The sequence below is a fragment of the Fictibacillus sp. 26RED30 genome, from assembly GCF_015903845.1.
In the GTDB taxonomy this organism is placed as follows: Bacteria; Bacillota; Bacilli; order Bacillales; family Fictibacillaceae; genus Fictibacillus; species Fictibacillus phosphorivorans.
This window is the reverse complement of sequence record NZ_JACZDV010000001.1, coordinates 346,030-403,700: the sequence shown is the minus strand read 5'-3', so window position 1 is coordinate 403,700 and position 57,671 is coordinate 346,030. Positions and strand designations below refer to the sequence as shown.

Here is a 57,671-nt window from a genome sequence, read left to right as displayed (position 1 = left end):
AGTGATCGAGGATTTCAGTACACTTCTCATGGGTTCAAACGCAAGGTGGATCAAGCCCAAATGACTCAAAGCATGTCACGTGTGGGTAGATGTATAGATAATGGACCAATGGAATCATTCTGGGGAACCCTCAAGTGTGAAAAGTATTACTTACATAAATTTGAGACATTTGAAAACCTGTCTATAGCGATAGATGAGTATATCCATTTTTATAATTATGAAAGATATCAAAAACGATTAAACGGCCTCAGCCCTATAGAATATAGAGCTGAAGCCTCTTAGTTGGTTTTTATTATTTTTACTGTCTACTTGACGGGGTGCAGTTCAAAATGAGAGTGCTTTTAAATCTTTAATTTTAATGGTACTTGCGATGTACCGTCTTCCCGTCATACGTGAACAACACAGGCTTTTGCTCAATCTTTGTCTCCATGTGAACAGGTCTTCCCCAGAGATGATGAAGATGCGGCAGTACTTTTTCAAGATACTTCACATCAAGTTCCATATCCTCATAGCTATGATTGAGGTATAGCTCCCCATTCTTCATGTAATCTGCGTCATTTACTGTAATGTATGGAAACCCTCCGTTCACACGCATACTCACGAGCTGGTCACGTACTTCCTCCCACTGCTTGTCGACAATCTTGTATTCCTTCCCTTGCTTTTGGAACAGATACATGTCTTCTCTTTGTGCTAAATCTTTAGTTAAATAGTTTCGGATAAACGACATGTCGGATTCCAGTTCACGGACCTCGAACATTTTCTCTCGTCCTGATCCTGGTTTAACCCCTTGTCTGATCAGCTCTTCATCTGGGTTGTTGTAGCGTTCTTCGATGTTCTTGAAGATCTGTAACCCTAAGTAATATGGATTGATCGATGTTTTCGATGGTTGGACAACACCCGCGTTTAATTTAGCGAATTCAATCGTTTCATGAGAGGTCAAGTCCATTTCTTGTAGAATTTTGGCGTGCCAGTAGCTAGCCCAGCCTTCGTTCATGATTTTACACTATTCGATTCAAATGCCACCAATTATGAGAAATTATTGTTTTTTTACATTAGACATGAGGTTAATTTTCCTCTGCCTTTCTATTGATATGTCTAAATGGTTACAGATTCTTTGTTTATCTTTATAACTTGTCTCAAACATATATAGGTGGTTAATTACTAAACCCCTAAGTAAACTATAACCAATTAAATTATTTTTATCTGTTAAATCTTTTTTTAAAGTTGCAATATCATTAAATGGTATTGTCTGAATATGGTCTAACTTTATAGATAAGTCTATTAATCTAATAGCATTGGTATAATTCTCATCTAAAATATGCTTAAATATTTCCGATAGTTTATCTGTACCCACGGAGGTTGATATTTTTTTAATAAAATGAAAGGACATAGCAGTACAGATATTGAATACAAAACTCCTTGCTTCATTTTCAATTTCTACCTTACCAGAAATCCCCTTCTCACTTATTACCTTTTCTATTTCCTTAACGATGGAGTCCATATGAGTATTTATCATATTTAGAAAGGAACTTAAGGATCTCAATCCAAGGAAATATGCCTCACTGCCTAAAATGATTTTTTGGGTTCGTTTAATTGACCCATAATAATTTTTTAAGACCAAACCAACAATTTCCAAAGTTTTAAATGACCAATTCAATTTCCCTAAAATGTCTAATTCTTTTGCCTCATCATCCCTTATATCATAACCAGTAGCAGCTATTTCATTTTGACTTCTTTCTATTTGGTCTTTCATTTCTAACCTTTGCGTTCTATGCTCTTTAACTTCTTTGTTATCAATTACTAACTTAGGTACATCACTAATAAGTTGATTCAAATTATTAATTTCATCATTTAATTCTGTAGGTTTGAATTCATTAAATATAGACTGAGCATTAATTAAAATTTCATTTAAAATAAAAGGATCTTTTGATATATGTGTTAAAAACATTATTATATTTGCGTATTCTTCATAATATAGGTTTTTACACATTTCAGATACTTTTTCTCTTATACCTGGTTCTGAAATATTAATGGCTAAGTATCTTGCTACAAAATAGTAGTACGTATAATTATATTTAAATTTATAAGTTTCTTGTATAGATTCTAAAATAGAAGCTTCAACTAGTTTAGAGAAATACTTATCAAATTTATAATCAAGAGCATACTCATCACAATACCAACTATTAAAATTTTCTAATTCGATTTTAGATTTTTCAATAGTTTTATCTTCAAAATAGACGTAGGCCAACTCAGTAATATAATTATAAAAAGCATCAATATCTTCATTTTTCATATTAAGATTAATAAGAGATTGTTTAATTAAATGTTCATAATAATAACCATAAGTACTTTCAGCAAGGTTATGTGATTCACCTGACTCTAAAGTCTGTAACATTACTAGAATAAAAAAAGGATATGATGGAACGTAATTATTTCCAATAATCGTGTTAATAGTGTTTTCAAAATAATCGTTTTTTGAAATTAGTTCCTTTTCATCCAAAGTTTCTAAATCACCTATACTATTCCATTGATTAATTAATTGAGCTCTAAGTCTATGACCAAAGTGCATAATCTCAAGTTTTTGAAATCTCTCAAGTAATTCTTCATGTGTATCATCATTAAATAGTAGTTCTAAAAACTTAAAAAGTTCGTTTCCAGTAATAATAATATTGTCAAAGTATCTATCTAAATTAGCTAGTAGGTTTAAAGAAAATTTGTTATTCAATTTATTTTGATCGTAATCATCTATAATAATAATCTTCTTATTATCTGGTAATTGTTTAAATTCATCTAGAGATTCTTCAGAATATTGGTTGTTGTAAGCTTTATATAGCACCTTATTAAAATCATCAATGGAAGATTTTTTTATATCTCTTCCATTTACTAAAACTGGAACATAGCCATTTAACTTATAATGCTTATAAATAGTTTTACATAGTGTACTTTTACCAGATTTCTCTTCCCCTGTAATAAAAAATTTATTTTCACTTCCAATTTCTTTTATAACTTCTAAATTAACATATTCACTTATGTCTTCTTTTAATTTCACTTCATATTTTATGACTTTTGCATCAGGAAAGATATAAATATCATCTAGTGAAATTTCTGATTTTTTTGGATGTTTCAAAGTTAACCCAGGATCATTTAAATAATTATTAAAATCTTCGTTGTTTTCATTAACAGATGAGTTTGTACTTCCTATCCTTAAATCCGTCCAATTAATCTGCTTATTTACATGATATTTATTAACTTCCCAACTAAATTTTAATATCTTTTGTTGTTGAAGATCCATATCAATAAGAATTAGATTGAAATCACTTTCAACTGGATTTCCTGTTTGTAGTGCACCACCTTCGATGTAACCAGTATAATTACCATCAAAGTCTAAGGACTGCTTATAAGTTGGAAAATGCTCGTGGCCAGTTAGAACAAGGTCTGAAAAATCTTCAATAATCTCTTTATTTGCTCTATTGTTAATAGGATCTAACCAATGTAAAGGATGATGAAGAAGAGTTATATTAATATCACCACTTGTTCTAATTTCATCTTTAAACAGATGCAAAGGATAGTACATTTTGCTAGGTTGCTCATGTCGTTCAGAAATCCAAGAGGTATTTAAACAGTTAAAGATTATCTTAATATCATTATCCAATTCAAAAAGATGTTTTTTAAATAATAGATGATCATAAATAATATGTTCTTTTTCTGTATATAAACTTGCGAAATCAATATAATTTAACTGCGGCGAACATATTTCCTTAATAATTTTGTCAGAAGGAATGTCAGTTGAATGGGTTCTTATATTTTCAAGTAACACCTGTCTTAATGATTGATCAGTAGAAAAATCACAATCATGGTTACCAGGAATAGTAATAATATAAATATTTATTTCCCTTTCCTTTATTAAAGAGTTTTTTAATCCTTCTAGAAACTCTACTCCAATTTCATATTCAACTTGAGACCCTGAAAATGCCATATCACCAGTCATTACTATAAAAAGAGTCTCTATATCATATAATTCACTTTTTATTGCAAGACTAATTTTTTCAACTTTTTCTAAAAGACTATTGTTTTCATTTTTAAAATGTATATCACTGATATGTAACATAGAAAATTTCATTTCACTTTACCCCTTCCTAAGAAAATAGACAACTAATACCAAATATTCGACAAATTGTATTATTTTTCCTTTAAAATAACAAAATTGAACACTTAATAATTAAATCCAACAATATAAAAAAGCCCCTGTAGGGAGATTTCTAAAGGGACTTTTGAACATTTATAGCATTCTTTAATAGCCCATATGAAACCTATTGAATTACCAGACCTTATTTTGCGTTATGTAGAAAATATGTAAAAAAAAGTTAGGATTAATCCCTAGCCTTTTAATGGACATTTTCGCAAGTTTGTTTCCGAGTAAATAAAAATTTGATAAAACAAATTTAACGGACAATCCTTCTAATGAATACAATCCTATTTGATCTCCGCTTATTTTTTCTGATCTTGCACGCTGAACTGCGATATCCAATGTTCTTAGAACTTACCTTTTTGGAACATGAAAGTGAGACGTACCAAAGCCTTTTAGACTGTTTCTCGTAAATTGTCCCCATAGAGTCTACTTAATTGAGACACTTTCTCTATTTCACGAGACTCGATGCAGTTCTTAATTGCATCAATTTAAAAATGCCAAAACCACCAAAAAGGTGGTTTTGGCTTGTAGCTATGGAATAATAAAAAGTTACCAAACAGATGAAATTTACTTTCTTTAATTACAACTCATTAACAAAATGGGCTGTCTACTATCGGATAGAATCGTAATTATCTTTTCTTAATATATGATAAAAGTATCTTTATACTTTCATCAATTCAACCTTATTTATTTCTAAATATGCATGGAATGCAGGATTTATTTCATATCGTTGATTTTTTTTATTTTTTAAAACTAATTTACGAGCCAAGTTTTCAGTAATTTTCTTGGGTCTTTTTTCACTAAAATACTCAAACTTATTTTCTGCAACTTCCAATCCCAAAAAAGTCAATTCGCACAAGACTTCAATAATATGCTTTGTATCTTTATCAGCTGTACACCACTCTACTAAACAATTTTCTAATTCATTTTTATCGATAATAGAATTATGTCCTGCAAATTCATAAAATACTGACTCTAATTCCGGAATTCTATTCCCGTTTTCAGGAAGTAAAGACTGCAAAGCATATTCTGAATATTTAAATTCAGCTGCCTTAAAATCTTCCTCTTCTACTTTAGCATGCTCTTTGTTTATCGCTTCTTGAAAAGCCATTTTAAACAAAATTATAATATCACGTGGTCTAGGAAGAATAAAACTAGTTATATAGTCTTTTAAAGCTTGTCCATTAACAGTCTCACAGAAATAATCTCTCCAAAGAACTTCAGGACTTGGAATTTCATCAATATTATATTCAATCCTCTGCTCTATAACCTTAAATAACAGATTAGGCTCAGTCCATGATAGATTTTTATATGGTATTTTATCTCTTTCGTTTGCATATTTCATAACTCTAGTAAAGATATCACTTCTTAAAAAAGCAATAAGTGATAATTCTACATCAACCTGCTTATAATTTTTCATTCTAAACTCATCAGTAATTCTTTGGCCTACATTTAACAATCCAAACAATAATTGACTTAATCTTTCGAGATTAACATTGTCACTCCAATTCTTGTCTAGATTATCAATTAAAATACATACCCTCTCTTTTGAATGAAAAACTTTACCTAGTTTTTGTCTTAAATGAGAAATTATCTTGCTATGTAAAATTTCACTTACTTTAACTCTTTGCTGATCAATTTCATTATTGTAGTCTAATAACTTTAATTTAGTGACTGCATTTTCAAGTCTAAGTGTGAAATCAGCATTGATAAGTTTTTCATTTTTTTTAATAAAGTCCTCTAGTTCTAATTCATCATTGGTTTTAGGTATCTGAGGGGGTTGGTTACATAAATATTCATAATATGATTTTGCTAGTTCTGTATAAATCAAAAATTTCCAAATGCTTTCGATTAAATGTCCTTGTTCAGAACTGGTTAATGTTTTTTCTAATATATTTAATACACCTTCGAATTCATGACCTTGGGGTTGTATGGAACAAACAAAGTTTCTTTTATCTGAAGATAGCTCATCTTTAATTTTTATTAAATTTGCTGTTTTACCAGTACCTTTTCTACCTACAAAAAGTACCTGCTGTGATTTGAGTGCTTCCTTGTATTCTGCTGTTTCAACAAAGTATTCTATTAAATCAACTGGCTCGTTTTCCGCTACATGGTCACCAATGATTAAACTCTTTATACTATTAAGAGCTTTTTGTCCTGCTTTGTGCTGTCTGTTTTCTTCCTTCATATTATTCCGTTTATTTATCAAGGGTTCAAGCCAAGTCTCCGAAATTTCAACACACTTTTTACTTGTTTTATGTGTATGCAAATGGTCATGATAATCTAAAGGTGTTTCATAAGGTTCATGAGCTAAAATGAGCAAATTTAGATCCAGGCCTTGTGCAATTCCCGCTACCATTGCTTTTTCTGATGACCAAAAAATATCTTCACCAACTTCTCCATCTTGATTTAAAGTGTGAAAATGTACTAAAACTCCTAAAGAATTTTGCAATGCTTTAACATACCAACTTAGTGGGTTACGACCTTCATATGGATCTGCTGTTAATAATGGTAGCTTTGAACTTTGTACTAGTGAAGTTAACTCTGTTGAAGCTGTTGTTCCTGTTCCACACTTCAAATAAACCAAACTTTTGGTGTTACCCAAATTTTCATCTTGAATATTTATTGTTTCTGCTAATTGATGTGGATTTTCTTTGAAAAATTTAATTTTAAGTTCATCTGCGTTATTATATCCTGCATATCCAATGGTTGTTAATGATTTTAACTGACGGTAATTGCTAGTAGATTTATTATGGGTTTCATTGAGAGTTATCCAAATTTTCTTTTTCTTACCAACTGCATATCCAAGTTCAAACAGTACATTGAAATTTAAGAAAGTTAAGTCGCAAATAAATAAATCACTATCATCAATAGTTTTTAATATTACATCTATCATATGTTTACCTGTTACATTTAGATCTTCCCATCTTGTTATTTTAACTGCTTTAGTAGCATTAATATTTTTTACTGCTTTAGCAATGTCTTCTTTTAAACTCTCGTTTCCTGATGGATAAGCATAAAATGCTTTAACAGTAGCCATAACAAGAACCTCACTTTATTTTAAATTTCACAGAAAATTAATACTGTTAAATCAATTATACCAAAATCCAAAATATGTTAAAGAAGGAAGTTTTGAATACTTTCGTTAAAAGTACGTAAAAAAGTCTTAGAAATTTTCGGCATTCTTGTAATCAGACTGTTTAATATTTGGTAATTCTTAGCTATGATTGAATCAATTGTACTTCAAGCTTCGAAGGCTGCAGATTCCAATTAAGAATGAGAAGTAACTAGATCCTCAAACACATCATTATAAAAAAAAATATACTTTTCCCAAGAACTGAATTTTTTATCAAACTGTATTAATTGATTATTCTTCCGAAATTGTTATAAAAAGAGGTAAACGTTCATTAAGTCTATTTACACATATTTGAACAGCTGAATGGGCTTAACTCTCTGCAAGATTAACAGTTCGTAAATGTGTACATTTTCGAATTTTATAATCTTAGAGATAAAATGAAAAACCCCTTGCAATTTAGAAAATTATTCAATTTATTCCGATAATCCCCACAATTATTACTCTTTCACCTTAAATATGTAATCATTTTTAAAATCATTTACGGTCCTGTAACCATTTTTGCATTATTTCTCGACATTTAATATTTACTCTTGTTTTATAACGATTCTGGAGGTGTATTAAATCCCTTTAAAAGTTGGTGCTGAATATGAAATTTTTAAACACTATTAAAAACATTTTCCCATCTTATTTAAAACTACCTGTCATCGTCATTCTTTTGTTGCAGTTTATATCGTTTTTTACTTTTTTTATGTTTGTTCCTTTTATATCCACTTACTTTAATCAAAATGTCGGCTTTTCTTTAGGTTTTGTTGGTTTCATTCTCGCAATAAGAATTTTGAGTCAACAAGGTCTAATGATTGTAGGAGGTGCCCTGGCTGATCGATTAGGATATAAAAAAATAGTGGTAATCGGATTTTTCTTTCGCGGAATTGGATTTGCATCGATGGGATTAACCACAAATGGTTTTTTGGTCATAATTGCAGCTATTTTGAGTGGACTAGGCGGAGCATTATTCAGTCCTGCTCTTAAAGCAAATTTAACTTCGCTAACACCAGAAGGAAAGCATAAGGAAATATTTTCTCTAATGAATATCATAGAGAACGCTGGAACTGTATTGGGACCATTAGCCGGACTTTATTTTTCAATAGATGACTTTAAACATCTTAGTGTTCTTTCAGGATTATTATTTCTGATTCTTTGTATAGTTGCTATATTTCTCCCAAAAGTATCTAAGCCACTTAATACTAAGACTTGGATCCAAGAATTTGCTGAAATTATTAAAGATAAGTCATTTGTAGGTTTGACTGTTAGTTTGATTCCTTTTCATTTTTTATATCAACAGCTGTATCTAACATTACCAATCATTTCAACGAATGTGACAGGGTCTTCTGGTTGGATTTTTACTTTTGTAACTTTAATAATTATTATTTTCCAGTGGCCTGTATTCTTAATGATTAAGGATAGAACGATTCATTCATTATTCTTTTTCAGTTATGTTACTATTCTAATTTTTATTGTCCCCATTACGTTTGGAAACAATATAGCTACTCTATTATTAGTGCTAACTGGAATTGCTATTGGATCGATTACATTACTGCCATTGTTCCAAAGCTATATTGCCCACAATTCCCCTAAAGAATCACTGGCAGCCTATTTTGGTTTTTCAAACTTAGCAATGGCAATCGGGGGATCATTAGGTAATTTGGTAGGTGGAGTTATATATGATTATTTTTTAAAAAACGGTCAACCAGAAAAATATTGGATCGTAGTCAGCTTCTTAAGCCTTTTGCCTTTATTCATTCTTTATAAAAAAAACAAAACAAAAAAGACATTAAAACCTAAGGAGGAATGGTAATGAATTTAAAATCATCCTTACAATTAATTGATATTAATAGAATTATGCTTCATGAACCATATGAACCAGCACGTCTTTCTAAAATTAAGAATGCCATAAAACTAGATGGTGTAATAAGAAATCCGATCATAGCTCTACATTTAGAAAACGAAAAATATTTAGTTTTAGATGGTGCACATCGATTAAACGCACTAAAAGAAATGGGGTGTTTGAGAGTTCCCATACAAATTGTGGATCCCAATCATGTAAGAATAAACGCATGGCATCACATAGTTCCAGCTGGAAAATGGTTTGAAGAATTAACAAAACATCCATCAATAGAAGTAACAAAAAAAGTTCGAGCAGATGAAATCCCTCTTGCAACTCTGTCGTTTCATGACCATTCCGAACTTTATATTTATGCGAAGTACTCAACAAAAGAGCTATCTAAAAAGTTGGATGTTTGGCACGCCATTGTGAATGCTTACAGTGAATACCAAGAGGTACGACGTATACCTGCCCATTCTAAGGAAAGTCCAAACCTTGGTTTTATTCGATTTAACTATCCTGCAACATGTTTGGATACCATAAAAAAAGTTGTGAAACTTGGAAAACTCTATCCAGCTGGAGTTACTCGAATTCAAGTTAATGGGCGATTGTTAAATTTAAGGATTCCCTTTGAATTTTTAACATCTAAAAGTTTCGATGAGTTTGAATGGGAATCACTCTGTAAGCACCGAGAAGATAATTTACGTTTATATTCTGAAAATGTTTATCTTTATGAGGCATAATTCTGCAAAAATTATTGAATCTCATTTAACTGGAGGTATTTAATGTTACACACTATACAAAAAGCACCTGTGTATAACTCACTCAACCAATGTATCGGCAACACACCTATGGTTAGATTAGAGAGTTTATTTCCCCAACAAAATGTTTATGCAAAACTTGAATTTATGAATCCAGGTGGTAGCATGAAGGATCGCCCTGCGAAGTATTTCATAGAACAAGGACTGCAAAATGGACAAATAACTTCTGCAACTCACTTAATAGAAAGCAGTTCTGGAAACCTTGGCATTGCACTAGCAATGATTGCCCGTTATCACGGTTTATCTTTTACTTGTGTAGTCGATCCGAAAATTTCAAAGACAAATCTAAAAATCTTGAGAGCGTTTGGAGCAAATATCGTTATGGTCGAGGATAAAGACGATCAGGGTGGTTATTTAAAGACTAGAATAAACAAAGTTAAAGAAATTCTTGAAGAGTTACCCAATGGATATTGGATAAACCAATATGCCAATGAAAACAATTGGAAGGCACATTATTTAGGGACAGGTACTGAGATTATCGAACAGATTGATGCGAACATTGATTATTTAGTAGTACCCGTAAGTACTACAGGTTGTATTATGGGTACTAGCCGTAAACTTCGGGAAAAACATCCGAATTTAACGGTAATAGCCGTTGATGCTGTCGGATCAATAATCTTTAATACTCCTCCGGGAAAAAGAGAACTGCCTGGGTTCGGCGCTAGTAGAGTGCCGGAGATTTTAAATAATAACGAAATTGATAGGGTCATTCATGTTAATGATTTAGAATCCGTTAATGGATGTCATGAATTGTTACAAAGTGAAGGAATCTTTACTGGGGGTTCTTCCGGTGCTTCAGTTGCAGCTCTTAAAAAGTTAGTGAATTCTTTAGATAACCGTGAGAACATTGTAACTGTATTCCCTGATAGAGGAGATCGATATATTGATACAGTGTATGATGAACACTGGGTCTCACGGTTATGTTTATAATCATAAAAACTCTATTTATATGAAGAAAATGAGCTTTTCCTAGGATAAGCTCATTTTGTTGTTCATAAATTTGATTGTCTAAGAATATTCTTAACCCTTAAGACTAATTCTCTTGGGCTGAAAGGTTTTTTCATATAATCACTTGCTCCAATCGACAAACCATGTATTCTATCATCTTCTCCATATTTAGCTGATAAAATGAGGATTGGGATCGAGTGATTGTCTCTAATCATTTGGCAAAGTTCTTCTCCACTAATATCTGGAAGCATTAAATCAAGTATGACAAAATCAAATGAGGAAACTTTCAGATGATATAACGCATCTTTTCCATTAAATACACTTACTGTTTGAAATCCTTCCTTTTCAAAGTATGAAGAGATAACATCTACTAATTTTGGCTCGTCATCTATGATAAGAATTCTTACCATAATTCCCCTCCATTTTTAGTAAGATAGTTTAATTATTGATTATACTTACGTGATATTGAAGTTTTCAAAAAACGAGAAAATTTTGATTCTAAGATTTTTAATTTTTCATCTAATAACAGAATATCATCTAAATTGTTTTGTTTCTGATTTTTTATGTTATCTAAGATACTTCTCATTTCTGGAAGTAATTTAGAAAACGCTTCGAGAATTTCCTTTTCCTATTCCAATTTACACTCACCTCTTATTTGAAAAGCATTCCTTTAAATTGAGAATAAATAGTTATACTGGATCTATCTAATGGTGATATTTGAATGAAGAATATTTTTGACTTTTAAATTTAATGCTTCTCAGTCGAATTAAATAAATCAAGAAGAGTAGAAAAACAATATAAAGTGCTACTAGAAGATAAGTAATTATTACTAAAGGACTACGTTTAACCTCTTTACCATCTTCATTTTTTTTCGTTTTTTTTAACTCTTTAGTTAAAGAATACTCTAATAATACCTTCTCATTTTGGTCTTTAATAACTAATAAGCCATCCATGTTAACTTCTGAAATGATCGGAATGTTAACTCCTGCTGTAAAAAACAGATCTTTATCAATATTATATCCTTCTGCACCTTGAATTGTTGTAAGATCTACTTCAGAAAATTTCTGCGTTAGAAAATGAGTAAAACCAAAATCTAATAAACTAGTGGTGTCCGCATATGCAACTTCAGAAGAGTTCGCTTTTAAAGTGACCGCTATTAATTCAGTTTCTCCACGTTTCGCCGTTGTGACCAATGTAGTCCCAGATTGATCAACATAACCATTTTTGCCGCCATTAACACCCTCATATCTCCATAACATTTTATGATGATTATAAAGCGTTGTATCCCAGCCTTCTCCAACCCAACGTAGTTCTTTTGTTCGGAAGATTTCTCTAAACTCCTTATTTTTCATTGCATACTTAGTAATCATTGCCATATCATAAGCAGTTGTTTGGTGATTAATATCAAACAAACCATGAGGATTTTTAAAAGTACTGTTAGTAATTCCGATTTTTTCTTTTGTGAACCGATTCATTTCATTACTGAACGATTCCACACTACCTGCCATATGTTCGGCAATCGCCACTCCCGCATCGTTTCCTGAATTGATTAATAACCCCTGCACGAGTTTTTTTAAAGATACTTGTTCCCCTGGTTCAAGGTATACTCTCGTTCCTTCTGTATCTCGAGCGTTTTGACTAATTAGAACTTTATCTGACAGGTTACCTTCTTCAATAGCAATTATTGCTGTTAAAATTTTTGTGATACTGGCAGGATACATACTTTGATAACTATTCTTCTCATAAAGAATTTCTCCTGTAGTTCCTTCAATTAAAATCACAGATTCACTGGATATATTACCTGGAGAGTTACTTGAAGCTGCAGTAGAAAATGGGCTTAAGAACATGAGTAAGATTATGAAAAATAAAATACTAATGACTAAGACGATTCTTTTGCTGAATTTCATTTTTCGTTCCTCTTTTGATTAATTTCTCAGGAGTATAACATTTAAATATGAATTTTTTATGCAGTGACGGTTTGTCCATTTAGATAAATAATGAAAGAATTATGCAGTTTTTATGGATTTTCGCAAAATACGTTTATATGACCACTCAATGGGTACACTTTTTATGTAATTAAATCCCTAATAACGAAAGGATGATGATGTATGCATGACACGTACCAACAATGTATTGATGAATGTCTGGCCTGTATGAAAGAATGTAATCATTGTTTTGACGCATGTTTAAATGAAGAAGACGTAAAAATGATGGCGGAATGTATCAGGTTGGATAGAGCCTGTGCAGATATTTGTTCCTTTGCTGCTACAGCGATGAGCAGTAACAGTCCGTTCATAAATGAAATCTGTTCCCTTTGTGCTCAAATTTGCGAAGCATGTGGAAATGAGTGTAAAAAACATGATCATGAACACTGTCAGCGATGTGCAGAAGCTTGTTTTAAATGTGCGGAAGCTTGCCGTAGGATGGTAAGTTAATAAAAAGAATCACTAACGAATCGGAGTGGAAAATTCTTTTTACGTGCAATCTCAACTGAAGAAAAGCAAAATATTTAAAGATAGAAAAAGAAGCTGACATTTGTCGGCTTCTAATTTTTTAAGGGAATATGCATTTGTTATTATTTGTCCTGTTTTTTAGATACGTTATAGTTTCCTTATCGGATGAACATGGCAATTCGAAAACTTGCTCATACCTCTCAGAACCTTTTCCTGTAATAAACACCCAATCTTTTGATCCATTAACTTTTCTCCAAGCAAAACTAATCGCTTGGGTTCGGTCTGGAATTACAACAATAGGAAGATCAAGGAACCGTTCTTTTAATTCATTTAAGGAACTAATCATGGACTCTTCTTTTTCTCCGTTTAAATCATCTAGTGTTAGTATGATTAAATGACTAAATTCTTTAGAAGAATCTATCATAACCTCTCTCTTTGTTACGTCTCTTTTACCTCTAAAACCAAGAACATGTATGATTTGTTCTGCTTGTTCGCGCTCTGCAATTTCTAAACAGTAGTGAATTGCATCAGCAGTATGTGCATAATCAATGACAAATGAAGCCCCATTATGATGCGTATATGTTTCAAATCTACCCGGGACACCAGAGAATGACTGTAATGAATGATGAATGGATTCGATGTTATGACCCATTATATTACTTGTCAATATCGCAGTCATCATGTTCCATCCGTTATGGATACCTGGAATGGTACACTTTATTAGATAAGGATTGCCATCCATATAATATTTGAACTCAGAAAAGTACGAGGGTATTATCTCTTTGACTGTTAAACTATTCTCACCTACCCCCATTGTGAAATGAGGAATTTTAGATGTAGTCAACATATCTGCTAGCTTGTTTCCCCAATCGGTGTAAGTAGCTATAATGGCTTGTCCTGTTGGTTTTAACTGAGCAAAAAGCCTCGCTTTAACCTGAAAATACTCCCACATATTTTTATGATAATCCATATGATCATGACTTAAATTGGTGAATATAGCAAAATCAAAGTATATGCCTTCTATACGATTCTGTTCGATGCCGTGTGAAGAAACCTCCATGATTACAACATCATCATTACTTTTCGCAATCAGTTGGTTTAATTCAATCGAATCAGGGGTCGTATTTTTAGATTGAATTACCTCGTTGTTAATAATCGTATTTACAGTGCCAATTAGTGAGCAGGTTTTTCCTTGCATTTCTAAAATATGCTTAAGCATATAAGCAGTGGTAGTCTTGCCATTCGTTCCTGTAATACCTATCATTATATGTTTTTTATAAGGGTAGCCATAAAAGCAGCTTACTAGTTTTGCTAGTGCCTTTCTGCTGTCTGTTACTCTAATATAAGGAATTTCAGTTGATTGATAATCTGATTCTCCTATGATAGCAACTGCTCCGGAATCGACTGCATGTTTAATAAAATCATGACCATCTACTTCATATCCATTTATAGCGACAAACAAATCTCCTTGTTCAACAAACTTTGAATTTGACTTGATCCCTTTTATGCCTATCCTGCACGCTTGTGGATAATCCTCTATTGATATATTTAATTCTTGAAGTAATGTTATTAATTCCATGGATTCTGCTCCTTATTTGTTTAACCAAAAATGAAGTATACCTGATAAAAGATAATTTATTAATTAACTGCTTTTCCTTGATTAACAAGTTTGATCCATCTTTCACCATTGTAAAAATACACATCTTTTTTAAAGGTAGTAAAAACGATGTTTTTATCCACTGGATTCTTAGCTAAATAAGATATGGCATCTTCCTGGAGTGTCGGAATACTTATCTCCTTTTCCGAACTATCATTTATATTGATTTCTGTAAGGAACGCTTTATTCTCAAACCCACCTACTAAGAGTGAATTTTTATTAGTAAACGTAAGTGATGTAACTTGTTTCATGTTCGTCAGTTCTTCAAATGTTTTACCCTTATTTCTTGATAGATGAACCTTATTTTGAGAACTTATTGCAACGACATTCGTATCAGTAGGATGGACCGCAATACCTGTGATCTCCCCCTCTACATTTGTTAAGTCACTTTCATTCCATGATTTAGCATCGTCATTGGAATAATAAAGACCATCTGATGGCATTCTTGAATTAGCCATAGAAGTATAGGCATACAAGACATGGTTTTCGTAGCCTGCAGCGAGAAAATGGAAATCCGTTTCGCCTTCTAAGCCAAGCAGTTCGATTTCCCCACCTATCTCTTTACTTCTTACGATTCCTAACGGGTCTGGTTTGTCTGAATCATTTCCTGGATGGCCGCTGCTATAAAAACCATCATCCACCATTGAAAAACCCATATAATCATTTTTCTCACCAGGTGTTGCTTGCCATTGTTTGTTCATCGTATCGTACTGCTTGATTCCATCATGTGCAGGTATAAAGATCTTTTTTCCGTCATTTGAATATCCTACCCCATGGATATCCGTGAACGTTACACTTGATTGTTTATCATTGAATGTAAATAAAAGTATTAAAACCAAAACTAAGCTAATCGCTGCAAGAATTAAAATACCCTTAAGTTTAAATGGCTTTTTTGTTGTTTTTTTCTTTTTAGCCATAATTTACCTCTCCTTCATAAACAAAGAGAAAAACCTCTTGAGCGAGGTTTTTCATTCTGAAATATTATTTACTTTACCTTCATCCTTGTAAAAAGGTTTGAAGTTATTATATTTCACCATGGTCATCATACCAGCTGAGGCATGATGTAAATCATGGCAGTGGAACATCCAGTTACCTGGGTTATCAGCTACGAATGCAACCTCATATGTTTCTCCAGGCTTTACATTTAGTGTATCTTTCATTAATGGTGCTCCTTCTACAGGTTTTCCATTCTTACTTAATACTTGAAAGAAATGGCCATGTAGATGCATTGGGTGATCAGATTTATCCATACTTTTGTTTGTTAAAGTGACTTTGACTTTATCACCCTTATCCACCTTTATATTTTCAGTCTTAGGATAAGTATTCCCGTTTATGGTGTACTTCATCTCACCGGAATCCATATCAGTAGCAAGGTCCATTTTGTATTCTAAATCGAAAGAATCGTTTAATGAGAAATTCCCTTTAATCTCTTTACCAAACTCATCTGGTTTCACCATGCCCGCATCTTTTTTGTGAGCAACAGGCTGCACCGCCTCTTCTTCGGCTTGGATATTTATCCTCATGTCTTTAGATGCATCCATCTCACCATGGCAATCGATTGTTACGGTTTCACCTGTTGCAATGAACTCTATATCATACCTTTCACCAGGTGCAACTTCAAGTACCTTATTTTCCTGTTCGATTGGTTGATTCACGGGCTGACCATCAACGTTGGTTACTTTAAAATTCAATGGAATATGAATTTTATGAGACATATATCCGGCATTTACAAATCGGAGTTTTACTTTTTCTCCTTTTTTCGCTATAAGGGGTTTACTTTTATCATATGACTTACCGTTTATTGTATATATATCATAAGAAGACATATCATGGTCCATACCATTCATTGAACCGTTATCGGAAGATTTGCTGTCTTTATTTTTCTTATCCCCCATGTCCATATTGGAATGATCCATACCTTCCATATCTTCTGTATCTGACTCATTCATATCCATGTTTGAGTGATCCATTCCATCCATTTCTTCGGATTCTTGCTTTGGATTGGACTCCCATTCATCTAAAACAAGTGAATAATCTCGATCATACTGTTCATCATCTTTAGATTCAACGATAAAGACTCCATAAAGCCCCTTATCAACCTGATTTACGCTGTCTTGATGGCTATGATACCAATACGTTCCAGGGGTATCTGCGACAAACTGATACGTATACTCCTTGCCTGTTTCAATAGCATCTTGTGTGACTCCGGGAATACCATCTTGTGTATTCGATAAAGGGACACCGTGCCAATGTATACTTACAGGCTTCGGAAGTTCATTCTTGATTGTAACCTTTACCCCTTCACCTTCTTTTACTCTAATCTCTTGCCCAGGGACGCTTCCATTATAAGTCCAAGCTTCAATGGTCTTACCGGACTTCAATTCCCAATTCTCTTTTTTTGCAGTAATGGAGAACTCTTTAATTGTTTTACCTTCTAAAATTTCTTCTTTTGCTTGTACCTTATTTTCATTAGATTGATCTTTTGAACCCTCTTGGCTACAACCTGTTATAACCAAAATGAGTACCAGTAACATTAAAGAAATCAACCATTGCTTTTTCATTGGTTTTCCCTCCTCAAATTAACCGTACTAAAAAAATATGCAATTTTTATGGAGCAACCTAATAAGTTCATAACTCTTCAAATCACGAAATAAATAAAAAAAGTACCGAACAATAAATCGGTACTTTTCATAAAGAGTAACCTACTCTTTAATAGAAATCCTTCATCCACCTTTGATGCAGGTCATCTTAGAACTATTTACTCTTCTATTTAACTCATCTAATAAAATAGTTAGAGTTCTTTCATTCACTACTGAACATAGTTTTTCGCCATTATTAATGGATATATTAAACCTTTCAAAAACTTCACTAGTATCTTGCCATACCTTAACGATATCCACTACAGACATGTTCGGCTGGATAACCATCAACTGCTCCTCCTATGAATAAAGTATTTTATTTATTATCCTGAAATCTCGCAAATGACTTAACGTCATACGTATAAGCTAGAGCTTCATCTAACTTTTCGTCAGACTTAATCTTATCGATCAGTTGTTTTCCCTTTTCAGGAGTCATCTCTTTATACCAGTCTCCATCCGGGTAGACTACGACTGTCGGTCCCTCTTTACATCTTCCGTTGCAAAAGGTTTTAGTAGTATGAATTTTGTTTAATAACCCTTGATCTTTAATTTCTTGTCGAACGGTATTCGTAACTTCCTCAGCCCCTTTTTTGATGCAGCTAGCTCCGTTACACAATAACACGTGTTTTGAAACGCCAGAAAGTTCCATAAAGTGCTTCACCTCGTTCCCGAGAGATAGAACGTAAAATTTACTTAACTTCTACTACAAATGGATAAACATTCACTTTTCCATTTATCTTAAATTCACCCCAAATTTTATATATACCTGGCTGGTCAAATTTTGTGGCAAACTTTGTATCTGTTTCCGATGCTGGGTGGACGTGAACATACTCATCTCCACCTTCGTCTAATATGACTACATGACCAAGCGCTCCTAGATAGGGCTCGGGTTTGTTTTCTTTTAGATCAAAATCCAACACAATTTCTTCACCTGATGTAAAGGTTTCAGGACTCATGGTTAACTTGTAGCCATTGACTGTTTTAGTGAACTCAGTTTCTGGCTTTAACGAATCATGTTCACCGTGGGCATCACCAGCGCCAACCTCGATTGGAAGTGGCTGCACCTCATAGTTTTTATCTTTTGGTTTAATGTCTATGAACGCTTTATAGCTTCCTTCTTCCAGTTTGTGCTGTATGGTAAACACACCATTCCCTTTTTTCTCGGGATGAATGTGGTAATACTGCTGCAGTTCATCATTTACGATGATCAAATGCATCAGTTTCTCATGATCGATCTCTAATTCCTCTACTGGGTTTCCCTCTTTATCTTTCAACTCAATATGGATTAAATTGTTTTCGTAATGCAGAGTTGGTGTAATATCACTATTTTTTGATACATTGCCTTGGCTCTCCCCATGATCACCATGTCCAGCCTCCTGCTTTTCCTTATCTTTTGTATCAGATGAATCAGATGTATTCTGTTCTCCAACATGACCAGCATGTTCACTAGTCGATGGTTCTGCGTACTTTGCAAATACGGAATAGCTCCCGATCACTATAACGAGTATCAATACAGCCGACAATGTCCACCTTAAAACGATATTGTCCTTCATAGAATTCCCTCCTTACAGTTTTACTTTTTGTAAACGAAGTGCATTAAGAACAACTGACACCGAGCTGAATGCCATCGCAGCTCCTGCAAGCCATGGGGCAAGAAAACCTAGTGCAGCAACAGGGATGCCTAACACGTTATAAGCAAAAGCCCAGAAAAGATTTTGTTTGATGTTTCGTATTGTCTTTTTACTCATGTAGATGGCATCTGCAATGCTGTTCAGATCGCCACGAATCAGCGTTACATCAGCTGCCTCCATCGCAACGTCTGTACCTGTGCCAATCGCCATCCCAATATCCGCTACAGCTAGTGCTGGAGCGTCATTGATTCCGTCTCCGACCATGGCCACTTTATTACCTTGCTCCTGTAGCTTTTTCACCTCATCTGCTTTTCCTTCAGGAAGAACTTCAGATATGACATGATCAATCCCCACTTGTTTAGCAATGTATTTAGCTGTTTGCTGATTATCTCCTGTGATCATGATAACTTTAAGACCCATTTCTTTTAATCGAGAAATCGCATCTTTTGATGTTTCTTTGATCGTATCGGCTACAGCGATAATTCCTGCATATACTCCGTCTATCGCCACGAGCATCGCGGTTTTACCGGCTTTTTCAAGTTCCTCCATCTGATTATTAGAATCATAGATGGTAACGTTGTTTTCTTTCATTAATTTTCGTGTACCGATGAAAAGTGTTTTACCTGCAACTACAGCTTTGATACCAAACCCAGGAATAGCATCAAAATCCTCCGAACTCGATAACTGGATTCCCTTATTGGTGATTCCTTCTACAATAGCTTGCGCCAATGGGTGTTCAGAATTTTTCTCTGCTGAACCTACTAGTCTTAACACTTCTTCTTCACTGAATGATGGTTCCACAATAATATCTGTAAGTTCTGGAGTACCGTTTGTAACCGTACCCGTTTTATCTAAGATCACAGTATCGATTCGATGAGTGGTTTCTAAGTGTTCTCCACCCTTAAATAAAATACCAAATTCAGCTGAGCGGCCAGAGCCTGCCATGATTGAAGTAGGAGTCGCTAATCCTAATGCACAAGGACACGCGATAACAAGGACAGCAATCAATTTTTCAAGCGCAACAGCAAATTCTCCGGGACTTACCCAAACAAACCAGATAATGAAGGTAAGAACAGCGATGCCTACAACTATAGGCACGAATACACCAGAGATTTGGTCAGCTAGACGCTGGATCGGTGCTTTTGAACCTTGTGCTTCCTCAACGACTTTTATGATTTGAGCCAGGGCCGTATCTTTCCCTACTTTTGTTGCCTTTATTTTTAGGAACCCGTTTTTATTAATGGTTGCACCGATTACCGTATCCCCTATTGTCTTATCGACAGGTACACTCTCACCTGTCAGCATCGATTCATCTAATGCTGAACGCCCTTCGATGATTTCACCATCGACCGGTACTTTATCACCTGGTTTTACATATACGATATCACCGGCTTCCACTTCTTCTATCGCTATTTCGATTTCTTTACCATCACGAACCACGATAGCTGTCTTAGCTTGCAGTCCCATCAGTTTCTTAATCGCTTCAGAGGAACGCCCCTTTGCTTTTGCTTCGAAAAGTTTTCCCAACACAATAAGTGTAATTAATATTGCCGATGTTTCAAAGTACATTTCCACCATCCCTTGATTGGTACCGATGGAAAGGATAGATAGGTACAGGCTATAGAAATAAGCTGCAGAAGTTCCTAATGCTACGAGTACATCCATGTTCGCACTTTTATTCCGGAGCGCTTTATAAGCTCCTACATAAAACTGTTTCCCTACAACAAACTGTACAGGTGTCGCGAGCGCCAATTGAACCCAAGGATTCATGAACATCTCAGGCAAATAGATAAAAGATGTAAACTCAAAATGACTAACCATTGCCCACAATAAAGGGAATGAGAGGATGACAGAAAAGATGAATTTTCCTTTCTGTTTCTCAATCTCCATTGCTCTATGATCAACCGATTCTTTGTAGTCTTCCTTTAGGGTTGCACCATATCCCAATTGGTCAACTTTTTTAATCATATCTCCAATAGAAACTTCAGATGGATTATATTGTACTGACCCGGTTTCTAATGCTAGATTAACGTTAGCTTTAATCACTCCGGGAAGTTTGTTTAACCCCTTTTCAATCCTTGTTGCACATGCTGCACACGTCATGCCAGTCAAATTGAATTCAGCTTTTTCAGTGACGACTCCATATCCGAGATCTTCTATTTTTTTCTCGAGATCGGCCACCTTTAAAATTTGAGGGTCATAAGAAACGGTTGATTTTTCAAGAGCAAGGTTTACGTTCGCTTTCTCGACTCCCTCTAACTTGTTCAAACCTTTTTCAATTCGGATCGCACAGGCTGCACAGGTCATACCTGATATTTGTAATGTCGTTTCTTTTGTACTCATGGTTTTCATCATCCCTTCGATATACCTATATGGGGTATATTTCAACTGAAAAGAAAGCGTGCTATGATAAGCACGCGATTTATTTTACATCGTAACCCTGATCATCGATCGTCTCTTTGATCTCATCCAGGTTTACTTTTGAAGAATCATATTCTACCTCAACGATACCTTCTTTAAGGTTTACTTTAGTGTGTGAGACACCGTCTAACTTTCCAACGCTTCCTTCAATAGCAATTATACAGTGGTTACAAGACATACCTTCTACTTTTAATGTGGTTTTTTCCATTGATATCTCTCCCTTTTATTTCATCAGTTTTTTAACAGTAACTAGAAGTTCATCCAATACTTCTTGATCGCCTTCTTGAATTCTCTCTACAACACAACTTTTCAAGTGGCCCTCAAGAAGAATTTTTCCAACACTATTTAATGCTGATTGAATCGCTGAAATTTGAGTGATAACGTCGTCACAGTAAGTGTCACGGTCAATCAACCCTTTAACACCTCTAATTTGCCCTTCGATCCGATTTAATCGTGTGATCAGATTGTTCTTTATTTTATCGGAATGATGACTCTTCCGTTCGTTCGTATCACAACATTGATCATTATTTAGATCATCTGGTTTTACTATTTCCATCAGATAACCTCCTTTATTTACTTTAATTTTACTATACCCCCCTACCCTATGTAAAGCCCGATTTTAATTTTTTTTTTACTCATATAAAATGTGCATTTTTTTTCGAGTTTATAATGAACTTGCATAAATCGATATCTTCCTCTCATAACTTAGAATGAAGGAATGGACAAGGAGGGCTTAAATGTCAATTTACATTTTAGGGGTTTTAGTGATTTGTACAGCTTTAGTTTTTCTATCATCTTTTTTTTATAAGTCTAAAGATTCCTTAATGAACAATATGGTTTACGTAATGGCTTACACTATGAGTATGGGTCTGACCGCTGGATTTTATTTAGGCGTGTACTTTAAAGATAATTTGCTGTATGCCACACTTTTCTCAATATTATTAAGTGGTCTAGCAGGTTTATTAATTGGGTCTAAACTTCATTTCCATCTAATGATTGAAGGACTTTTTTCAGGTATAATGGCCGGGATGATGGGTGCCATGTTAACAGTAATGTTAAGTTTTAAACAAGCACAGATATTGGTAATGATAGGAATCTTACTTACTGTAGGAATAACAATTTTATGTATTCTACAATTCTTATCAGAAACACTTAAACATCAAATTGAAAGATACTTTAATGTCATCATGCTTTTTGGCTGCGGACTGCTGCTTATGGTTTTTTTAAAATTTCCTGATGATATTATTAAACCACATGAAAAAGCTCAAACGCAGCACGAACAACATTCTTCTACATCAGCTAATAAGAATGAGGATAAAAAACTTGAACAGGAAGAAGTTTTCAATTGGGAGGTAGGAATAAAAGATTATAGATACCTTTCATCAAATGCTAGTTTAAAAAAAGATCAAAAAGTACTCTTAACATTATTAAATGATGATTCAGTTGAACATGATATTGAAATTTCTTCTTTTTCGTATGAGAATGTAGAAACATCAAACACTCAATCGGAACATGATCATGCTATGTCAAATGAAGATGATTCTGTCTTTCATCTACACGTTGAACCAAATCGATCCAATCAGGTATCGTTCATTCCTAAAGAAGCGGGTGTCTATACGTACTATTGTACAATCCCGGGACACAAAGAATCTGGCATGATAGGAAAAATAAAAATTTCGTGAAAAAACCCTCCGGAATGGGGGGGTTAAATCTGTTTATGATTTTGTAAATTGATGGATTACTTTCATTAACTCACTTACAGCTTCAGTTCCTTGGTTTGAAGAAATAGCATCCTTAACACAATGGTGTGTGTGGGTTTCTAATAAGTTAAAGCCCACTTTTTTTACCGCTGCGTTGATTGCACTCAATTGTACGATAATGTCAATACAATAGCGTTCATCGTGAATCATGTTCTGAATGCCGCGTACCTGACCTTCAATTCGTTTCAATCTATTCAACATTTCTTCTTTTTCTTTTTGTGATCTAGTTGTGTGTTTTTCTTCTGCAGCAGTTGAATCACAGCAACCGTGTTGTTCTTCCATAATGTTTTCTAGTGCCATCTTCTCACCTCTGAGTGTTTTTACATAATCTTTTTCTCTTTATTTTTAATAGTTAAAGGACTTTCCACCATGGGAGCTCTTTCGTCATTCAGCCAGCATGAGGCATGATGACCTTTATCGATCATAAAAGAAGTCGGTTTTTCTTCTTCACAAACATCTAGTACATATGGACATCTAGCTGCAAAGGAACACCCCTTTGAAATTTGTGACAGATCTGGGGGGGAGCCATCAATTCCTTTTAACGGCTTTTTACTGTCAACATCCGGGATTGATTGTAAAAGTCCCCATGTATAGGGGTGTCTTGCTTTATAGAAGATCTCATTTACTGTTCCGCTCTCTACTATTTCACCAGCATACATGACTAAGATTCTATCTGCCATGTTTGCCACGATGCCTAAATCATGAGTGATCAGTATGATGGACATATTTAACTTCGGTTTTAACTCTTTTAACAGTTCTATTATTTGAGCTTGGATGGATACATCTAATGCTGTTGTAGGCTCATCTGCTATGAGGATGGAAGGTTCACAGATGAGGGCCATGGCAATGCCTACCCTTTGGCGCATACCTCCGCTTAGTTCGTGAGGATACTTTCTACTATTGTATTCTGGTTCTGGAATTCCAACAAGTTTGAGCATCCTGTGAACTTTTTCCCACACTTCTTTTTTCGGTAACTTATCGTGAACGATTAATCCTTCTGCGATCTGCTCACCAATTCTCATGGTCGGGTTTAATGAAGTCATTGGGTCCTGGAATACCATTGCAATTTTTCTGCCGCGGTATTTGACCATTTCTTTCTTTGAAAGCTGGGTTAGTTCTGTTTCTTTATAAAGAATGGATCCATCAACTATTTTAGCGTTTTGTGGCGGTAATAGTTTAAGTATACTTTTGGCAGTCACGGACTTCCCGCTGCCAGACTCGCCGACGATCGCTAGCACTTCTTCTGTTCCTAGACTAAAAGATACTCCTCTCAAGGCATTTATCGTTTTCTTTTTTGCGTAAAACTCGACATAAAGGTTGCTCACCTCTAAAAGATTCGTCATCTACTCACCTACGTTCTCATTTTAGGATCTAACGCATCTCTTAATCCATCTCCGACCACATTGAAGGCAAACATCGTTAACGAAATGAAGAATGCAGGAAAAAATAATATCCATAGGTGACCCGTCAATAGTGTCACAAGTGCCTCGGATGTCATCGTTCCCCAACTGGCCAAGGGTACTGGTACTCCTAAGCCTAAAAAGCTTAAAGTCGCCTCAGCAAAGATAGCTCCGGGAACAGATAGAGTCATAGCAACAATGATAGGACCTAAAGTATTGGGAAGAAGATGTTTAAACAAAATCTTATAAAAACCAGCTCCCAGTACTCGAGACGCCATAACGTATTCACATTCTTTGAGCTGGAGAATCTGTCCCCTTACAAGCCTGGCGATTCCAATCCACCCTGTTGCTGCCATCGCTAGTATGATGGTCGTAAGTCCGGGCTTGAGAACAACCATCAATAGAATGGTTACCAGTAGATGAGGCAACCCGTATAGGATATCTACTAGTCGCATAAGAATCTCATCCGTTTTACCACCTTTTAACCCTGCTATTCCACCGATGATTATTCCTACAATAAGATCGATTAAAACAGCCATTATTCCTATGAATAAACTAATCCTTGCTCCCGTCCATGTTCGGGCAAAAATATCTCTTCCTAATTGGTCTGTTCCAAACCAATGCTCTTTTGATGGTGGTTGATTGGATTCTAGTAAGGATTGATCAGAATATGAATAAGTCACTAACTTAGGACCGATAACAGCCATAATGATTAACAATAAGATGATGATTAGCCCAACGACAGCGAGTTTGTTCTTGGTTAGATAATATAACGTTTCTTTAAACTGTGAAAAAGGTTGGACGTTGATTTCTTCAACTATTCGAATGTTTTTTTCTTTGAAATGAAATTTTCTCTTCTCGTTTAGCGCTTCCATATTATCTCCTCCTCGCTAGTTTGATTCGAGGATCTAAGAATCCGTAAGTCAGATCGATTATTAAGATGAAGAGTATCAATATTGCACTGTAAAATATGGTTGTGCCTAAGATGACCGGATAGTCCCGATCAGAAATTGATTGAACAAAGTATTTTCCGATCCCAGGAATACCAAATATTTGTTCGATCACAAAACTCCCTGTTAATATTCCAGCTGATATAGGACCTAGTACAGTAACAACCGGTATCAATGCATTTCTTAATATATGACGAAAGATTAACCGTGAACCCGTTACACCCTTCGCAATAGCCGTTTGAACATAATCTGAGGTAAGAACTTCTAATATGCTCGACCTTGTTAATCTAGCTATGTAAGCTAACGGACCAACTGCCAACGCTAAGCTTGGAAGAACAGTATGTCTCCACGTACCCCAAGTAGCGACTGGGAGCCATTCAAGCTTTATCGCGAAGTAATTAATAAGAACAGTTGATAGTACAAAGCTCGGTACTGATAAGCCTAAGATGGCTATAACCATTGATAGATAATCTAACCAGCCGTTATGTTTGATCGCGGCTATGATACCTAGAGTCATCCCGAAGACGACTGCAATAACCAGTGCCTGTATGCCGAGTACCGCCGAAACAGGAAACCCACTTAATATTAATTCATTGACTGTACGTGTATCCGATGTAATCGAAGGTCCAAAATCTAAAGTAATAATTCCTGCCATGTATTTGAAATACTGGATGATAAGCGGCTGATCAAGGCCATAGTGAGCCCTCAGATTTTTCAGTACTTGTTCAGGTATGCTCTTTTCATTCGTGAATGGGTCACCTGGTATCAGATTCATTAACACAAAAGTTAGAGTGGCGATGACAAACAACGCAAGGAGTGCAGTCATCATTCGTTTAATGATATAGAAAATCATAGCTTACCTCCTTGAAAGAAAGAGGAAAACCAAAACGATTTCCCTCTATCAAATCATATTTCTTTACTCCACAAAAGCTTCCCTATAATCAACCGCTTGTATAATGTAACGGTGAACATTTTTTACATTATCTTGTTGCAGGTAGACTTTGTTGTTAAAGTAAAGTGGAGCGATCGCCATGTCTTCTAGTAATACTTTCTCGGCTTCTTGCATGTATTCAGCCCGCTTGTTTAGATCGAGTTCGGTATCTACTTTCTTAACCAAGTCATCATATGCCGGAATTGAGATTTTACTATAGTTATAGACATCTCCCGTTGTAAACTGACCGAGCAGGTTCTGAGCATCATTGTAGTCTGCCCCTGTGCTATAGATGGCTATCTCGTAATCTCCTTTTTGAACATTTTGAACAAACACTTTTCTCTCCATCGTTTTAAGCTCGACTTCTAAACCTAGATTCTTCTTCCACATTTCTTGCATCGCTTGAGTTAATTGGTTGTATAAATCGCTTGTATAGAACAATAGGCTCACCTTTGGCAGACTACTTAACCCTAACTCAGCCTTTCCTTCTTCTAATAGCTGTTTTGCCTCTTCAACCGATTTGTCCTTATAGAGTGAATCTCCTGCCTGCTCCCTGAACTCTCCCACACCATTTCCTAAACCGTTTGGTATGAATGAGAACGCAGGTGTTTCTCCTCCTTGAGTTACTTTATCTACAATCAATTGTCTATCCAGTGCCATACTCAGTGCTTTTCTTATCTTAGGATTACTGAACACCTTGTTCTCATGATTAAATCGCAAGTAGGCTACGCTTGCACTTGGTAGTTTTTCCGCGTCTCCGCTCTGAATGAGCTGGCTCTTGATAGAGTTTGGTATCTGTTCAGCAACAGCGATCTCCCCTGATTTGTACATACCATATTCGGTGTTTTGATCGTTTACCATCACCCATTTCAGTTCGTCTAGCTTTACGACCTCTTTTGCCCAGTAATTCTCATTCGGGACCATCACTAGCTCTTGATCGTGTTTCCATTCTTTAAGTTGAAATGGGCCGTTTGAAACAAATGTTTTTGCATCTGTCGCCCATTTAGCATTTGCTTCTGCTACCTTTTTGTTCACAGGCAATAATGTAAAAAACGATGTCAGTTCTAAAAAGAAGGATGTCGGTCTTTCGAGTGTGATTTCTAAAGTTTGTTGATCGGGGGCTTTTATACCAACTTCATTAAAATCTTTTACTGTCCCTTCATTATATGCAGCGCCGTTTTTGATGAAGAACAGATTACTTCCAAGAGGAGCAGCTACTTCTGGATTCAATACTCGTTCCCACGAAAAGATGAAGTCTTCCGCTGTTACTGGATCTCCGTTCGACCATTTAGCGTTCTTATTTAGATGAAAAGTATAAACTGTTTTATCATCAGAGATATCCCATGATTCGGCAACTCCGGCTACGACATTTCCTTTTTCATCCAACCTGACTAATCCTTCGAATAATTGGTTACTGATGTCTCCCGCGATCTGATTATCAATTAACGCCGGGTCTAGACTAGGAGGTTCTGATATGGCATTGATGGTTAGTTTTTGTTCCTTTTTTGTTTCACTATCGCTTGCAGCCGGTTCTTCTTCAATCCCCTTACTGCTGCAACCACTTAAAATAAGACTTACAAGTAAAATAAATGAAAAGAAAACACTTAACCTTTTTTTCATCCCCATGCCTCCCATAATCATATTTAACAACTAATCAATAACGTTGTACCCCTCCTCTTCTATTATTTCTTTGATTAGTGCTGTGTTAGTCTTATTAGACAAATAGGTTACTTGAACGCTGTTATTTGAGGCACTTGCTTTTACAGATTCAACTCCTGGTGATTCCATAAGTGCATCTTGAATGGCTTTCTCACAATGGCCGCAGCTCATTCCGTTTACTTTAAATTCGAATTTTTCCATGTTAGCCTCCTACAATGCCCCTCAAAATTTTTAAGTTTTTTTTTATATATTAAGTTGTTGTTTTATTTGATCGATACCAAACCGATTAAGAAACTTTGAAAATTTTTCTCTCCTTTTACCGTTTTTAGCATAAATATCAATAATTTGTTCGACTAGTTTAAATAATTCGTTTGGTTGTAGATTATTTTTGAAAAGTTGACCTGTTCGTGCATCAAGACCATTTGCTTTGCCACCTAAATAGAGATCAAAGGTGTCTCTTTGTTTTATAACTCCAATATCGTTTACTAATGGTTCACCACATGCGGTAGGACAACCAGTATATGCGGGCCGTAGTGTAAAAGGCACTTCCTTACCTGCGATACGATTGTTCAACTCGATGGCAACTGGCATACCCTCTTCTTCTGCCCCTTTACAAAAACCGCAAGTTCTTAAGCTCTTTACATAGTTTCCTACTGAATAACATGAAAGACCTATAAGCTCCAACTCATTCCTTATTTGTTCCAGGTTATCTTCTGGTACTTGAATAATAAGCTGTTGGAATGTTGTTAATTCAATTTCTGAATCCTCAGGTAAGTACTTGCTCAATAGAAGTAATTGTTTAGGTGATAGTTGTGCACCAAAACCAATTCCTCCGTTGACAGCTAGCCTAACTAACTTTCCCTCCAATGAAAAACCCCCTCTTATACCATACCCTCCCAACGTATAATATGTAGTATAAAAAAAACCTAGTACCAGCTAGGAAGAAATAGTATATAAATTTTCTAAAAATTCAAAATAATTGTAATTGATTCCATTTTAGTATTCCAATTTTTATAAGTCAATGGTTTTTTTATTTTAGTTTTAAAAATAATTATCTCTTATTTTGGTATATTTTTTTCAGTAGATATTTTAAAATAAGTTATCCATCTAACATATAAGTATATAGCTCTTATAAGTAAATCTAGAGCAATTGAAATCCATATCCCTGCTATTCCATAGCCGAGTACGATTCCAAAAAGGTAAACACCTAGGACTCGTATCACCCACATACCGACTGCTGTGCTATACATGGGACTTTTTGTATCGCCAGCTCCCTGAAGAGCCCCTGCCAAGATCAATCCTACAGCAAGTGCGGGTTGGGCAAATGCATCGATTCTTAGAGCAGTTACCACCATTTCAATGGCATTTTTATCTGTCGTGAACCAGGATGCAAAATATGGAGAAAAAACAAATAAGATGATCCCTATTATTGACATGAAGAAGATTCCGACCCCGGTTGTTAAAATGCCATATTGGTAGGCATCTTTTAATTTTCCCGCTCCTATACTTTGGCCTACTAGAGTAGTAGCGGCGATAGCTAATCCATATCCAGGCATGTAAGAAAAGGTTTCGATGTTTCCTGCAATGGTATGAGCTGCGAATGTTTCTGTTCCTATATGCACAATCAATCCGAAGTATAGAACTTGGCCAACTCTCATTATTAACCTTTCGATCGCAGCAGGTATGGATAATTTTATGACGGATAGCATGACGCCCCTTATCATGTTCAGTGTACCTTTACGCAGGGAAAAAGAAACGATTGATTTCTTAATATAATGATAGAGCATCCATGTTCCCATTATTCTTACTAATACTGTAGCCCAAGCGGCCCCAGCAACTCCTAATCCTTCCCAATCGCCTACTCCAAAAATCAGAACATAATCAAGACCAAGATGGATTATATTTATCCACCAGCTTACCTTCAATGGTGTTTTCGTATCACCAGAAGCTCGCAGGATGCTTCCGAAGATGAACATGAGAGAAATGAATATGGAGGGTATAGCGACGATTCGGAAATAGACAACTCCATCCACTAAAACTTTTTCATCAGCACCCATTAATAAAAGGAAAGGTTCCGCCAAAAATATACTTACGGCTCCAAAGAATAGACCTATAAACGCTGTTAAGAGAGTCGATTGTTTAGCGATTGATTTCGCCTGATCAATATCTCCGGCTCCTAAACTCCGTGCGATCAGTGATGAAGTCCCGACGCCAACCGCCATAAAGACGGCTATATAAACGGCTATTACCGTATTAGCTACACCTACTGCAGTTACCTCCTCTAGTCCTATCTTTGCTACGAAGAGAGTATCTACGAATCCTACAATCGTTTGTAAGATGTTCTCTAACATGGCTGGAATTGCTAAAGAGAGAATAATAGAGATTTTTCCCCATTTTGTCTGTTCCTTTAATGAACCATCCGATTTCAGTGACATTTATTCACTTCCTTGGTTTTTATGTTTTCAGCAATGCATTAAACCTCCTTTTTCACATGATTGTTCTAAAATTTCCACATATACTAGTTTTCACCTTCTTTCTTTTATCTAAATTTTATTTTATGTTCATTCAAGAAATATAAAAACCAAGTACTCGAGCATGAGAACTTGGCACTTGGAAATCCTTTACACTTTTAATAACTTAGCATCATTATCGTTCAAAATTTTATCTTTCGAGAAATTATATTTCTTCTCAATATAAATTTTATGCCAAATCATAAACGTTAAAATCGTCCACAACTTTCTGCTATAATCTTTCTTTCCTTTTTGATGGTCATCTAAAAGATTCAGCAAATACACTTTATTAAACAAACAATCCGTTTCACTTTCGACAATCAAAGAATATGCCCAATCAGACAGTTCATTTTGAAGCCAATGGCGTATGGGGACCGGAAATCCTAACTTCTTTCTAGTTAGAACAGAGTCTGGTACGATTCCTTCCATTGCTTTTCTTAGTATATATTTTGTCGTTTGATTTGTTATGGTCTTAGACGAAGAAAGCTGTGAAGCAACTTTAAAGACTTCCTTGTCCAAAAATGGGACACGCAACTCTAATGAGTTCGCCATCGTCATCTTATCGGCTTTCACTAGAATATCTCCCCGCAGCCATGTGTGCATATCGATATACTGCATCTTATGAACATCGTCTAGGTGTTGAATGTTACGATATAGCTCTTTTGTAACGTTTTTATAATCCCATTTCGTTTGATAGTTCTTAAGGAGCTCCTTTTTTTCAGCTTCTAAAAATATCTTTGCATTTCCGATATAGCGGTCCTCGATGCTGGTTGTACCTCTCTCAAGAAAGCTTTTTCCACGTGTACCATCAGGTAGCATTTTTGAAAATGAGTTTAGTCCCTCTTTTACTCCTGTTGGAAGTTTTTTGAAATGTCTTAATGAATATGGTTCACGATAGATATTGTATCCACCGAACAGTTCGTCTGCCCCTTCACCGGAAAGGACTACGGTAACGTGCTTTTTGGCTTCTCTTGCGACAAAAAACAGTGGGACTAATGCAGGATCCGCGACGGGCTCGTCCAAATGCCAAATGATTTTAGGCAGTTGTTCAATAAACTCTTCTGGTTTTACAATATAATGAATATTCTCTACCCCAAGATCTGAAGCCGTTTCTTTGGCTAAATCTATTTCACTGTAACCTTCTCGTTCAAATCCTACAGTAAAAGTTTTAATTTTAGGATTAAACTCTTTAGCTAACGCTACAATACTTGAAGAATCTATACCTCCAGACAAGAATGAACCAACAGGAACATCACTTCTCATGTGCACCTTTACAGATTCTCTCATTACATCCCTAATCGTATTGATTTCCTCATCAAAAGGTTTGAAAATAGGAGTAAAGCGAGGTTTAAAGTAATTCTTAATATTCATCTTTTGACCGATTTTTTTTACAAAGTAATGACCTGGCTCTAACTTTTTTATTGAACTGGAAAAAGTGTATGGTTCTGGAACGAATTGATATGTGAGATAATAATGTAGAGCTTCCTCATTAAAGCTCCCTCCATTCGTTGCAAGCAGGATGCTTTTTTTCTCAGATGCACATAATAATTCATCCTCAGATTCATAATAAAAAAATGGCTTAATACCAAAATGATCTCTAGCACCAAACAATTCTTTTTTTTCTTTATCCCATATTAAAAAACTAAACATACCTCGCAACTCATTAAGAGCCTTTTCACGCTTGATACTATATAAAGCCAGGATAACCTCCGTATCAGAATCAGTCTTAAAAGATAGCCCTCTCTTTTCTAAGCCCTCTCTTAATTCAAGATAGTTATAAATCTCACCATTAAAGGTTATCCAATACCGATCATCTTCATATCCTAATGGCTGTTTCCCGCTATCTAAATCAATAATACTCAATCTACGGAATCCTAGACGAATATGTTCATCAAAATAATATCCAACATCATCTGGTCCCCGATGAGAGATAATATTAGTCATGTTCATAAAATCATTAACTTCTGTATTCGTTCCTTGTATCTCGTTATTACTCAAATAACCGATAAAACCACACATTACTAAATCCCCCATTAAATATAATGAAAGTTACCCATTTACTAAATTTGATGTTATTTATTATTTCAAAATATCAATTCTCGAATAATGGAAACTTAATCAATAAATATTAATAACTTAAGTAAATTTGTTATAACAAAAAAATATGCATAAATTATGAAGTAGTACCACATTCTAGTTCAAATCAAAAAAGAACTACCTTTTGATATGATAGTTCCTTCAATAAAATATAGATTAAATTTTTAACAATTGTGCATTGATGGCTACGATAATTGTACTTAATGACATTAATACTGCTCCCACTGCTGGATCTAATAAAATTCCATAGGGATAAAGAATTCCGGCTGCGAGAGGTAAGGCAAAAATATTATAACCAGCGGCCCACCATAAATTTTGTAACATCTTTTTATATGTAGCTCTTGAAAGATCAATTATTGAAACGACATCTTCTGGATTACTTCTTGCTAAAATAATATCAGCTGTCTCCATAGCAACATCTGTCCCAGCCCCTATCGCTATGCCTAAGTCTGCACTAGCAAGGGCTGGGGCATCATTTACACCATCACCGGTCATTGCAACTTTTTGACCGCTCGATTTAATCTTCTTAATTTGATCGGCCTTTTGATGAGGAAGTACTTCTGAAAATATCTCGTCTAATTTCAACTTTTTTCCGACCCAATTCGCAACTTGTTGATTGTCTCCAGTTAACATTATAGTTCGAATATTTTTTTCTTTAAGTTTCTCAATCGCCCTATAGGCAGTATCTTTAACTTGATCAGCTAGCGCAATCATTCCGTATAATTCGTCATTAATCAAAATAAAAGAAACTGTTTTGCCCTCGTTCGATAGTTTTTTATAAGTTGTTGAGTCAAAAGCTATGCTCTCTTCGATTACATACCTCGGACTCATAACTTTCACGGCCTTGCTTTTTATTATTCCTTGTAAGCCTTTTCCTGTTATTGATTTAAATTCTTCTACTTCCAACAGTTTGATATTCCTTTTATTCGCCTCTTCTACAATACCCTTCGCAATAGGATGTTCTGATTGAGATTCTATTGATGCTGCTAGTTGCAATAAATCATTTTCATCTTTATTAGCCTCAGTTATTATATCTGTAACTCCAAATTCCCCTTTTGTTAAAGTTCCTGTTTTATCAAACACAATAGAATCTAAGTTTCGAGCGTCTTCAAAACTTGTACGGTTTCTAATTAGAAGACCATTTTTAGCAGATAAGGTTGTAGACCTTGCAATTACTAATGGAACCGCTAACCCTAAAGCATGCGGACATGAAATAACTAAAACAGTAACCATACGTTCAAGTGCTATGTAGAAATCATAACCTAAGAGCAACCATATTATTAAAGTCGTTAAGCTTGCACACAGAGCTATATAAAACAACCATTTTGCTGCCCGATCAGATAATGCTTGAGTTTTCGATTTTGTTGCTTGGGCATCTTGAACCAGTTTAATGACTTGGGATAAATAGGTTTCTTCACCAATATTCTTTATTAATATCGTTAAAGACCCTTCACCATTAATGGAACCAGCAATTATGTTGTGATCCTTCTCTTTTTCCACAGGTACTGATTCGCCGGTTAACATGGATTCATTAACATTTGAAACGCCTTTAATGACTACACCATCGGCAGGCACCTTTTCTCCAGGTTTAATAAGGATTTTGTCATGTTTCTTTAATTCTGAAACAGATACATCCATTACATCACCGTTTTCTTGTATTAGATGGGCTTCTTGAGGCATTAACTTAATTAGTGCTTCCAGTGAGTTGGATGCCTTCATAATTGATTTCATTTCTATCCAGTGACCTAGAAGCATAATATCCACTAATGTCGCTAATTCCCAAAAAAAGTTTTCCCCTTCATATCCAAAAACGGTAAGAGTGCTGTAGATATAGGCTGATATGATAGCAAGCCCAATCAATGTCATCATACCTGGATTCTTTTGTTTTATTTCATCAATCAATCCTGATATAAATGGCCATCCACCATAAAAAAATACTACTGTTGACAATGTAAACAGGACTAACATCGAACTTGGAAAAGTTATGTTAAAACCAAAAAACATCTGAATCATCGGTGAAAGAATTAAAATGGGTATAGTTAATAATAATGAAATATAGAACCTTTTCTTAAAATCATCAATCATATGGTCATGGTGTCCGTTATGATCCTCTTGATTAGTATGATTTCCTAACGAATGATTATGTTGTTGCTTATTTTCTTCAGTATGATGTTCATTCATGTGATGGTGATTCATTTTTTACATCCCTTCATTTATAAATTTAAACCCAATGCAATAAACACATTGGGCTTAAAACTATAATTTAGCTTTTACAATTACTATTTTTCCGATTTTTATATTAATTATTATCTTTATTGTCATTTTTGTTCTACACATCATGAATCATATCATCCATCACATTCACTACATTTTCAGATTGTTGTTCTAATTATTTTCCCATTTGTATCCTAAACCCCATACTGTTTTAAAATAGTTGTCAATTGGAAATCCTGCTTTTCTGAACTTTTCTCTAATATTTCTAACATGAGAGTCTATAGTTCTACCTTCAGTTTCAGATTCCATACCCCATATAATCTCTATCAACTGCTCCCTATTAAAGACACGCCGAGGAAATTTGATTAATAAGTAAATCATTTCGAACTCCTTTGGAGTAAGAATTATCGATTGATTATTATAAGAAATATAGTGCCTTTTCTTTTCAATAATCAATCCTTCAATTCCATAATCCTCTTCATTTTCTTGCTGCGACCTTCTTAAGACTGCTTCAATCCTAGCTAATAATACCTCTTCATCAAATGGTTTCGTAATATAATCATCCGCTCCAAGTCTTAACCCCTTTACAATGTCCATCTTTTCGTTCCTTGCAGTCAACATGATAATAGGTACTTGCAGCCATTCTCGAATCAGCTTAATTGTTTCCCAGCCATCTATATCTGGCATCATAACATCTAATAGAACTAAATGAATTTTCTCTTTTTTTATAATTTCAATCGCTTGATTTCCTGAATAAGATTTTACTATTTCAAAATTATATGGTTTTAAATATAATGAGATCAAATCTACCATTCTTTGTTCATCGTCTACTATTAATATTTTTTTCATTTTTAACTCCTTTTTAAAAATACTGAGATGGTTGTTCCTTTCCCGATTTGACTCGTGGCAGTAATCTTTCCATCATGCTGTTCTATAATCTCTTTCACAATAGCTAATCCTAAACCGGAACCTCCTTTTTCTCTAGACCGGGACTTTTCGACTCTGTATAAACGATCCCAAATCAATGGCAATTCATTTTCCGGAATCCCTTCACCCTCATCTTTAATCTGAATTTCGATAAACTCCTTGTGTCCTGTGACACTGATATTGACCGTCGTATTTTCTGATGAGTATTTCATTGCATTATCCAAGAGGTTGATTAGAACCTGATATATCCTTTTCTCATCAATCTCTAAAATATAATCCCCGTCCGAGAAATAAACCAATTCGATCTTTTTTGAAGAAAAAACTGGTTTTATATTATTAAGAACTTTTTGAACCAGTTGGGAGACCGACACTTTTTCCTTATGAATCACAAACCTAGTTTGGTCCATCTTTGCAAGTTCGAACAAATCCTCAATAAGTTTGGTCAGATTATTTGATTCTTCATTTATGATGGTTAAATATTTTGCCTTCTCTTCTACTTGGATATTTGGACGCTGCAGGATTTTAGTATAACCAGTGATGTAGGTAAGGGGTGTACGTAGTTCATGTGATATATTAGCTAAGAATTCAATTCGATCTCTTTGTAATCGATTCAAGTCCTCCGATAAAGTAGTAATCTGCAGGGCAAGTTCACCGAGTTCATCTTTTCTGTTTATATCTAAGGTGACTTTGTGATAACCATCACTTAATTTTTTTGTTGCTTCTTTCATTTTAAGTAAGGGTTTAGTAATCGTTTTAGATAAAAAGCTTACTGCAATAATCAGTATTATTAGTGAAATGATACTGATTTTAACAAACTCATCTATAAGATGGTTATTCATCTGTTGAATAAATTTTGTATCTAAAAACATATATACGAATGCCACGTGCTTGCCATCAATTACAATAGGTGAAACCGATGCAAAATAAGCTTTCTTCTTCCAGTCATTCTGTACTAAAAACCCATGATGGCTTGGTGTGATATTTTTATTCAGTATCTCTTTCATCTTAGTGTCGATATCACTTGACCTAACTAAAATGTTATCATCCGAATCCATTACTACAACTTTTGTTTTCGCTTTGGACTCCATTAGACCAACATGATGGAGTGTAACATCATCAAACTTTCTTTCTAAAACATCTCTATGATTATTTCCACGCGCGACAAGATCTCGTGTTTCCTCTTGAATACGACTTGTCAAAATGCCTTGATATAAGATTAAAAAAAGTAAAAACTCTATGATTAACATGATAACCAATAGAATTAACCCAAGTTTTATTGAAATCTTCATAGTCCCTCCTATTAGAGCCAGTAGACAAAGATATCTAGAATACCTAGAACAGTAAACAAACATCCAAAAGTCACCTGGATTACATTGCCTATTTTCTTGCTTTTCTTCAAAAGTACTCCATATAAATTAAAGTATAAGATTAAAAAGATTAATAGCAGAAATGGAAAGACTGTTCCTAAAGCGAAAATCCCCGGCAGTATGATTCCATAGGAAGTAGAAAGTACTAATGGCATTAAAAGTCCAAAAAAGAGTAGAAACATTGTTGGACAAAAACCGAGTGTCAGTACAACTCCTAATAAAAATGAATTAATAATGCCTCTTTTTGAAAAAAAGGAGTGGAAATTGAATATAATACTCAAGTTCAATTTTATGATACCAATCAGGTAAAATCCGATGATTATGAGTAACGGGCCAATCAATTTTCTGACAATAGGGAATATTGTAGTTAAGCTATTTTCTAAAGTACGACCAAATATCCATATCAGTAGTCCTAACATAATATAAACAAAAATTTTTCCGAATATGTAAGCGGAGATCTCTGGCCAAATTTTTGAATCCCTTAGAGACTTATTGCCATAATACATCATGGTACTTATATTTCCAGTTAATTGACAAGGAGCTACTGCCCCCAAAATCCCTAAAAAGAAAGCACTCAAAAGTGGTATGCCTTGGTTATTATAAAAGAGAGTAGTTAAGGGTTCATTTAAAAAACTACTTAACAAATTAAAAATATCATACATAATTCTCCCCCTCTCCCTATTAACATTACCTTAAAATTATCAAGAATTTATGCATTAAATTCAGAGCTCAATATCATCCATCTACCTAATCATACTCCCTATTTATTAATAGAAGATAAGCAATACTAAAGTTAGGCATAATTTTCTAAGTTAAGAGCTTTCGTTTAATGTGAAAAGAAGCTTCCATTGTTCACCTCTAAATAGAGGTAAAAAAAGAGTACCTACTATCGTAGATACTCCTCCCACTATTAAAATCTTACTCAGGTGATAACTCGCTTTCAGTTAACCATTGATGGTTTGTTACTTTGTCCCCACCGGTCGTAGGGGTAAAATCGACCATATAAATTGTGGTTTTCACTACAGAGTCTATAGTAGCTTCAGCATCTTTCATGCCCTCCATGTGGTCTGCATTAAGCACGACTTTTGCACCTGGTTTTAAAGGTTTCTCATTTGCATCCTGAAGCTCTTCTTGAATAACCCATTTATGATCTGTTACTTTTTCCCCACCTGTAGTTGGCGTGTATGTTACTTTATAAACATATGTATCATAAGCACCTACAATTGTTGCCTCTGCCCCTTTCATCCCTTCCATATGATTTGCATTTATAATCGCTTTACTTCCTACTTCATATTTAGGATTTTTTGCTTCTTTTAAACCTTTTGGTACTTCTCCCGATCCGGAATGGTCCATATTCCCATGGTCCTTTCCTTCTTCCATTTTCTCATCATTTTGATTTGTATCTTGGTCATTATTACCACACGCAGCGAGAGTAAGTGTGAAAACCAGTAGTAAACTTCCAAGAAAGTAATTTTTAAATTTCATTAAAAACTCTCCTTCCTTTTTTATTTAAACACTATATTACCCTTTAAATTGCAACAGTATGCATGACGATTTTTTCATTCAAACTTCATTCACACTTTTAAGTATAAGGTATCTATTTTGATAAGAAGTGTACTAATAAAATAAGAACTTTTTGTGTATTCTCTTTGCAACAAACATTAAATATTAAGTTTTTAATAGATTGTGAGATTAGAGTATCCTTTGAGGAGTATTTAAAGAAATAATCAAAGAAACAAAGCGAAGAGATAATTTAGTCTCGCATGCTGGTTTTGGTTATCTTTTAATAACTATGATCTAAACCAAGTTCATTTCAGGACTTTCCGCTAAATAATGCAGCTGAAGATGATTCCGATATATGGACTTATCTTTTATATATAAAGATAATTATTGATTAAATGAGTATAAGTCAATTAAGTCATAATTACGGTTCATCTTCAAAAAAACTCCTTATTTTTCTCTTATAATCTAATCAAAGTGGTTTTAATAGAAAATTAGAGGAGTGTTTAACTTGATTGAATCTTCAATGCAACCCATAGATCGGGTGGCTCTTGATTTTGGAGTAATTCAGATTTATTGGTATGGGTTAATCATAGCTTCAGGAGCATTTTTAGGATTTCTCCTTGCAAATAGAGAAAGCAAGAAACGTGGCCTCCCAAAAGACACGTTTGTTGATTTGGTCATGATAGCCGTACCAGTCTCAATACTTACAGCCCGATTATACTACGTTATTTTTGAATGGCAGAAGTATAAAGATAGTATTGCCGATGTATTTGCTATCTGGAATGGGGGAATCGCAATCCATGGAGCACTCATAGGTGCCTTTTTAACAGCATACATTTTTACAAAAAGAAGAGAACTATCCTTTTGGACTATTGCAGACATCGCAGCTCCAAGTATCATCTTAGGACAAGCGATTGGACGATGGGGGAACTTTATTAACCAAGAAGCCCATGGAGGACCGGTATCAAGGTCGTTCCTGGAAAATCTATGGCTTCCGGATTTTATCATTAATCAGATGTATATTGACGGTGTTTATTACCAGCCCACTTTTCTTTATGAGTCGGTATGGAACATGATTGGTTTTTTTGTCTTAATAACCCTTAAAAAGTTCAATCTTAAGAATGGCGAAGTGTTTCTAAGCTATATAATCTGGTATTCCATAGGAAGGTTTGCCATTGAAGGGATGAGGACTGACAGCCTTATGTTAACTTCCTCATTAAAGATGGCACAGATCATATCGATCGTTTTGATCGTTCTTTCCTTCTTCTTAATTGTTTATAGAAGAACGAAGAAAAATTCTCCAGTATCTTAAAAATTAGCAGGCCTCAAATATATGGCCTGCTTTTTTATATTCACGAATCCCCAGTAATAATCGGATTCCCAATGGTGATAATTGTACGTTTCCTTTCTGTATGATAATAACTTGAGATTTGAAAATTAATCTTGTTCTTATTTATTTTAATGGTCCGGTTAAGTTTTGGAGAGAACCCGTTGGAACTGATGAAGTACTTGTCTATGTACTTATCGGTTATTTTTCCTTTCAGTCTCTTTGTCATCTTATTAATGAGACTGATTTGTTCATCCTGGACTAATTTTCGCTCGATGGCTCCTTGAACTGTAGTATTGATGTTAGGATTTAACTTTAACGTGATTAACTTGTTGCGTAAGTTATCGTAAAGTTTTTTCATGTTCTTTGTTCCTAAGTCCTGACTCGTAATATTAACCAATAAATAGGTTTTGTACAAATTCGGACTTGTTTGAACTTTCTGTCCCAGCCATTTTATTGACAGTGTTGTCTTTTTACTTTTTTTATGAGTTCCTATAAATTCTATGATTCCATGATCATCGTGATCTGTGTAAACTTTTAATTGGACTGAGAATATCTGGTTTAGTTTATTTACCATTCTTTGAAAATCATTCAACGTTTGCTTTTCAGAAATGGTTGTTCCATATGTGAGAAATAATTTTTCTTGTTGTATAGATTCATTGTCCATTAAATTTTTTACGACTATTGAGTCCGTTGGCTGTTTATCACTAAAACCAATCGGACTATCTATAAGTATGAGAAAGATTGTAAGTATAATAACAAATGCCTTTTTCATTAATGTATCCCTCCCTACTAAACTAGCATCCCCATTTATGCTAGTTTTATACCGTCCATACTTATTTAGAGCATTAGAATTTCCCCATAAATAAATCCGTTTCCCAAATGGAAAACGGATTGTGTGTATATTTTATTTCAAATAAACCTCTACTCTTTTTGCAAAGGTAAGATTAAAAATTCGACCCTTCTGTTCTTAGCTCTCCCTTCAGAGGTTGAGTTAGATTCCAAAGGTTTATGTTCCCCATAAGCTTTTATACTAAAACGAGCAGGATCTAGATCTTTGTTAGAGAGCACAACATCTAGAACATGAAGAGACCGCTGCATGCTTAATTCCCAATTGGAACGAAAATCGTTATTATGTATCGGTACATTATCGGTATGACCGCCGATGATTATATCTCTTGCCGGGTGGGTTATTAATAAAGGGGTTAATTGGTAGATTATTTTTTTTGCCTCCATTTTGAGTTGACCTCTCCCAGAATCAAAAAGGATATCATTAACAATAACAATATAAAGGCCATCATCACTTAACTTCGTTTGAACAATCTTCTGAAATCCGTTTTCGTTTATATAATTCTCTATTTTTATATGTAATTTTTCAAGTTCATTTTTCTCGTATTCTATTATCGATTTTTGCTCTTCGGTTAGCATACTTGTAGTCTGGTAACTTTTAGTCTCATTTAGTACCCCTTTATTACCAAAACTTGTACTTAAGGATATCATCATGGCATTAAATTTTTTTGCATCAATACTACTAGAGGCAAAAAGTACAATAAATAATGCCAATAACAAAGTTAACATGTCCGCATACGGTATGAGCCAAGACTCATCTACTTTTTCTTCATTCTCTTGTTTTCTTTGTCTCATAACCCTCCCCCTCTTTAAGTACATTTTACATATTAGATATGGATTTTTTTTGCATAAAAAAAAGCCGTGAAAACGACTTATGACTTATTTTGAATTGGTGTTTTTGAACAATAAGTATCCCAAATAGATAGCAGTTAAAACCAACAGGATCTTTCCTATCCAGGTAAATTGCGTGATTTGATAGACGGAGAATGCTTCGAGTAATAGGGCTGGGACTTTCCCAACAATGGTAGCTGCAGAAAATACTAGAAAAGAAGAGTTAGTAAATGCTGCAGCTAATGTTACAATACCTGACGGAATAAAGGGCATCAATCGTAAAGAAAAGATTAAATAAAAGGCGTCTAACCCTTTCGCTTTTCTTAATGTATTTACCCATGAATACATGGAAATTTTGGTGAGCTTAAATTTATTTAATCCCTTTTTATATAACCAAAAAGAAATCAGGGCACCAAGTATCTCGCCTAAAAACGAGATAAACGTTCCTCCCCAAAAACCAAAGAAGATGATGTTCGCTCCGGTTAAAAACACGCTAGGAACGATCCCTAAAACAGCAATAATAATATTTAATGAAAGACTGATAGCTACTGTCAGTATTGGATTACTGCTATATAAGTCGAGAATAAAACCTTGGATATCCATATATTTTCACCCGAATTAAAATTCTTACTATCTGCTAAGAAGCGGCATAGGATTAATAGCGTTTGTCTTGCCTGAGTTCCAAGGACCTTTGTGAAGCTCAAAATGTAGATGCTGACCAAATGAATTACCAGTATTTCCTTGATACCCGACCAATTGACCTCTGCTTACTGTTTGACCATCCTGTACACTTCTACTATTCATATGAGCATATACGGTTGTATATAACTGCCCATTTATATAATGCGATATAAAAACAACATTACCGTAACTGCTTGAATAATACGACCGAAGAACTGTACCAGATTCAGCAGCTACAATAGGTACTGTACCGGCTTTTGCAATATCAATGCCTGCGTGCTCTTTCCCCCATCTTGGACCCATCGTAGATGTTAGAGTCCCTTCTGTAGGAAAAAGAAACATGCCTGTCTTGCCCTCTCTTTCATCTGATGTTTCTGCTTGAACTGGTGATGATGATGCACTTTGAACTCTTTTGCTTTTCTCCATTTCTTTTTTCTTACGTTCTAATTCTGCTTTTCTAGCGCGTTCCATTTCAGCTTTAATTGCTGATTCTTGGTTTGCTAAAAGTTTATTCTTTTCATCAAGCTCTATTAGATAATTATTAATTTTCCCCTCCTCAATTTTCAATTCCGCTAGGATTCTATTTTTTTCATCTCGCTGGGCACTTAATTGCTCTTCTAACGTTTTCATTTCAGTTAGCGTTACTTCGAGTTGTGAAAGTTTTGAATCAACTTTTTGTTTTTCCAACTTAAGGTTCCTTTGATCAAGTTTATGTTCTTCAATAATTTCACGATCTTGTTCTGCAATTAAATTTAAAGCTATTATCCGATCTAGAAAATCACCGAAATCCTTAGAACCTAACAGTACATCAAGATATTGGATGACTCCACCATCCTCATACATTGCACTTACTCTATTTTTTAAAAGCTTGTCTCTAGTCTCGATACGTTTTTCAATGATAGCTATTGATTTTTTCAGACTATCAATAGAAAGAATAATATCTTCTTTTTCAGTGCTTTTTTCCTTAATATTTTGTTCTAGTTCATATATTTTGTTGTCTATCTCTTGAATTCCATCTTGGACCTTATTTTGTTCATTTTTGACTGAATTCAGCTCTGATTTTTTTTTCTTTTCTTTTTCACCATTCTGTTCTCTCTTCTTTTTTATTTCTTCCAGTGATTCTCCATGTACAGTACTTACATTACTTGAAATACTGACAAAAGTTATATTTACAGCTAGAACTGCAGCTAACGAAACAAATTTCCTTTTCAAATTATATTCTCCTTACCCTCAGATGCAATATTTCGATTTACTTTGACAAGAAATACTATAAAAAAGAAAATTGCAGGAAATATGCATTTTAAGCTTTGTTTACATTTCAGTTCTATTACAAAATCTATAATCAAATAAGATTTCTTCTATAAATTAATGAAACAAGTATATTTATAGGATTATTATCCAAGAGGCTTTGTTTATCCATTTCATAAGAAAAAGCCCAGGGAGCACCTGAACTTTTTATTATAAACCATTATTATTTTCCAAAAATCGTAAGAGATCTCCATAAATGATTTTATCAGATAGATTAGTTCTTGTTTTGCAGTATCTGAATAATTTCAAGCGCTTAATGAACTCACAACAGTTATTCCTTGTCCATATTTCCGTGGTCCATCCCATCCATATTTTCTTTATCCATCTTCTCTTCATTTTCTTTATCATTAGAACATGCAGATATAATTCCGACACTGCTCATTAATAGAACAACAATTGATAAAGACTTAAGCCATTTTTTCATACATTCGCCTCCCTAATAACGAGTTAGACCTTTTTAAATATGATTGAAAAAGGTTAGTGGTTATTTCGATAATTAACCCTTTCTAAAAAAACTTACAACAAATATATGAAGAATTTATGCATAGTCAACTACTTGAACAAGAATTTCTTTAACAAACTTTTCTCCCAAAAATCTCCATATATGTTTTTATAATTAAAAGAAGTTGCAATATCATAAGTAACGGAGGAATGTAAAAATGAAGAAAACTATTTTTGTCACTATTCTCCTTGCTGGAATGATCGCTTGGACATTGTTTAACAATGGTATTCTTAACGCCAAGGAGGAAGTTCAAAACAATAATAATACAAGTGAAGTAAAAAAAAGAATGGAACGTAACAAAGGTGAAGAAGAGCTTAAAACCCGAATTTCAAAAGGAAATATCGCTCCTGAATTTGAATTGATGTCTTTAAATGGCTCGAAAACAAAATTGTCAGATTTCCGCGGGAAGAAGGTTCTCCTAAATTTTTAGGCGACTCGGTGTCCCCTGTCGAGAGGAAATCCCTGAAATGGAACGATTTCACAAAGACAGTAAAAATAAGGAAATTGTTATCATTGGAATTAATCTTATAACAAGTGAAAGTAGTGTATCTAATGTACAAAACTATATTAATAATGAAGGGATAACATTTAACATACTGTTAGACCAAGAAGGACAAGTAGGAAGTATCTATCGACCTATCAGTATACCAACCACTTACTTTATTGACTCTAATGGTGTGATTACGAATACGTTTATAGGACCCCTGTCATACAAAATGATGCAAGATTTTATGAATGACATGGATTAAAGCCTTCATAAACCGTAGATTTTAAAACGTTCATAGAATCCTTAAAATGTACAGAAATACTAGGTGCAAAGAATAGTGGATTTTAAATTAAATTCTTAAATAGATCGTTTGCCTTTTCTATATATGCATATATAATAGGTGAGCAAAATAGATCCAATGCTTAGCCAAAAAGTAAAATAACCTATTTGAGGCGTATATTGATTAAGTAAACTGTATCTTGGCATCATAAAAAACACATAATCGATTACATCGTTGTGCAACGTCCAAATTGCTACAATTGTTAAATGAAGTGGTTTAATCTTATAGAATGGGGCATACAACAATCCTTGTATTGCCATACCCAGATGAGAAAGGATTAACATCATACCAACAATATTAAGAGATTCATTAACAATAAACACAAGTATGTTCATAAAAACAGCCCAAATTCCGTACTTAAACAAAGTAACGATTGCTAGTCCTTCAAAGATTGGCAGATTTTTATTTACTAGAAATGCAAATAATACGATAACAAAGAATAAACTAGCAGTGGGACTGTCAGGTACAAAAAGTAAAAACTTGGATGGTGTTTCAGTTAACTGGACCCCGTACCAAATATAACCATAAATTGTACCTAAAATATTAATTGTTAGCAATAAACTAAGAAACGTTTTACTTTTTAAAATATAAAACACTTGATTCAAAATAGTCCCTCACTTCATATAGAGTCATGTTGATGTACCGGTAAACCTCTTAGTCTATAATAAGCTACAAATGTGAAGAAGCTATGCACTCTAAAATCATCTGAAATAAAACACTTTTTTGTAAGAGTGATTTTGATGCTCATACTCGCTATCAGCGTAAGCTATTACTTTGATTAGATTTTTTCCATATCAAACAAAGTTAAAGAGGGCTGTAACTCCTCGGTTTCAGCCCTCTTTAACTTTGTTTATATAATTTATATGTTGATTAACATTTCAGTTTTCCAATAAAACTCACTAAAAACTTCCCCAAAAGCTTCAGGAGTTTTATCAATACACCCCCATTAATATTGATTTCGCATTGTTTGTCAAATCTAAATTATTAATCCCATTACCTTCCTTTTTTCTTTTAATACCTATCCACTCTATTTAAAATTTAGAGGTTTAAATATTTCTCTTACCCTGGATGATCCTCCCCGCCCACAAAAACAGATGTTTTATTCAATAAGTAATTATTCACCAGTAGCTCGTAAACTAAAATTGGAAATAATGTCGAATATCCTCAAATTCTGCACAAATTTGTAATTATTAATTAACCTAACCATAATACCTTTGATATAAAAGATTGCTAGAATAATGAGAGCAAAAGAGACAACAGGAGGAATTAAGAAGTGAAAAGATTAGTTATAGGAGCAACAATTGCAGGATTCTTAACATTAAACCCATCAATCGGTAAAGCAGCTTTAGGTGATCAGACACTTAAACCAGGAATGACACATTCTGAGGTCAAGGATTTGCAAACTCATCTAAAGAGTAAAGGTTATTTTACATATTCAGGACAAACTACCAATTATTTTGGTTCATATACTAAAAGTGCAGTCATCAGTTTTCAAAAAGCTAAGGGACTGAAAGCGGATGGTATTGTGGGGTCCGATACATTTAAAGCATTAGGTATTAAATCGCCGGTATATGCCCCAACTTATAGTAAAGCAAAGTTGGTTAATACAGCTAAGAAATATATGGGAGTTCCTTATGTATGGGGAGGTACCTCCTCAAAGGGTTTTGACTGTAGCGGATATCTGAATTATGTATATCAGGAAGCTACCGGAATTAACCTTCCACGCACCGTATCGGAAATTTTCTTAAAAGGGACAAAAGTGAACACGCCACAGGTAGGGGATATGGTATTTTTTGAAACTTATAAACCAGGCGCATCTCATGCGGGAATTTATATTGGAAATAATGAATTCATCCATAGTTCTTCATCAAAGGGTGTGAGTATAAGTTCCATGAAAAACTCATATTGGTCAACAAGGTATCTTGGAGCCAAAAAATATTAACAAATTCAAAATTAATTAAAAATGGCGCAGACTCAAAGTGTAAAAACTTTTGAGTCTGCCTCTTTTTTCTATATTATTCATAACAAATTGTCTCTAAATGTTCTTGACCTCAAACTGCCACAGATAGCTACGGTCATCGTATTAAATGACAGAAGCACCCACCTATCGTTTGAACTAATATTTCTACCAATCAATCATATTAATTATCTTTCTTACTCCACTGTAATATATTTACATGCAATAAATATATTCTAGACTCTAAATCCTCTATTATTATAAGAATACTTTTCGGTTTCTAGTATATAATCTACTAACTAGACGCTGAGGTGAATGTTATGAAAAAATTACATCGATGGTTAGTTTTTATCTTTTTTTCTTCTATTATTAGTTTTTTTTTATTCCCATGGGTATTTACAATAGGAGTATTCATAGCTGGAATTACATTGTTCTGCTTTCACATTGTTCAATGTTCACTAGAGGAAAGTGAAAACTCTTATGAAAAAAAATAGATATCTACAAGCCACTGTTTTGTTGGTAAGCCTAACTTTTCTATTTGTAATTATGTTTTCAACGGTAAAAAGTAAATGGTTTGATTCTACGCTTCTTACTAATGGCTTAGAGACTTTAGTAGTGAAGCACTCGTATATGCGATAGGTTCACAAAACGGTTACTTTACAAAAGCTTTACCAGCAGAAAGTGAACCTCCTAAGTTATCCTCTATCTTCGTTCAACTCGCTACCAATATTCGGCCTGGGGATATACGTAGTTTATTTGGAAATGAGTTACCTGGCTTAGCAATATATGATTCAGAAATCTATTTAGCGAGTAAAGGAACCAATTTTTCAACATTACCTATTGAATCAACACCTCCTATCGAAGAAATCATGAAAATGACTGAGCCGACAGATGAAAATAAACAAATTTTAAAAGAGAATGAAGAAAAACATAAAGCGCCAAACACTAATGGCAAACCCGTGGTTCATATTTATCACTCGCATAGTTATGAAGCGTTTAAGTCTTTGTCAAAAGATGGAACATATAATAGTTCCAACCCTGAAACTAACATCATAGCAATTGGTGACCTTTTAAAAAGAGATCTTGAAGAACGAGGAATTGGTGTATCCCATGATACGTCTAACATTGGTGAAAAACTTAAATCTAAGAACTGGGGTACTGGAAAAGCATATATTGCAGCGAGAGAAAATGTTATTGACGCAATTTCTAATAATAAAAGCATTCAATACTTGATTGATATGCATAGAGATTCACAACCTAAAAAAGTAACAACAATCGAAATTAACGGTAAGCAATATGGCCGGTTGTTCTTAGTGGTTGGAAAGGAACATCCAGGTTACGAAAAAAACCTTGTTCTAGCTGAATCAATGCACAATAAGATTAACGAAAAATACCCTGATCTTTGTCGTGGAGTAATTATTAAAGATAAAAATGAAGGAAACGGTGTATACAATCAAGACCTTTCAAACAAATCATTGTTGATTGAAATGGGTGGAATTGATAACAATCTTCAGGAACTCATTAATACTTCGGAGGCATTTGCTGAGGTATTCAGTGAAATGTATTGGGAGAATGAAAAAGTAAATACTGTTAATTAAATTTATGAGGCATTTTACGAATTACTCCTGTTTTAGATAAAGGCCAACAAGATTGTAGAGGAGGTGTATATTGGGGCTTTAAACATTCACTCAAAAAAATTACTGTTTCTAAAAGGTCACATTCCCCCTAGCTTTCTCTAACATATCTATGTCCAGATAAGCTAGCTCAATTATTGATCTCCACTAGATTTATATTTTAATAGTGACAAAAAGCCAGCAAAATTGTTAAATGAGAGAGGGAACTTATCTCCTCTTTAATAATGGAACTGAACCATTACTGCAGGAGGGATACTAATCTCCCTCCCATAATTCATCCACCTTTACCTATTCTTGATTCTTTTCATTTACATAAACAGATGCGAACAACATATTTTTCAAGCCAAAAATATGAGGTATACTAAGTGGAATTGTTATGTAATAGGGGACCGTGAATAGAAGGTAGAAAAACAGGCAGCTAGTATCCCTTAGAAAATGATTTTTGGTATACAGCTTACTGCTAAAACGGCCCTATTTAAAACCGATAATAAAATGAATTTTGTTTTTTAGAGATTGGTTGAATTATTACTATCATTTTTATCATTATCAACTGTAACCGTGTAACTTGGTCCATTGAAGATCATTTTATTATTTCCAACATTCAAACTTCCAGAGCCTCCGTGGAATTTAGAACTATGGTTTGGTGAAATTGAGAATGCATCTCCAAACGAAGCTACTGAATTAGGTGCTATACGATTAATACTAATTCCTTTTGTAATGAGTGAAGACATATTTTTTCCCCTTTCTTACTGATGAATAACAGTATTGTTTAAAAACATGAACATCCATCTAAGTACCTAAAATAATATTTATTATTTTTACTAATGAGCCTATCAAAATTTTTTAAGCTTTATTCATTTTTTCTCTTAAAAAATTCTTTCGGCTTATTGATTTTCTATATAATCTCTCTTGATTGATTTCAAAAAAATAAAGGGAGTTTTGATATCTTCTCAACCCTTTTACATTGTAACCCATAATTAAAATTAAACATAAAGTAAAACTAAAACAAAAAGTAAAGAACTACACGCGCCAAAACAGACAGAAACCACTGCGTCAACCTTCAGTAATGAAATAAAAACAACTGTCATCGATGACCAATTAAACGATTAATTGATTTTATTTAATGATCTCTGATGGCGTCACGAATCTGTAATCTAAAGAAATGTTCAAAAGAACAATGCTCGAACAGAACCATGCGGTATGGTTTCTATATATGATGACATCAAGTATAGGGGGACATATATGGAATACAAAGAATATGGCCAACTGTTAAAGGAAATCGGAAAATATATAACTGATGATTGCGAAGAGATTACATTAACAAGTGATATTCATACAATCGAACGATTTTTATTCTTAATTTTAAAAAAGTTCAACAAAATCATCTCCTTGCTTCAAAGTATAACTCCCCCTGAAATCGTAAAACGAGAAAACGAAGAGCTCTTGCTGTTATTTGAACATCTAGCCGATGTTACGAAAAAGGGATTTAGTCAAAAGAGGCGAGAGGAGGTATCAATAGAGACGGGACGGATAACCGAGGAAATCCAACTCGTGTGTCTCTCAATCATGACCAAGGTGCTTGAGTTATGCGACACCCCCAAAAATGAGATATAAGAGTAACATATTTATCTGCTCAGGTGTCAGCAATTTCTTTCCCTCTCGTACAACACTTTCTTGTTGGCAACCTTCTACATGCTCTTACATACCTAGATTCCCACATAATCACCGCTATTATTGTGCAACATCTACGGTATTGAAAATTCATTTATACGTATATAAATGGATTAGCGTAAGAAATGTGATAATGATTTAGAGGTACCATGAAAAAGGCTGATGTTCATTTGAGATTAAACTCTTGCATAAGATAATTAATAGCCTATTCAGATTGATAAATTCATGATTTTCTTATGACTGGGGGTATTTCAATGTCTATAAGGCATTATGTTTTATTTGCAACGGACGGATTTGTTTATCTGCCTATTGATAAAACTCTGTGTCCCTCTCCAAAATCAAGAAAAAAGGTTTATATTCTTGGATTTATTGGAGGTCTTTTTAAAGTAAATGACAAAATTATTAATCCTAAACTTGATTGGTCCAATCGTAAAAATTGGAAAAATATCCTTGATATGAAGGGTAATGCAACAATTCCTTCTCCTCTAATTTTTGGAGAAGTTGGTGATCGCATCTACATTACACTCATAAATTTAGGAATGAAAGAACGTCCTAATTTAATGGACTATCATACTATTCATATGCACGGGGCTCACGTCCCTACTCAGTTGGATGGGTTTCCTGAAACATCTTTTGGTGTGCCTGTCTGGACTAATTATAAAAATCCTCCACCAAATATGACTTATTTTTTTCAACCAGAAATTCCAGGAACATTAATGTATCACTGCCATGTAGAGGCATCTGAACACATTCAGATGGGTATGTATGGAGGCTTAATCGTTTATCCATCAAAAGAAAGCTTATTTAAAGCAGGTATTAAACAAAATAGTAATGGAGTATGGTTTTTTAAAGGGATACCACAACCTCAAATTCCCAAGTCAGCTTCAAATAGAAATTTTGCTTATAACAACATTCATACATACTTTGATAAAGAGTATGTTATGTTATTATCTGATGTAGATTCGGTATGGCACGATAATGTAAATAAGGGTATATTCTTTGATGCTGCCAATTACAAACCGGACTTTTGGCTAATTAATGGACGTTCATTCCCCGATACTTTACTACCTCATCCTTTATCTCTATTATATAATGAATCAGAATCTGATTTTGTACAAATCAATTATGAATCATTTGTCCGCGTGGAAACTGATCAAAAATTTTTGCTCAGGATGATTAATATGGGATACCAGGTTGTACCCTGGCATATTCACGGATGGCATTTCACAATTATAGGAAAGGATAGCCATCTTGATCCATTTATAAAGCTTTCATCACTCTTCCAACTCGATGAATCATTCCATAATGAAATCAAAAATAAAGGTTTCACTGTAAGCATAGGTTCGGGAGAAACTTATGATTTACTACTAAATGCAGATGATAAACGATTTGAATATTTAAATTATATTACTAGAGGGCAAGATGGCTTTCCCTCATTTTGTTCTCAATTAAAAAAATTGTATAAAGCCGATTCTAAGTCAGTTTTTAATATTCCTACAGAACCTGTTAAATGCAAGTCACCAGAGTTAATTAATTATCTTCAAATTTGTCAGCAACCAATTATTGATTTAAATGATAAATTTTTTCCGCAATTTTATCCTATGCATAACCATGATGATTATAAAATCACAAATAAAGGGATTTATCCTGGCGGTCAGTTAACATATATACAAACTGATACACCTGACTATTATGTCGATGATGACATAAATTAAGACAATAAAGGTTATTTTTGTTAAAAATAATTCGATGGACTTAGAATAGTTTTTGCACGTTACATTATTACCCGATATTTGTATTACAGGATTTAGTTATTGGAAATGGAGAATTATGCTGATTAGTTCTGATATTATTCTTGAAGAAATAGTCCCGTAAGTATACCTGAAGTTTCTTTATGGTTGGTATTACGAACTAAAAATCCAAATGAAACCCCGTATCGAAACGCAGCATCAATACCTCCACGCTGCCGTTTCCAAATTCTTTCCGGTTCTTCTTGTGCCACCCGGGATAGTATTTGTAAAATTAAATCAGCAATAAAAAACTCCAAGACTATCTTTATATTTAGTCGTATCTAACATGGGTATATCGAGAACCACTATTTCGGCTTATATGTTTATTGTGATGTCATTCCTTCCATTCATTTGAGATTTCACTTTATTCCTTCCGAAACGATTCAAATAATAAATGTACATAACTCTCAGTATTCGTTTTTGAAGGTGATATTGTTCACGAGGAAAATCCCAACCACTTTGTTTATCGATAAATATATCACGTTCGTTAATGTCAATAGCTTAAAGAAAGCAATTTCAAATTTTCATTTTGGTCTTTACTACTCACTCAAATATATCCAAACATTCAAATTTTAACAGAACCACCGTCCTGTTACATTTTTCCTTAATTAAATGAAAGTCCATATTTTATTAACGTAGTTTTATGAATACTTTAATTTACTAAAACACTACAGTTCTACAGTTCATAAATGTGTGTATATTTGAATCGTATTATTCCGTTTCCACTCTACAAATTTCTTTAAAATATAATGGAACATGTTTAATCAAAATAGATTAGGGAAAATTATTTTTGATAAAGTAAAAAAAGAAAGGAAGTAAATAAAAAATGCAACAGACACAAGACTTGCACAAAACTAATGAAGAAGTTTTAGAAACAGGGAAATATATCTGTGCAGAAGGCGAAACAAAAGAATTGCAAAAAGGAGATCATTTTCCTCCTTGCCCTAAAACAAATGAATCGACTTCTTGGAGACATGCCGATCACACCCATAAAACTGGTGATGAGGTCACAGAATCCGGACATTACATTGATAAGGACGGAGAACATGTTGATTTAACGCATGGAGACACTTTTCCTAGTTGTCCTAACACAGGAGAACCTACTTCGTGGAAACATACTGGTAACAACCACTAAATTAAATTAGTTATAAGAAAATTTTTTAGTAACTCTTAAAATAAAAGAAAATAAAAAGAGGAGCCGTTACACTAAAACGGCTCCTCTTTTTGCATGTGAAAATAATGAAAGTTACTGTAACCCGTAAATCAAATAGGTTTATTAATCATGGTTCATTGATCCAGAATCCATTTTCATCTCGTGTTCTCCATTAGTCGGTTTCTTTTCTGCATGACCAGAGGATAGAACCCATACCGATCCTACTACAATAACAATCGCAACAAAAAATCCAAATAATATATTCCCGATTTGAATTCGTCCCGAAAAACCTTGTGTTCTAGAATTCTCCGTTAAGTGCATGAACATTAAGAGTTGTAATGCTGCTTGTATAATTGCAAGCCCAAAAATAACAAGCAATTTTATATTCGTTGATAAATCGGTTTCTAGGGCGAACCATATAGCAAACAGTGTTAACACAATAGACAATACAAAACCAACCACATGCTTCCAAGGAATACCTTTATGTTGAGCAGCTGCATGATTAGCCATGTTGCATCACCATCCCCATGAGATAAACGGCTGTGAAGAGAAAGATCCAAACAACATCAAGAAAGTGCCAATATAGACTTGAAATAAATACTTTAGCGGTTGTTTGAGGTGTTAAGCCCCTTTTTGCAACCTGTATCAGAATCAATATAATCCAGCCAATACCAAGGGTTACATGCAGTCCGTGTGTACCGACCAATACGAAGAATGCTGACCATGCTGCACTTGTGCCTATATTCGCTCCTTCATGAATGTAGACAAAGAATTCATAAATCTCGAAACCAAGGAATCCAAGACCAAGCAAGATGGTTGTAATCATCCAAAAGAATAAGCCTTTTACATTGTAGCGACGCATTTCATGGATTGCTAGTCCACATGTGAAACTACTGGTTAATAACAAGAAAGTCTGTATCAACAATCCTTTTACTTCAAACAATTCTCCTAATGCAGGACCATCTGCTGTCCTGTCCATCAAAACCATATATGTCGCAAACAGTGTTGAGAACAAGGCTATTTCGGCCCCAAGGAACAACCAAAACCCTAAAATATTCAATCTTCCAGTCTCTGATTGATATTCCATCGGCGTGTTGAGGTCTCTTACTTTTGATTGTGCCATGTCCACGCCTCCCTTTATTTAGTTATGTTTTCGGTTTCTTTTATTTCTTCAACCGAAACATAGTAACCATTATTGTAATCGAAAGAACGAATAACTAGCGTTGCCAATACACCGATCAACCCTATGATCGCCATCCAATACCATTCAAAGACAAGTCCAAAACCTGAGACAAAGAAGAAGCTGGCCATAACGAATGGTACACCGGAATTATTAGGCATATGGATCTTTTGAAGATCTTGTGTCGTCAATGGTTTGATCTCTTTGTTCTGTTTTTCATTCCAGAAATGATCTAATCCTTTGACCACTGGAATTTTAGCGAAATTATAGAATGGCGGCATCGCTGAAGGTGTCGACCACTCCAATGTACGCCCGTTCCATGCATCTCCTGTTTTTTCACGTGGTTCATAGCGGAAACTATAGTAAATGTTATAAACAAGAACTAAGAACGCAATCCCCATCATGAACCCGCCTACTGTTGAAATCATGTTTAGTGGCCCCCAACCTGATTCTTCGCTGTACGTATATATACGTCTAGGCATTCCGTCTAATCCAAGGAAGTATTGCGGGAAGAAACAAATATTGAATCCTATGGTAAATAACCAAAATACCCATTTACCGATACGTTCGTTTAGTTTATGACCGAACATTTTTGGATACCAATATACAAGTCCTGCAAAACAAGCGAAGACCGTACCTGCTATTAGTACATAATGGAAGTGAGCGACTAAGAAATACGTATTATGGTATTGGTAGTTTGCTGCTGCCATGGCGAGCATGACCCCAGTTACCCCACCGATTACAAAATTAACGATGAACCCGAGTGACCAGAGCATTGGCGTTGAAAATTCTATCTGACCTTTACGCATCGTAAAGAGCCAGTTGAATATCTTCACACCAGTCGGTACCCCAATAAGCATCGTGGTAACTGAAAAGAAAGAATTAACCAACGCACCAGAACCCATCGTAAAGAAGTGATGGACCCAAACTAAGAAGCTATATGCCGCGATTAGAACCATCGACCAGACCATTGCTTTATAGCCAAAGAGTGTTTTTTTAGAGAACGTAGCTATTATTTCTGAAAATATACCGAAAGCTGGTAGTATAACGATATAAACCTCAGGATGACCCCAGAGCCAGAAAAGATTAGCCCAAAGCATATCCATTCCTTCTCCTTGAAGTGTAAAGAAATGACTTCCGAATAGGCGGTCAAAAGTCATTAAAGCTAAAGCAACCGTTAAGATCGGAAAAGCAAAAATGATGATAGCCATCGTAACGAGTGCTGACCAAGTGAACATTGGCATACGGAACAATGTCATTCCTGGTGCACGCATCTTAAATATAGTGACCATAAAATTGATACCTGTTAACAAAGTACCGATTCCAGAAATTTGTAACCCCAAGAGGTAATAATTCTGACCAGGCCCAGGACTTAGTTCATTACTCGCAAGCGGCATATAGCTCGTCCACCCAGCAGATGGAGATCCGCCTATAACAAACGAGATATTAAACAGCATCGCTCCAATAAAGAATGTCCAGAAACTAACAGCATTCAGATAAGGATATGCTACATCCCGTGCACCTATTTGTAATGGAACAACCACGTTGATTAGTCCAATTAAAAACGGCATCGCCATAAATATAATCATAATCGTGCCATGTGTTGTAAATATCTCGTTGTATTTCTGTGAATCGAGAAACTCCATTTCAGGGACTGCGAGTTGCGTTCTCATTAAAAGAGCATCAACTCCCCCTCTGAATAGCATCAGGATAGCAGAGATGATATACATGATACCTATCTTTTTATGATCGACGGTAGTTAGCCATTCGGTCCATAACCACTTCCATTTTTTAAAGTATGTCAGAAAAAAAACAATTCCTAACATCGTGATAGCAATCGAGACATCCGCCCCATAAATGAGCGGATCACCTGTTACAAAAAATTCATCCCATTTCATTGATAGTGCCTCCTCTTCTAATGGGGCAGTTTCACCCCATTAGACTTTGCCTTACTATATTACTTGCTTAAGCGTTCACGCACTTTAATAGCGTAATCTGCATCATTTTCATGTTTAACCCACTTTAGATGGGTAGATGAGAAAGTCATTTCTTTCGTATGACCTTGAAGCATAAGTTGATCGTACTGCTTCTTAGTCAATTTTGGTGCTTCTTGCTGGGTTTCTTTCGCCCATTTATCAAAAGACTCTGATGTTAAAGCAGCTACTTTAAATGTTTGGTCTGTGAAACCTTCACCATTAAAGTTTGAATTTCGGCCATCAAAAACCCCTGGATCATCGGCTTGAAGATAGAGCTCAGTCTGCATACCAGCCATAGCATACTTTTGTCCACCTAATGAAGGCACCCAGAACGAGTTCATTGAATCAGCTGATGTAAGTTTGAATAGTATAGGACGGTCTTCTGGAATATTGATATAGTTTACTGTCTCTATATTTTGCTCTGGATACGTGAAAATCCACTTCCAATCCACCGAGGTTGCTTGAATAACCAACGGCTTTTTATTCTCACTTCCCTTTGGAGCTTCCTCTAAAGAATAAATAGTTTTTACCGTTGGAATAGATAACGCAACAACGATAATCAACGGGATAATCAAACAAATGGCTTCAATTAAGTGACTTCCTTTATTTTCAGGATCGTACCCCTTATGACCCTTATGATCACGATACTTATATACGATAAATCCAAACAACACATAAACGACCATTATAATTCCTATCATAAATATGATTGAATACATGATCAGGTCTTTCTGCTGTTGAGCTACCGGTCCTTTAGGATCAAGTACGAGCAAATCACTGCATCCACTCAATAAGAAAACAGTCAATAACATACCCAAGAAAACAAACGGTTTATACCGCTTATACACTAAGGCCACCTTCTTTCTGCTGTAATTCGAAATATGTTTTATAACACTATCAATTTAGCAGAACAAATACCTTTTGTATTAAAATTTACGTATGTGTCATAG

Annotated in this window: 52 protein-coding genes and 2 pseudogenes (1 of these 54 running past the window's edge); 14 read left to right on the top strand and 40 right to left on the bottom strand. The window is 34.6% G+C overall.

What is annotated here, in order from left to right; genetic code table 11:
* The gene (locus IHV11_RS21440; RefSeq protein ID WP_370568613.1) for an IS3 family transposase occupies nt 1–282 on the top strand (it extends 1,268 nt beyond the left edge of the window). Within the gene, nt 1–282 belong to an annotated coding region that runs on past the window's edge; the region does not span the whole gene.
* 73 nt (nt 283–355) lie between these two features.
* Here the strand turns inward: IHV11_RS21440 and IHV11_RS01930 are convergent.
* The 3 genes and pseudogenes from IHV11_RS01930 to IHV11_RS21085 form a co-directional block, all read right to left on the bottom strand.
* Nucleotides 356–1,000 (bottom strand): annotated as a pseudogene (locus IHV11_RS01930) (SpoVR family protein); the annotation flags it as partial.
* A gap of 36 nt (nt 1,001–1,036) precedes the next feature.
* Nucleotides 1,037–4,120, bottom strand: coding sequence for a metallophosphoesterase (locus IHV11_RS01925; protein ID WP_197129862.1), 3,084 nt, complete (start codon nt 4,118–4,120; stop codon nt 1,037–1,039).
* A 730-nt stretch (nt 4,121–4,850) separates the two neighbouring features.
* Nucleotides 4,851–7,229: a P-loop ATPase, Sll1717 family gene (locus IHV11_RS21085; RefSeq protein WP_231607365.1), complete on the bottom strand. Its 2,379-nt coding sequence runs from the start codon at nt 7,227–7,229 to the stop codon at nt 4,851–4,853.
* A gap of 682 nt (nt 7,230–7,911) precedes the next feature.
* Between IHV11_RS21085 and IHV11_RS01915 the strand changes: the two genes are divergently transcribed.
* From IHV11_RS01915 to sbnA, 3 genes are read left to right on the top strand one after another with little or no spacing between them, the layout of a single operon-like run.
* Nucleotides 7,912–9,120, top strand: a complete 1,209-nt coding sequence (locus tag IHV11_RS01915; RefSeq protein ID WP_197129860.1) for an MFS transporter — start codon at nt 7,912–7,914, stop codon at nt 9,118–9,120.
* Nucleotides 9,120–9,890, top strand: a complete 771-nt coding sequence (locus IHV11_RS01910) for a ParB N-terminal domain-containing protein (protein ID WP_197129858.1) — start codon at nt 9,120–9,122, stop codon at nt 9,888–9,890. Before IHV11_RS01915 ends, IHV11_RS01910 begins: the two co-directional genes overlap by 1 nt.
* A gap of 42 nt (nt 9,891–9,932) precedes the next feature.
* Nucleotides 9,933–10,898, top strand: a complete 966-nt coding sequence (gene sbnA, locus IHV11_RS01905; protein ID WP_197129856.1) for a 2,3-diaminopropionate biosynthesis protein SbnA — start codon at nt 9,933–9,935, stop codon at nt 10,896–10,898.
* A 62-nt stretch (nt 10,899–10,960) separates the two neighbouring features.
* Here the strand turns inward: sbnA and IHV11_RS01900 are convergent, their stop codons facing one another.
* Both IHV11_RS01900 and IHV11_RS01895 read right to left on the bottom strand, forming a co-directional pair.
* The gene (locus IHV11_RS01900) at nt 10,961–11,326 is read right to left on the bottom strand and encodes a response regulator transcription factor (RefSeq protein WP_197129854.1); all 366 of its coding nucleotides are present in this window, start codon (nt 11,324–11,326) and stop codon (nt 10,961–10,963) included.
* Between the two features lie 294 nt (nt 11,327–11,620).
* Nucleotides 11,621–12,823 carry a D-alanyl-D-alanine carboxypeptidase family protein gene (locus IHV11_RS01895; RefSeq protein ID WP_197129852.1) on the bottom strand — a complete coding sequence of 401 codons (1,203 nt, stop codon included), beginning with the start codon at nt 12,821–12,823 and terminating at the stop codon, nt 11,621–11,623.
* Between the two features lie 201 nt (nt 12,824–13,024).
* Here IHV11_RS01895 and IHV11_RS01890 point away from each other — a divergent pair, with 201 nt between their 5' ends.
* Nucleotides 13,025–13,351 carry a four-helix bundle copper-binding protein gene (locus IHV11_RS01890; RefSeq protein WP_197129849.1) on the top strand — a complete coding sequence of 109 codons (327 nt, stop codon included), beginning with the start codon at nt 13,025–13,027 and terminating at the stop codon, nt 13,349–13,351.
* 118 nt (nt 13,352–13,469) lie between these two features.
* Here the strand turns inward: IHV11_RS01890 and IHV11_RS01885 are convergent, their stop codons facing one another.
* The 9 genes from IHV11_RS01885 to IHV11_RS01845 form a co-directional block, all read right to left on the bottom strand.
* A complete protein-coding gene (locus tag IHV11_RS01885) occupies nt 13,470–14,948 on the bottom strand; it encodes a UDP-N-acetylmuramoyl-L-alanyl-D-glutamate--2,6-diaminopimelate ligase (protein ID WP_197129846.1) in 1,479 nt (492 codons plus the stop codon).
* Between the two features lie 59 nt (nt 14,949–15,007).
* Complete coding sequence (locus IHV11_RS01880) at nt 15,008–15,943, bottom strand: F510_1955 family glycosylhydrolase (protein ID WP_197129843.1); 936 nt, start codon at nt 15,941–15,943, stop codon at nt 15,008–15,010.
* 51 nt (nt 15,944–15,994) lie between these two features.
* The gene (locus IHV11_RS01875) at nt 15,995–17,587 is read right to left on the bottom strand and encodes a multicopper oxidase family protein (RefSeq protein WP_197129840.1); all 1,593 of its coding nucleotides are present in this window, start codon (nt 17,585–17,587) and stop codon (nt 15,995–15,997) included.
* A 162-nt stretch (nt 17,588–17,749) separates the two neighbouring features.
* The gene (locus tag IHV11_RS01870; protein WP_197129837.1) at nt 17,750–17,953 is read right to left on the bottom strand and encodes a hypothetical protein; all 204 of its coding nucleotides are present in this window, start codon (nt 17,951–17,953) and stop codon (nt 17,750–17,752) included.
* A 28-nt stretch (nt 17,954–17,981) separates the two neighbouring features.
* Nucleotides 17,982–18,314 carry a (2Fe-2S) ferredoxin domain-containing protein gene (locus tag IHV11_RS01865; protein WP_197129834.1) on the bottom strand — a complete coding sequence of 111 codons (333 nt, stop codon included), beginning with the start codon at nt 18,312–18,314 and terminating at the stop codon, nt 17,982–17,984.
* A 40-nt stretch (nt 18,315–18,354) separates the two neighbouring features.
* Entirely contained in the window at nt 18,355–19,218 is an 864-nt protein-coding gene (locus IHV11_RS01860; protein WP_197129831.1) for a hypothetical protein, read from the bottom strand.
* A 12-nt stretch (nt 19,219–19,230) separates the two neighbouring features.
* Nucleotides 19,231–21,639: a heavy metal translocating P-type ATPase gene (locus IHV11_RS01855; protein ID WP_197129827.1), complete on the bottom strand. Its 2,409-nt coding sequence runs from the start codon at nt 21,637–21,639 to the stop codon at nt 19,231–19,233.
* A 79-nt stretch (nt 21,640–21,718) separates the two neighbouring features.
* Complete coding sequence (copZ, locus tag IHV11_RS01850; protein ID WP_197129825.1) at nt 21,719–21,925, bottom strand: copper chaperone CopZ; 207 nt, start codon at nt 21,923–21,925, stop codon at nt 21,719–21,721.
* A gap of 15 nt (nt 21,926–21,940) precedes the next feature.
* Entirely contained in the window at nt 21,941–22,273 is a 333-nt protein-coding gene (locus tag IHV11_RS01845) for a metal-sensitive transcriptional regulator (RefSeq protein WP_197129822.1), read from the bottom strand.
* Between the two features lie 181 nt (nt 22,274–22,454).
* Between IHV11_RS01845 and IHV11_RS01840 the strand changes: the two genes are divergently transcribed.
* Entirely contained in the window at nt 22,455–23,399 is a 945-nt protein-coding gene (locus IHV11_RS01840; RefSeq protein WP_197129820.1) for a cupredoxin domain-containing protein, read from the top strand.
* A gap of 33 nt (nt 23,400–23,432) precedes the next feature.
* Here the strand turns inward: IHV11_RS01840 and IHV11_RS01835 are convergent, their stop codons facing one another.
* The 14 genes from IHV11_RS01835 to IHV11_RS01770 all read right to left on the bottom strand — a co-directional run bounded on the left by IHV11_RS01835 (nt 23,433) and on the right by IHV11_RS01770 (nt 39,017).
* Complete coding sequence (locus IHV11_RS01835) at nt 23,433–23,759, bottom strand: metal-sensing transcriptional repressor (protein WP_197130047.1); 327 nt, start codon at nt 23,757–23,759, stop codon at nt 23,433–23,435.
* 38 nt (nt 23,760–23,797) lie between these two features.
* Nucleotides 23,798–24,820: an ABC transporter ATP-binding protein gene (locus tag IHV11_RS01830; RefSeq protein WP_197129818.1), complete on the bottom strand. Its 1,023-nt coding sequence runs from the start codon at nt 24,818–24,820 to the stop codon at nt 23,798–23,800.
* Nucleotides 24,821–24,828: 8 nt separating this feature from the next.
* Nucleotides 24,829–25,752, bottom strand: coding sequence for an ABC transporter permease (locus IHV11_RS01825; RefSeq protein WP_197129817.1), 924 nt, complete (start codon nt 25,750–25,752; stop codon nt 24,829–24,831).
* 1 nt (nt 25,753) lies between these two features.
* A complete protein-coding gene (locus IHV11_RS01820) occupies nt 25,754–26,680 on the bottom strand; it encodes an ABC transporter permease (protein WP_197129816.1) in 927 nt (308 codons plus the stop codon).
* Between the two features lie 63 nt (nt 26,681–26,743).
* Nucleotides 26,744–28,378 carry a peptide ABC transporter substrate-binding protein gene (locus IHV11_RS01815; RefSeq protein ID WP_231607364.1) on the bottom strand — a complete coding sequence of 545 codons (1,635 nt, stop codon included), beginning with the start codon at nt 28,376–28,378 and terminating at the stop codon, nt 26,744–26,746.
* 30 nt (nt 28,379–28,408) lie between these two features.
* Nucleotides 28,409–28,618, bottom strand: a complete 210-nt coding sequence (locus IHV11_RS01810) for a heavy-metal-associated domain-containing protein (protein ID WP_197129815.1) — start codon at nt 28,616–28,618, stop codon at nt 28,409–28,411.
* 42 nt (nt 28,619–28,660) lie between these two features.
* Entirely contained in the window at nt 28,661–29,284 is a 624-nt protein-coding gene (locus IHV11_RS01805; RefSeq protein WP_197129814.1) for a nitrite reductase, read from the bottom strand.
* Nucleotides 29,285–29,475: 191 nt separating this feature from the next.
* Nucleotides 29,476–30,852: an MATE family efflux transporter gene (locus IHV11_RS01800; protein ID WP_231618261.1), complete on the bottom strand. Its 1,377-nt coding sequence runs from the start codon at nt 30,850–30,852 to the stop codon at nt 29,476–29,478.
* Nucleotides 30,853–31,038: 186 nt separating this feature from the next.
* On the bottom strand, nt 31,039–32,946 hold the full coding sequence (asnB, locus tag IHV11_RS01795) for an asparagine synthase (glutamine-hydrolyzing) (protein ID WP_197129813.1): 1,908 nt from the start codon (nt 32,944–32,946) through the stop codon (nt 31,039–31,041).
* A gap of 234 nt (nt 32,947–33,180) precedes the next feature.
* The gene (locus tag IHV11_RS01790; RefSeq protein WP_231607362.1) at nt 33,181–35,220 is read right to left on the bottom strand and encodes a copper-translocating P-type ATPase; all 2,040 of its coding nucleotides are present in this window, start codon (nt 35,218–35,220) and stop codon (nt 33,181–33,183) included.
* A gap of 189 nt (nt 35,221–35,409) precedes the next feature.
* Nucleotides 35,410–36,087 (bottom strand): response regulator transcription factor, encoded by a 678-nt coding sequence (locus IHV11_RS01785; RefSeq protein ID WP_197129812.1) that lies wholly within the window; start codon nt 36,085–36,087, stop codon nt 35,410–35,412.
* Between the two features lie 2 nt (nt 36,088–36,089).
* Nucleotides 36,090–37,454: a HAMP domain-containing sensor histidine kinase gene (locus IHV11_RS01780; protein WP_197129811.1), complete on the bottom strand. Its 1,365-nt coding sequence runs from the start codon at nt 37,452–37,454 to the stop codon at nt 36,090–36,092.
* Between the two features lie 11 nt (nt 37,455–37,465).
* Entirely contained in the window at nt 37,466–38,194 is a 729-nt protein-coding gene (locus tag IHV11_RS01775) for a sulfite exporter TauE/SafE family protein (RefSeq protein ID WP_197129808.1), read from the bottom strand.
* 256 nt (nt 38,195–38,450) lie between these two features.
* The gene (locus IHV11_RS01770) at nt 38,451–39,017 is read right to left on the bottom strand and encodes a YdhK family protein (RefSeq protein WP_197129805.1); all 567 of its coding nucleotides are present in this window, start codon (nt 39,015–39,017) and stop codon (nt 38,451–38,453) included.
* A 529-nt stretch (nt 39,018–39,546) separates the two neighbouring features.
* Here IHV11_RS01770 and lgt point away from each other — a divergent pair.
* Entirely contained in the window at nt 39,547–40,347 is an 801-nt protein-coding gene (lgt, locus tag IHV11_RS01765) for a prolipoprotein diacylglyceryl transferase (protein ID WP_312035283.1), read from the top strand.
* A 40-nt stretch (nt 40,348–40,387) separates the two neighbouring features.
* Here the strand turns inward: lgt and IHV11_RS01760 are convergent, their stop codons facing one another.
* The 5 genes from IHV11_RS01760 to IHV11_RS01740 form a co-directional block, all read right to left on the bottom strand.
* Nucleotides 40,388–41,137: a YwmB family TATA-box binding protein gene (locus IHV11_RS01760; RefSeq protein ID WP_197129799.1), complete on the bottom strand. Its 750-nt coding sequence runs from the start codon at nt 41,135–41,137 to the stop codon at nt 40,388–40,390.
* Between the two features lie 149 nt (nt 41,138–41,286).
* Nucleotides 41,287–42,006, bottom strand: a complete 720-nt coding sequence (locus IHV11_RS01755) for a flagellar motor protein MotB (RefSeq protein ID WP_231607361.1) — start codon at nt 42,004–42,006, stop codon at nt 41,287–41,289.
* A gap of 84 nt (nt 42,007–42,090) precedes the next feature.
* Nucleotides 42,091–42,645, bottom strand: a complete 555-nt coding sequence (locus IHV11_RS01750) for a TVP38/TMEM64 family protein (protein WP_197129793.1) — start codon at nt 42,643–42,645, stop codon at nt 42,091–42,093.
* 27 nt (nt 42,646–42,672) lie between these two features.
* Entirely contained in the window at nt 42,673–43,935 is a 1,263-nt protein-coding gene (locus IHV11_RS01745; RefSeq protein ID WP_197129790.1) for a murein hydrolase activator EnvC family protein, read from the bottom strand.
* A 367-nt stretch (nt 43,936–44,302) separates the two neighbouring features.
* On the bottom strand, nt 44,303–44,455 hold the full coding sequence (locus IHV11_RS01740; protein ID WP_197129787.1) for a Vmc-like lipoprotein signal peptide domain-containing protein: 153 nt from the start codon (nt 44,453–44,455) through the stop codon (nt 44,303–44,305).
* Between the two features lie 235 nt (nt 44,456–44,690).
* Here IHV11_RS01740 and IHV11_RS01735 point away from each other — a divergent pair, with 235 nt between their 5' ends.
* Both IHV11_RS01735 and IHV11_RS01730 read left to right on the top strand, forming a co-directional pair.
* Complete coding sequence (locus IHV11_RS01735; protein WP_197129785.1) at nt 44,691–44,963, top strand: peroxiredoxin family protein; 273 nt, start codon at nt 44,691–44,693, stop codon at nt 44,961–44,963.
* Complete coding sequence (locus tag IHV11_RS01730; RefSeq protein WP_312035282.1) at nt 44,956–45,282, top strand: TlpA disulfide reductase family protein; 327 nt, start codon at nt 44,956–44,958, stop codon at nt 45,280–45,282. The genes IHV11_RS01735 and IHV11_RS01730 overlap by 8 nt, the downstream gene beginning before the upstream one ends.
* Before the next feature lie 95 nt (nt 45,283–45,377).
* Here IHV11_RS01730 and IHV11_RS01725 read toward each other — a convergent pair whose 3' ends face one another.
* Entirely contained in the window at nt 45,378–45,965 is a 588-nt protein-coding gene (locus tag IHV11_RS01725; RefSeq protein WP_197129779.1) for a DUF1405 domain-containing protein, read from the bottom strand.
* A gap of 668 nt (nt 45,966–46,633) precedes the next feature.
* On the opposite strand from IHV11_RS01725, the gene IHV11_RS01720 reads away from it, so the two are divergent.
* The gene (locus IHV11_RS01720; protein WP_197129776.1) at nt 46,634–47,302 is read left to right on the top strand and encodes an NlpC/P60 family protein; all 669 of its coding nucleotides are present in this window, start codon (nt 46,634–46,636) and stop codon (nt 47,300–47,302) included.
* A gap of 650 nt (nt 47,303–47,952) precedes the next feature.
* Complete coding sequence (gene spoIIP, locus IHV11_RS01715) at nt 47,953–48,915, top strand: stage II sporulation protein P (protein ID WP_197130029.1); 963 nt, start codon at nt 47,953–47,955, stop codon at nt 48,913–48,915.
* Between the two features lie 542 nt (nt 48,916–49,457).
* Here the strand turns inward: spoIIP and IHV11_RS01710 are convergent.
* Nucleotides 49,458–49,682: a spore germination protein gene (locus IHV11_RS01710; RefSeq protein WP_197129774.1), complete on the bottom strand. Its 225-nt coding sequence runs from the start codon at nt 49,680–49,682 to the stop codon at nt 49,458–49,460.
* A gap of 511 nt (nt 49,683–50,193) precedes the next feature.
* On the opposite strand from IHV11_RS01710, the gene IHV11_RS01705 reads away from it, so the two are divergent.
* Nucleotides 50,194–50,565 (top strand): hypothetical protein, encoded by a 372-nt coding sequence (locus IHV11_RS01705; protein WP_197129772.1) that lies wholly within the window; start codon nt 50,194–50,196, stop codon nt 50,563–50,565.
* A gap of 311 nt (nt 50,566–50,876) precedes the next feature.
* On the top strand, nt 50,877–52,337 hold the full coding sequence (locus tag IHV11_RS01700) for a multicopper oxidase domain-containing protein (RefSeq protein ID WP_197129770.1): 1,461 nt from the start codon (nt 50,877–50,879) through the stop codon (nt 52,335–52,337).
* A 203-nt stretch (nt 52,338–52,540) separates the two neighbouring features.
* Here the strand turns inward: IHV11_RS01700 and IHV11_RS21080 are convergent.
* A pseudogene (locus tag IHV11_RS21080) lies at nt 52,541–52,959 on the bottom strand (recombinase family protein); the annotation flags it as partial.
* 279 nt (nt 52,960–53,238) lie between these two features.
* Between IHV11_RS21080 and IHV11_RS01695 the strand changes: the two are divergent.
* On the top strand, nt 53,239–53,547 hold the full coding sequence (locus tag IHV11_RS01695; RefSeq protein ID WP_197129768.1) for a hypothetical protein: 309 nt from the start codon (nt 53,239–53,241) through the stop codon (nt 53,545–53,547).
* Nucleotides 53,548–53,688: 141 nt separating this feature from the next.
* On the opposite strand, the gene qoxD is transcribed toward IHV11_RS01695, so the two are convergent.
* Genes qoxD through qoxA form a run of 4 tightly spaced genes read right to left on the bottom strand, consistent with a single transcriptional unit; the run spans nt 53,689 to nt 57,569 of the window.
* On the bottom strand, nt 53,689–54,075 hold the full coding sequence (gene qoxD, locus IHV11_RS01690) for a cytochrome aa3 quinol oxidase subunit IV (RefSeq protein WP_197129766.1): 387 nt from the start codon (nt 54,073–54,075) through the stop codon (nt 53,689–53,691).
* The gene (qoxC, locus tag IHV11_RS01685; RefSeq protein WP_197129764.1) at nt 54,068–54,688 is read right to left on the bottom strand and encodes a cytochrome aa3 quinol oxidase subunit III; all 621 of its coding nucleotides are present in this window, start codon (nt 54,686–54,688) and stop codon (nt 54,068–54,070) included. Before qoxC ends, qoxD begins: the two co-directional genes overlap by 8 nt.
* Before the next feature lie 14 nt (nt 54,689–54,702).
* On the bottom strand, nt 54,703–56,643 hold the full coding sequence (qoxB, locus tag IHV11_RS01680) for a cytochrome aa3 quinol oxidase subunit I (RefSeq protein WP_197129761.1): 1,941 nt from the start codon (nt 56,641–56,643) through the stop codon (nt 54,703–54,705).
* 59 nt (nt 56,644–56,702) lie between these two features.
* Nucleotides 56,703–57,569: a cytochrome aa3 quinol oxidase subunit II gene (qoxA, locus tag IHV11_RS01675; RefSeq protein ID WP_197129759.1), complete on the bottom strand. Its 867-nt coding sequence runs from the start codon at nt 57,567–57,569 to the stop codon at nt 56,703–56,705.
* Between the last annotated feature and the right edge of the window lie 102 nt (nt 57,570–57,671).

Coding starts and splice junctions, on each gene's coding strand:
- IHV11_RS01925 (WP_197129862.1), bottom strand. CDS start 4,120: ATGAAATTTTCTATGTTACATATCAGTGATATACATTTTAAAAATGAA.
- IHV11_RS21085 (WP_231607365.1), bottom strand. CDS start 7,229: ATGGCTACTGTTAAAGCATTTTATGCTTATCCATCAGGAAACGAGAGT.
- IHV11_RS01915 (WP_197129860.1), top strand. CDS start 7,912: ATGAAATTTTTAAACACTATTAAAAACATTTTCCCATCTTATTTAAAA.
- IHV11_RS01910 (WP_197129858.1), top strand. CDS start 9,120: ATGAATTTAAAATCATCCTTACAATTAATTGATATTAATAGAATTATG.
- sbnA (WP_197129856.1), top strand. CDS start 9,933: ATGTTACACACTATACAAAAAGCACCTGTGTATAACTCACTCAACCAA.
- IHV11_RS01900 (WP_197129854.1), bottom strand. CDS start 11,326: ATGGTAAGAATTCTTATCATAGATGACGAGCCAAAATTAGTAGATGTT.
- IHV11_RS01895 (WP_197129852.1), bottom strand. CDS start 12,823: ATGAAATTCAGCAAAAGAATCGTCTTAGTCATTAGTATTTTATTTTTC.
- IHV11_RS01890 (WP_197129849.1), top strand. CDS start 13,025: ATGCATGACACGTACCAACAATGTATTGATGAATGTCTGGCCTGTATG.
- IHV11_RS01885 (WP_197129846.1), bottom strand. CDS start 14,948: ATGGAATTAATAACATTACTTCAAGAATTAAATATATCAATAGAGGAT.
- IHV11_RS01880 (WP_197129843.1), bottom strand. CDS start 15,943: ATGGCTAAAAAGAAAAAAACAACAAAAAAGCCATTTAAACTTAAGGGT.
- IHV11_RS01875 (WP_197129840.1), bottom strand. CDS start 17,587: ATGAAAAAGCAATGGTTGATTTCTTTAATGTTACTGGTACTCATTTTG.
- IHV11_RS01870 (WP_197129837.1), bottom strand. CDS start 17,953: ATGGTTATCCAGCCGAACATGTCTGTAGTGGATATCGTTAAGGTATGG.
- IHV11_RS01865 (WP_197129834.1), bottom strand. CDS start 18,314: ATGGAACTTTCTGGCGTTTCAAAACACGTGTTATTGTGTAACGGAGCT.
- IHV11_RS01860 (WP_197129831.1), bottom strand. CDS start 19,218: ATGAAGGACAATATCGTTTTAAGGTGGACATTGTCGGCTGTATTGATA.
- IHV11_RS01855 (WP_197129827.1), bottom strand. CDS start 21,639: ATGAGTACAAAAGAAACGACATTACAAATATCAGGTATGACCTGTGCA.
- copZ (WP_197129825.1), bottom strand. CDS start 21,925: ATGGAAAAAACCACATTAAAAGTAGAAGGTATGTCTTGTAACCACTGT.
- IHV11_RS01845 (WP_197129822.1), bottom strand. CDS start 22,273: ATGGAAATAGTAAAACCAGATGATCTAAATAATGATCAATGTTGTGAT.
- IHV11_RS01840 (WP_197129820.1), top strand. CDS start 22,455: ATGTCAATTTACATTTTAGGGGTTTTAGTGATTTGTACAGCTTTAGTT.
- IHV11_RS01835 (WP_197130047.1), bottom strand. CDS start 23,759: ATGGAAGAACAACACGGTTGCTGTGATTCAACTGCTGCAGAAGAAAAA.
- IHV11_RS01830 (WP_197129818.1), bottom strand. CDS start 24,820: ATGACGAATCTTTTAGAGGTGAGCAACCTTTATGTCGAGTTTTACGCA.
- IHV11_RS01825 (WP_197129817.1), bottom strand. CDS start 25,752: ATGGAAGCGCTAAACGAGAAGAGAAAATTTCATTTCAAAGAAAAAAAC.
- IHV11_RS01820 (WP_197129816.1), bottom strand. CDS start 26,680: ATGATTTTCTATATCATTAAACGAATGATGACTGCACTCCTTGCGTTG.
- IHV11_RS01815 (WP_231607364.1), bottom strand. CDS start 28,378: ATGAAAAAAAGGTTAAGTGTTTTCTTTTCATTTATTTTACTTGTAAGT.
- IHV11_RS01810 (WP_197129815.1), bottom strand. CDS start 28,618: ATGGAAAAATTCGAATTTAAAGTAAACGGAATGAGCTGCGGCCATTGT.
- IHV11_RS01800 (WP_231618261.1), bottom strand. CDS start 30,852: ATGTCACTGAAATCGGATGGTTCATTAAAGGAACAGACAAAATGGGGA.
- asnB (WP_197129813.1), bottom strand. CDS start 32,946: ATGTGTGGTTTTATCGGTTATTTGAGTAATAACGAGATACAAGGAACG.
- IHV11_RS01790 (WP_231607362.1), bottom strand. CDS start 35,220: ATGAATCACCATCACATGAATGAACATCATACTGAAGAAAATAAGCAA.
- IHV11_RS01785 (WP_197129812.1), bottom strand. CDS start 36,087: ATGAAAAAAATATTAATAGTAGACGATGAACAAAGAATGGTAGATTTG.
- IHV11_RS01780 (WP_197129811.1), bottom strand. CDS start 37,454: ATGAAGATTTCAATAAAACTTGGGTTAATTCTATTGGTTATCATGTTA.
- IHV11_RS01775 (WP_197129808.1), bottom strand. CDS start 38,194: ATGTATGATATTTTTAATTTGTTAAGTAGTTTTTTAAATGAACCCTTA.
- IHV11_RS01770 (WP_197129805.1), bottom strand. CDS start 39,017: ATGAAATTTAAAAATTACTTTCTTGGAAGTTTACTACTGGTTTTCACA.
- IHV11_RS01760 (WP_197129799.1), bottom strand. CDS start 41,137: ATGAAAAAGGCATTTGTTATTATACTTACAATCTTTCTCATACTTATA.
- IHV11_RS01755 (WP_231607361.1), bottom strand. CDS start 42,006: ATGAGACAAAGAAAACAAGAGAATGAAGAAAAAGTAGATGAGTCTTGG.
- IHV11_RS01750 (WP_197129793.1), bottom strand. CDS start 42,645: ATGGATATCCAAGGTTTTATTCTCGACTTATATAGCAGTAATCCAATA.
- IHV11_RS01740 (WP_197129787.1), bottom strand. CDS start 44,455: ATGAAAAAATGGCTTAAGTCTTTATCAATTGTTGTTCTATTAATGAGC.
- IHV11_RS01735 (WP_197129785.1), top strand. CDS start 44,691: ATGAAGAAAACTATTTTTGTCACTATTCTCCTTGCTGGAATGATCGCT.
- IHV11_RS01710 (WP_197129774.1), bottom strand. CDS start 49,682: ATGTCTTCACTCATTACAAAAGGAATTAGTATTAATCGTATAGCACCT.
- IHV11_RS01705 (WP_197129772.1), top strand. CDS start 50,194: ATGGAATACAAAGAATATGGCCAACTGTTAAAGGAAATCGGAAAATAT.
- IHV11_RS01700 (WP_197129770.1), top strand. CDS start 50,877: ATGTCTATAAGGCATTATGTTTTATTTGCAACGGACGGATTTGTTTAT.
- IHV11_RS01695 (WP_197129768.1), top strand. CDS start 53,239: ATGCAACAGACACAAGACTTGCACAAAACTAATGAAGAAGTTTTAGAA.
- qoxD (WP_197129766.1), bottom strand. CDS start 54,075: ATGGCTAATCATGCAGCTGCTCAACATAAAGGTATTCCTTGGAAGCAT.
- qoxC (WP_197129764.1), bottom strand. CDS start 54,688: ATGGCACAATCAAAAGTAAGAGACCTCAACACGCCGATGGAATATCAA.
- qoxB (WP_197129761.1), bottom strand. CDS start 56,643: ATGAAATGGGATGAATTTTTTGTAACAGGTGATCCGCTCATTTATGGG.